Origin of the sequence: Pseudomonas sp., from assembly GCF_017744435.1 — a bacterium.
Lineage (GTDB): Bacteria > Pseudomonadota > Gammaproteobacteria > Pseudomonadales > Pseudomonadaceae > Aquipseudomonas.
The window spans coordinates 1-55,536 of record NZ_JAGIBG010000011.1; the positions used below are offsets into that span (position 1 = coordinate 1).

54 protein-coding genes (1 of these 54 only partly in view) are annotated in these 55,536 nt (G+C 63.8%); 23 read left to right on the plus strand and 31 right to left on the minus strand.

All coding sequences use genetic code 11. The features are described 5' to 3' along the window. Positions 1–169: 169 nt before the first annotated feature. A complete protein-coding gene (locus tag J7573_RS09765; RefSeq protein WP_294333668.1) occupies positions 170–1,534 on the minus strand; it encodes a GTPase/DUF3482 domain-containing protein in 1,365 nt (454 codons plus the stop codon). Then, entirely contained in the window at positions 1,527–2,918 is a 1,392-nt protein-coding gene (locus J7573_RS09770; RefSeq protein ID WP_294333670.1) for a DUF2868 domain-containing protein, read from the minus strand. Before J7573_RS09770 ends, J7573_RS09765 begins: the two co-directional genes overlap by 8 nt. Before the next feature lie 54 nt (positions 2,919–2,972). Between J7573_RS09770 and J7573_RS09775 the strand changes: the two genes are divergently transcribed. Continuing rightward, positions 2,973–3,488 carry a dihydrofolate reductase gene (locus tag J7573_RS09775; protein ID WP_294333673.1) on the plus strand — a complete coding sequence of 172 codons (516 nt, stop codon included), beginning with the start codon at positions 2,973–2,975 and terminating at the stop codon, positions 3,486–3,488. 106 nt (positions 3,489–3,594) lie between these two features. On the opposite strand, the gene J7573_RS09780 is transcribed toward J7573_RS09775, so the two are convergent. Beyond that, the gene (locus tag J7573_RS09780) at positions 3,595–4,986 is read right to left on the minus strand and encodes an L-cystine transporter (RefSeq protein ID WP_294333675.1); all 1,392 of its coding nucleotides are present in this window, start codon (positions 4,984–4,986) and stop codon (positions 3,595–3,597) included. 242 nt (positions 4,987–5,228) lie between these two features. Between J7573_RS09780 and J7573_RS09785 the strand changes: the two genes are divergently transcribed. Then, on the plus strand, positions 5,229–6,284 hold the full coding sequence (locus tag J7573_RS09785; RefSeq protein WP_294333678.1) for a haloacid dehalogenase-like hydrolase: 1,056 nt from the start codon (positions 5,229–5,231) through the stop codon (positions 6,282–6,284). Positions 6,285–6,457: 173 nt separating this feature from the next. Here J7573_RS09785 and ilvD read toward each other — a convergent pair whose 3' ends face one another. Next, entirely contained in the window at positions 6,458–8,299 is a 1,842-nt protein-coding gene (ilvD, locus tag J7573_RS09790; RefSeq protein ID WP_054885517.1) for a dihydroxy-acid dehydratase, read from the minus strand. A 479-nt stretch (positions 8,300–8,778) separates the two neighbouring features. Here ilvD and J7573_RS09795 point away from each other — a divergent pair, with 479 nt between their 5' ends. After that, complete coding sequence (locus tag J7573_RS09795) at positions 8,779–9,453, plus strand: magnesium transporter (RefSeq protein ID WP_294333686.1); 675 nt, start codon at positions 8,779–8,781, stop codon at positions 9,451–9,453. Between the two features lie 38 nt (positions 9,454–9,491). Here J7573_RS09795 and J7573_RS09800 read toward each other — a convergent pair whose 3' ends face one another. Continuing rightward, a complete protein-coding gene (locus J7573_RS09800) occupies positions 9,492–10,688 on the minus strand; it encodes a class I SAM-dependent rRNA methyltransferase (RefSeq protein ID WP_294333688.1) in 1,197 nt (398 codons plus the stop codon). Positions 10,689–10,987: 299 nt separating this feature from the next. On the opposite strand from J7573_RS09800, the gene J7573_RS09805 reads away from it, so the two are divergent. Both J7573_RS09805 and mutM read left to right on the plus strand, forming a co-directional pair. After that, positions 10,988–11,806, plus strand: a complete 819-nt coding sequence (locus J7573_RS09805; RefSeq protein WP_294334009.1) for an HDOD domain-containing protein — start codon at positions 10,988–10,990, stop codon at positions 11,804–11,806. A gap of 3 nt (positions 11,807–11,809) precedes the next feature. After that, complete coding sequence (gene mutM, locus J7573_RS09810) at positions 11,810–12,622, plus strand: bifunctional DNA-formamidopyrimidine glycosylase/DNA-(apurinic or apyrimidinic site) lyase (protein ID WP_294333691.1); 813 nt, start codon at positions 11,810–11,812, stop codon at positions 12,620–12,622. 10 nt (positions 12,623–12,632) lie between these two features. Here the strand turns inward: mutM and J7573_RS09815 are convergent, their stop codons facing one another. The 5 genes from J7573_RS09815 to J7573_RS09835 form a co-directional block, all read right to left on the minus strand. After that, positions 12,633–12,884 carry a YfhL family 4Fe-4S dicluster ferredoxin gene (locus J7573_RS09815; protein WP_254482631.1) on the minus strand — a complete coding sequence of 84 codons (252 nt, stop codon included), beginning with the start codon at positions 12,882–12,884 and terminating at the stop codon, positions 12,633–12,635. A 108-nt stretch (positions 12,885–12,992) separates the two neighbouring features. After that, a complete protein-coding gene (gene coaD / locus J7573_RS09820) occupies positions 12,993–13,472 on the minus strand; it encodes a pantetheine-phosphate adenylyltransferase (protein ID WP_014861498.1) in 480 nt (159 codons plus the stop codon). 111 nt (positions 13,473–13,583) lie between these two features. Then, positions 13,584–15,182, minus strand: a complete 1,599-nt coding sequence (locus J7573_RS09825; protein WP_294333722.1) for a GMC family oxidoreductase — start codon at positions 15,180–15,182, stop codon at positions 13,584–13,586. Positions 15,183–15,199: 17 nt separating this feature from the next. Next, positions 15,200–15,685, minus strand: a complete 486-nt coding sequence (locus tag J7573_RS09830; protein WP_294333725.1) for a twin-arginine translocation pathway signal protein — start codon at positions 15,683–15,685, stop codon at positions 15,200–15,202. Continuing rightward, a complete protein-coding gene (locus tag J7573_RS09835; RefSeq protein WP_294333728.1) occupies positions 15,685–17,115 on the minus strand; it encodes a coniferyl aldehyde dehydrogenase in 1,431 nt (476 codons plus the stop codon). The genes J7573_RS09830 and J7573_RS09835 overlap by 1 nt, the downstream gene beginning before the upstream one ends. A 151-nt stretch (positions 17,116–17,266) precedes the next feature. Here J7573_RS09835 and J7573_RS09840 point away from each other — a divergent pair, with 151 nt between their 5' ends. Next, positions 17,267–17,932, plus strand: coding sequence for a TetR/AcrR family transcriptional regulator (locus J7573_RS09840; protein WP_294333731.1), 666 nt, complete (start codon positions 17,267–17,269; stop codon positions 17,930–17,932). Positions 17,933–17,966: 34 nt separating this feature from the next. Then, the gene (locus J7573_RS09845; protein ID WP_294333734.1) at positions 17,967–18,821 is read left to right on the plus strand and encodes a sulfurtransferase; all 855 of its coding nucleotides are present in this window, start codon (positions 17,967–17,969) and stop codon (positions 18,819–18,821) included. On the opposite strand, the gene J7573_RS09850 is transcribed toward J7573_RS09845, so the two are convergent. The 6 genes from J7573_RS09850 to J7573_RS09875 all read right to left on the minus strand — a co-directional run bounded on the left by J7573_RS09850 (position 18,822) and on the right by J7573_RS09875 (position 26,046). Next, positions 18,822–19,814: a hydrolase gene (locus J7573_RS09850; protein ID WP_294333737.1), complete on the minus strand. Its 993-nt coding sequence runs from the start codon at positions 19,812–19,814 to the stop codon at positions 18,822–18,824. 60 nt (positions 19,815–19,874) lie between these two features. After that, a complete protein-coding gene (locus tag J7573_RS09855) occupies positions 19,875–21,230 on the minus strand; it encodes a pitrilysin family protein (protein ID WP_294333739.1) in 1,356 nt (451 codons plus the stop codon). Continuing rightward, complete coding sequence (locus J7573_RS09860) at positions 21,223–22,524, minus strand: pitrilysin family protein (RefSeq protein ID WP_294333742.1); 1,302 nt, start codon at positions 22,522–22,524, stop codon at positions 21,223–21,225. Before J7573_RS09860 ends, J7573_RS09855 begins: the two co-directional genes overlap by 8 nt. Positions 22,525–22,611: 87 nt before the next feature. Continuing rightward, complete coding sequence (gene rsmD / locus J7573_RS09865) at positions 22,612–23,214, minus strand: 16S rRNA (guanine(966)-N(2))-methyltransferase RsmD (RefSeq protein ID WP_294333744.1); 603 nt, start codon at positions 23,212–23,214, stop codon at positions 22,612–22,614. Continuing rightward, positions 23,214–24,698: a pitrilysin family protein gene (locus tag J7573_RS09870; protein WP_294333746.1), complete on the minus strand. Its 1,485-nt coding sequence runs from the start codon at positions 24,696–24,698 to the stop codon at positions 23,214–23,216. The genes rsmD and J7573_RS09870 overlap by 1 nt, the downstream gene beginning before the upstream one ends. Continuing rightward, positions 24,691–26,046: a pitrilysin family protein gene (locus tag J7573_RS09875; RefSeq protein ID WP_294333749.1), complete on the minus strand. Its 1,356-nt coding sequence runs from the start codon at positions 26,044–26,046 to the stop codon at positions 24,691–24,693. The genes J7573_RS09870 and J7573_RS09875 overlap by 8 nt, the downstream gene beginning before the upstream one ends. Positions 26,047–26,278: 232 nt before the next feature. Between J7573_RS09875 and ftsY the strand changes: the two genes are divergently transcribed. The 4 genes from ftsY (at position 26,279) to rpoH (ending at position 30,455) form a co-directional block, all read left to right on the plus strand. Beyond that, the gene (gene ftsY, locus J7573_RS09880) at positions 26,279–27,790 is read left to right on the plus strand and encodes a signal recognition particle-docking protein FtsY (RefSeq protein ID WP_294333751.1); all 1,512 of its coding nucleotides are present in this window, start codon (positions 26,279–26,281) and stop codon (positions 27,788–27,790) included. Between the two features lie 2 nt (positions 27,791–27,792). After that, complete coding sequence (ftsE, locus tag J7573_RS09885; RefSeq protein ID WP_012274659.1) at positions 27,793–28,464, plus strand: cell division ATP-binding protein FtsE; 672 nt, start codon at positions 27,793–27,795, stop codon at positions 28,462–28,464. After that, entirely contained in the window at positions 28,461–29,489 is a 1,029-nt protein-coding gene (gene ftsX, locus J7573_RS09890; protein ID WP_079230063.1) for a permease-like cell division protein FtsX, read from the plus strand. The genes ftsE and ftsX overlap by 4 nt, the downstream gene beginning before the upstream one ends. A gap of 111 nt (positions 29,490–29,600) precedes the next feature. Continuing rightward, a complete protein-coding gene (rpoH, locus tag J7573_RS09895; protein ID WP_079230062.1) occupies positions 29,601–30,455 on the plus strand; it encodes an RNA polymerase sigma factor RpoH in 855 nt (284 codons plus the stop codon). Positions 30,456–30,517: 62 nt separating this feature from the next. On the opposite strand, the gene mtgA is transcribed toward rpoH, so the two are convergent. Beyond that, positions 30,518–31,228, minus strand: coding sequence for a monofunctional biosynthetic peptidoglycan transglycosylase (gene mtgA, locus J7573_RS09900; RefSeq protein WP_294334011.1), 711 nt, complete (start codon positions 31,226–31,228; stop codon positions 30,518–30,520). Between the two features lie 64 nt (positions 31,229–31,292). On the opposite strand from mtgA, the gene J7573_RS09905 reads away from it, so the two are divergent. The 4 genes from J7573_RS09905 (at position 31,293) to trmB (ending at position 33,566) form a co-directional block, all read left to right on the plus strand. Further along, positions 31,293–31,664, plus strand: a complete 372-nt coding sequence (locus J7573_RS09905) for a DUF423 domain-containing protein (protein ID WP_060498067.1) — start codon at positions 31,293–31,295, stop codon at positions 31,662–31,664. A gap of 102 nt (positions 31,665–31,766) precedes the next feature. Further along, entirely contained in the window at positions 31,767–31,967 is a 201-nt protein-coding gene (thiS, locus tag J7573_RS09910) for a sulfur carrier protein ThiS (RefSeq protein WP_033696634.1), read from the plus strand. Between the two features lie 54 nt (positions 31,968–32,021). Then, entirely contained in the window at positions 32,022–32,834 is an 813-nt protein-coding gene (locus tag J7573_RS09915; protein WP_027920973.1) for a thiazole synthase, read from the plus strand. A gap of 9 nt (positions 32,835–32,843) precedes the next feature. Beyond that, a complete protein-coding gene (gene trmB / locus J7573_RS09920) occupies positions 32,844–33,566 on the plus strand; it encodes a tRNA (guanosine(46)-N7)-methyltransferase TrmB (protein ID WP_103446094.1) in 723 nt (240 codons plus the stop codon). A 632-nt stretch (positions 33,567–34,198) separates the two neighbouring features. Here trmB and J7573_RS09925 read toward each other — a convergent pair. The 9 genes from J7573_RS09925 to J7573_RS09965 form a co-directional block, all read right to left on the minus strand. Next, the gene (locus tag J7573_RS09925; RefSeq protein ID WP_027920975.1) at positions 34,199–34,525 is read right to left on the minus strand and encodes a DUF3392 family protein; all 327 of its coding nucleotides are present in this window, start codon (positions 34,523–34,525) and stop codon (positions 34,199–34,201) included. 9 nt (positions 34,526–34,534) lie between these two features. Beyond that, the gene (hemW, locus tag J7573_RS09930; protein WP_294333792.1) at positions 34,535–35,710 is read right to left on the minus strand and encodes a radical SAM family heme chaperone HemW; all 1,176 of its coding nucleotides are present in this window, start codon (positions 35,708–35,710) and stop codon (positions 34,535–34,537) included. After that, complete coding sequence (gene rdgB / locus J7573_RS09935; RefSeq protein WP_294333795.1) at positions 35,707–36,303, minus strand: RdgB/HAM1 family non-canonical purine NTP pyrophosphatase; 597 nt, start codon at positions 36,301–36,303, stop codon at positions 35,707–35,709. The genes hemW and rdgB overlap by 4 nt, the downstream gene beginning before the upstream one ends. Then, complete coding sequence (locus J7573_RS09940) at positions 36,300–36,734, minus strand: DUF4426 domain-containing protein (protein ID WP_027920978.1); 435 nt, start codon at positions 36,732–36,734, stop codon at positions 36,300–36,302. The genes rdgB and J7573_RS09940 overlap by 4 nt, the downstream gene beginning before the upstream one ends. A 22-nt stretch (positions 36,735–36,756) precedes the next feature. After that, on the minus strand, positions 36,757–37,377 hold the full coding sequence (gene metW, locus J7573_RS09945; RefSeq protein WP_015272149.1) for a methionine biosynthesis protein MetW: 621 nt from the start codon (positions 37,375–37,377) through the stop codon (positions 36,757–36,759). Positions 37,378–37,384: 7 nt separating this feature from the next. Beyond that, positions 37,385–38,524: a homoserine O-acetyltransferase gene (locus J7573_RS09950; protein ID WP_294333809.1), complete on the minus strand. Its 1,140-nt coding sequence runs from the start codon at positions 38,522–38,524 to the stop codon at positions 37,385–37,387. Between the two features lie 88 nt (positions 38,525–38,612). Further along, positions 38,613–39,203: a YggT family protein gene (locus J7573_RS09955; RefSeq protein ID WP_027920981.1), complete on the minus strand. Its 591-nt coding sequence runs from the start codon at positions 39,201–39,203 to the stop codon at positions 38,613–38,615. Positions 39,204–39,213: 10 nt separating this feature from the next. Then, a complete protein-coding gene (proC, locus tag J7573_RS09960) occupies positions 39,214–40,032 on the minus strand; it encodes a pyrroline-5-carboxylate reductase (protein ID WP_294333812.1) in 819 nt (272 codons plus the stop codon). A 38-nt stretch (positions 40,033–40,070) separates the two neighbouring features. Continuing rightward, the gene (locus tag J7573_RS09965) at positions 40,071–40,757 is read right to left on the minus strand and encodes a YggS family pyridoxal phosphate-dependent enzyme (protein WP_294333815.1); all 687 of its coding nucleotides are present in this window, start codon (positions 40,755–40,757) and stop codon (positions 40,071–40,073) included. A 66-nt stretch (positions 40,758–40,823) separates the two neighbouring features. Here J7573_RS09965 and J7573_RS09970 point away from each other — a divergent pair, with 66 nt between their 5' ends. Next, positions 40,824–41,822: a PilT/PilU family type 4a pilus ATPase gene (locus tag J7573_RS09970; protein ID WP_294333818.1), complete on the plus strand. Its 999-nt coding sequence runs from the start codon at positions 40,824–40,826 to the stop codon at positions 41,820–41,822. A gap of 60 nt (positions 41,823–41,882) precedes the next feature. Here J7573_RS09970 and J7573_RS09975 read toward each other — a convergent pair whose 3' ends face one another. Further along, entirely contained in the window at positions 41,883–42,512 is a 630-nt protein-coding gene (locus tag J7573_RS09975) for a C40 family peptidase (RefSeq protein WP_294333821.1), read from the minus strand. 168 nt (positions 42,513–42,680) lie between these two features. On the opposite strand from J7573_RS09975, the gene J7573_RS09980 reads away from it, so the two are divergent. Next, positions 42,681–43,100, plus strand: a complete 420-nt coding sequence (locus J7573_RS09980) for a TM2 domain-containing protein (protein WP_294333823.1) — start codon at positions 42,681–42,683, stop codon at positions 43,098–43,100. Between the two features lie 56 nt (positions 43,101–43,156). Here J7573_RS09980 and J7573_RS09985 read toward each other — a convergent pair whose 3' ends face one another. The 3 genes from J7573_RS09985 to J7573_RS09995 all read right to left on the minus strand — a co-directional run bounded on the left by J7573_RS09985 (position 43,157) and on the right by J7573_RS09995 (position 47,924). After that, a complete protein-coding gene (locus tag J7573_RS09985; protein ID WP_085677940.1) occupies positions 43,157–43,858 on the minus strand; it encodes an SPOR domain-containing protein in 702 nt (233 codons plus the stop codon). Position 43,859: 1 nt separating this feature from the next. Continuing rightward, positions 43,860–45,596, minus strand: a complete 1,737-nt coding sequence (argS, locus tag J7573_RS09990) for an arginine--tRNA ligase (RefSeq protein WP_294333832.1) — start codon at positions 45,594–45,596, stop codon at positions 43,860–43,862. Between the two features lie 108 nt (positions 45,597–45,704). Further along, a complete protein-coding gene (locus tag J7573_RS09995) occupies positions 45,705–47,924 on the minus strand; it encodes a primosomal protein N' (protein WP_294333834.1) in 2,220 nt (739 codons plus the stop codon). Positions 47,925–48,091: 167 nt separating this feature from the next. On the opposite strand from J7573_RS09995, the gene rpmE reads away from it, so the two are divergent. The 3 genes from rpmE (at position 48,092) to J7573_RS10010 (ending at position 50,579) form a co-directional block, all read left to right on the plus strand. Beyond that, complete coding sequence (rpmE, locus tag J7573_RS10000) at positions 48,092–48,307, plus strand: 50S ribosomal protein L31 (RefSeq protein WP_027920990.1); 216 nt, start codon at positions 48,092–48,094, stop codon at positions 48,305–48,307. A gap of 2 nt (positions 48,308–48,309) precedes the next feature. Beyond that, complete coding sequence (locus tag J7573_RS10005) at positions 48,310–49,131, plus strand: thermonuclease family protein (RefSeq protein WP_294333837.1); 822 nt, start codon at positions 48,310–48,312, stop codon at positions 49,129–49,131. Positions 49,132–49,310: 179 nt separating this feature from the next. Further along, positions 49,311–50,579 (plus strand): malic enzyme-like NAD(P)-binding protein, encoded by a 1,269-nt coding sequence (locus J7573_RS10010; protein ID WP_207937371.1) that lies wholly within the window; start codon positions 49,311–49,313, stop codon positions 50,577–50,579. Positions 50,580–50,682: 103 nt separating this feature from the next. Here the strand turns inward: J7573_RS10010 and J7573_RS10015 are convergent, their stop codons facing one another. Next, positions 50,683–53,136, minus strand: coding sequence for a penicillin-binding protein 1A (locus tag J7573_RS10015; protein WP_294333845.1), 2,454 nt, complete (start codon positions 53,134–53,136; stop codon positions 50,683–50,685). Between the two features lie 176 nt (positions 53,137–53,312). Between J7573_RS10015 and pilM the strand changes: the two genes are divergently transcribed. The 3 genes in view from pilM to J7573_RS10030 are tightly spaced (each overlapping or abutting the next) and all read left to right on the plus strand, a layout consistent with a single transcriptional unit that may run on beyond the window. Further along, positions 53,313–54,164: a pilus assembly protein PilM gene (pilM, locus tag J7573_RS10020; protein ID WP_294334014.1), complete on the plus strand. Its 852-nt coding sequence runs from the start codon at positions 53,313–53,315 to the stop codon at positions 54,162–54,164. Further along, entirely contained in the window at positions 54,164–54,700 is a 537-nt protein-coding gene (locus J7573_RS10025) for a PilN domain-containing protein (protein ID WP_294333847.1), read from the plus strand. The genes pilM and J7573_RS10025 overlap by 1 nt, the downstream gene beginning before the upstream one ends. Next, positions 54,697–55,536, plus strand: partial view of a pilus assembly protein PilP gene (locus J7573_RS10030; RefSeq protein ID WP_294333850.1) — the 5' portion only. It continues 177 nt past the right edge of the window; 840 of the gene's 1,017 nt are visible here — the first part of the coding sequence; it begins with the start codon at positions 54,697–54,699; the stop codon falls past the right edge of the window. Before J7573_RS10025 ends, J7573_RS10030 begins: the two co-directional genes overlap by 4 nt.

The window sequence follows — 55,536 nt, forward strand, 5'->3', positions numbered from 1 at the left end:
AATCAGGCTGAGCGGCAGGAACAGCTGGAGGCGCTGGTTTCACAGATCTGATTCAGCAGGCCTGGCCTCTTCGCGGGCACGCCCGCTCCCACAGATATTGCACAGTTTTCCAGTACTGTATGGTCCCTGTGGGAGCGGGCGTGCCCGCGAAGAGGCCAGGCCTGCTGAATCAGATCTGTGAAACCAGCGCCTCCAGCTGTTCCTGCCGCTCAGCCTGATTGAGCTTCGCCCCTGGGTTGAGCGTCGACCACTGCGGATGCGCCCGCGCCTTGCTCAAGGCCTCCGGCAGCTTCCCCTCACGCCAGGCCTTCTCATCCAGTTCGCCCAGCCGGATACTGTCCTGTGCCGCATGCCCGCGGCCATCCAGCGCCACCATCAACTGCTGCTGACGCAACGCCAGCAGCCGCAGCACCGTGTCATCCACCGTCAGCTCGCGCTGCCCCTTCAGCTTGCCCATCAGCCGCGACCCATAGTTGCGTGCCGTCTGCAGCGCGCCACCGGCAATTGCCCCCGCCAACGCGGCAGCGCCGAGGGTCAGGCCGCCAACCAGCAGGTCAACGCCGGCCCCGGCTGCAGCCCCGGCTGCCACGCCGCTACCCAGGCGTACACCCAGCAACTTCAGGGTCTCCGGATTGAACAAGTCATCGCCCCAGCGCCCGTCCAGCAGTGGCAAATCACCGGCGTTGGCATCTTCACGGCGGAAGGCATACAGCTTGAGCAGCGCCTCCACGCAACGCTGCTCGCGTTGGCGTACATCCTGGCGCAAGGCCTCGATGGCCCTGGCTTCAGCTGCCGGCTCGGCCTCGACGCTGCGTCGGCAGGCGGCGCAGTCGAGCAGCAGCTCGGCGATTAGCCGCTTGCCACTGTGTTGACGCGCCAGGCGCTGGGCCTGCTGGTCTTCGATCAACCGTTGCAGGGACGGTCGGGCGTCTTCCAGCAGCAGCGCCAGGCTCTCGTACAGACGGCGTTCGCCATCCTCTGGCGGGGCCACACTGTCGAACCGCACCAATGCGTGAAGCCCAAGCCGGGCAAGGGCTTCACGCCATTCCGGCTCGCGGTGCTGGCTGCTGGCGACGAAATTGAGCACCGGCAGCAGCGGCTTGCCGCAGCTGGCCAGCACTTCCAGTTCGTCGCGGTACTTGGCCAGCACCGGCTCGCGGGCGTCGATCACATACAGGCCGGCATTGCTGGCCAGCAGCTGGCGCAGCACCTTGGCTTCCTGCTCGAAGCGCTGGCGTGCCTCGCTGCCTTGCAGGAAGCGTTCGAGGCGGGCCGGGCCGTCCAGGCGTTCGCCGGGGCGCTCCAGGCGCTCGAGGTAGTCGAGCAGGGCGATGGCGTCTTCCAGGCCGGGGGTGTCGTAGAGTTCCAGCAGCGGTTCGCCGTCCACCGACAGCCGCGCGCCTTCGACATGGCGGGTGGTGCTGGGGCGGTGCGAGACCTCGCCGAAGCCGACGTCGCGGGTGAGCGTGCGCAGCAGCGACGTCTTGCCGACGTTGGTGTGGCCGACCACGGCCAGTTTCAGCGGCTCAGTCATGGCCATGCTCCAGCCAGGTCAGGGGCGATGTGTCGGCATGGGGCAGGCCGAGGCGGTCGAGGGCGTCGTGCCAGTCGCCCAGGCGTTCGGCGTCCAGAGCCTGGCCGGGGGCAGCCTGAAGCAGCCAGATGCGCGTGGCGCCGGCATTGCGTGCCAGCTCCGCGAGCAGTGCCAGGCTGCCGCGGTCGGGTGAGCGGCGTGGGTCGCAGGCGATGGCCAGGCGCGCCGGAGGGAAACGGCTGAGCTGTTCGAGCAGCTTGTTGCGTGATTCGCGGCTGTCGAGCACACCGGCGTCGGTTACCGCTTTCGGCAAGGCGGGCGGCCAGGGGCGTTGGTCGTCGAGTTCGAGGCCTACCAGCAAGGCGCCGCTGCTGCCGCTTTCCAGCTGGCCGGCCTGAAACTGCGGCAGGGCATCGGGAGCGGCGTCCTGTACGCCGATGCGTTCGCTGCGCGGCATCAATGCATCGCGCAGTTGCGCGTAGCCGGGCAGGCTGAGGTCCAGCACCAGCTGGGCATGGCCCTGGCGCCAGCGCCACAGGCACAGCCCGGCCAGCAACAGACGCGGCAGCAGGCCGTACACCAGCACCACGCCGAGCAGCCAGCTGGCCCAGGCCTGGCGGGCGGCATCCAGGGCGGGGAAGGTGTCGCCACTGGCGCGGATCATCGCTTCATCCGGCACGGCGAAACCGAGCAGCGAAGGCAGGGCGCCGAGGGCCTGGGTCAGGTGGATGAACGGGTCGGCGGCCAGCAGGGTGGTTTCCCAGACGAAGCCGTAACGGCGGGTTGCCAGCAAGGCCAGCAGCATGCTCAGGGCGGCGACCATCGCCAGCAGCCACAGGCCGTGCACCAGCACGCCGAGCAGCCAGCGATTCAGGCGTTGGCGTTGCAGCAGCACCAGCAGTGCTGGCGCCAGGTGGGTGGCCTTGGCGTCACGGGCGAAGCGCTCGCTCATCCATAACCACAGGCGACCCAGGCTGGCGCCGTGCTCGCCGCTCAAGGCAAAGCCCACGGCCCAACCCAGCAACATCAGCAGGTTCAACCCGAGCAGGCTGCCCAAGGCCCAGAACACGTTCACCGGTCGCTGCCCATCGCCCAAGGCGGCGAAGGCCAGGCCTGCGCCGCTGAACACGGCCAGCAGCATCAAGGCTAGCAGCGCCAGGCGGGCGCCCTGCTTCCAGTGGCGCAGGGCAGTGGTCATGCCGTCGCGTTCGGCGAGGAACAGCGCACGGGTTTCGATGCGTGTTGCCAGGTCACCGCCCAATTGGCGGGCGTGGCGGTTGGCCTCCTGGTCGTCCAGCAGGCCGGCGTGTTCCTCGCGCAGGCGTACCGCTTCGGTGAGCCAGCGCTTGTCCAGTGGAGTCGGTGCAGTCACAAGGTCTTCCATTGCGTGGTTCAGGGCAGAAGCATAACCCACACGCCCGGTGCTATCCTCGCTGGCATGAATACATCACTCCCCCTCAGCCTGATTGCGGCTCACGCCGAGAACCGCGTGATCGGCATCGACAACTCCATGCCCTGGCACCTGCCGGGGGACTTCAAGTACTTCAAGGCCACTACCCTGGGCAAGCCGATCATCATGGGGCGCAAGACCTGGGATTCGCTGGGTCGGCCGTTACCAGGGCGTTTGAACATTGTGGTCAGCCGGCAGGCGGGCCTGGAACTGGCCGGGGCCGAGGTGTTTGCCTCGTTGGAAGCCGCAGTGGCGCGGGCCGAGCAGTGGGCGCGTGAGCAGGGCGTTGGCGAGCTGATGCTGATTGGCGGGGCGCAGCTATATGGGCAGGCGCTGGAGAAGGGGCTGGTGAGCAGGATGTACCTGACGCGGGTGGAACTGGCGCCGGAGGGGGATGCGTGGTTCCCGGAGTTTGATGAGGGCCAGTGGAAATTGATGTCGAGCGAGGCTCAGGCTGAAGAAGGCAAGCCTGCCTATCACTTCGAGGTTTGGGACAAGGTTTGAGATTGCTGGGGCTGCTTTGCAGCCCTTCGCGGGCACGCCCGCTCCCACAGGGCCGATGTGGGAGCGGGCGTGCCCGCGAAGGGGCGCACAGCGGCCCCAATTATCGTCAGGTATGGCTCAACTCGGCATGCTCATCACCGGCCAGCACGTCCTTGTCGGTCTCTTTCAGCAGCTGGCTGGTCACCACGCCCGCAGTCATCGACCCATTCACGTTCAACGCCGTGCGGCCCATGTCGATCAGCGGCTCCACGGAAATCAGCAGCGCCACCAGCTCGACCGGCAAGCCCATGGCCGGCAGCACGATCAGCGCGGCGAAGGTCGCACCGCCACCGACGCCAGCCACACCCGCCGAACTCAGCGTCACGATCGCCACCAGGGTCGCGATCCACAGCGGGTCGAAGGTATCGATGCCCACCGCTGGCGCCACCATCACGGCCAACATGGCTGGATAGAGGCCTGCGCAGCCGTTCTGGCCAATGGTGGTACCGAACGATGCACTGAAGCTGGCAATCGACTGCGGCACGCCCAGGCGGCGGGTTTGCGCCTCGATGTTCAGCGGGATGCTGGCGGCGCTGGAGCGGCTGGTGAAGGCAAAGGTCAGCACTGGCCAGACCTTGCGGAAGAAGCGCAGCGGGCTCACACCGGTCACGGCAAGGATGATGCCGTGGACCACGAACATCAGCGCCAGGCCCAGATACGACACCACCACGAAGCTGCCGAGCTTGAGGATGTCTTCCAGGTTCGAGCTGGCCACCACCTTGGTCATCAGTGCCAGTACGCCGTAAGGGGTGAGCTTCATCACCACGCGCACCAGGCGCATCACCCAGGCCTGCAGGGTATCGATGGCCGACAGGGCGCGCGCGCCCTTCTCGGCGTCGTCCTCGATCAGCTGCAGCGCGGCCAGGCCGACGAACACGGCGAAGATCACCACGCTGATGATCGAGGTCGGCTTGGCCCGGGCCAGGTCGCCAACCGGGTTGCTCGGGATGAACGACAGTAGCAGCTGCGGGATGTTCAGGTCGGCAACCTTGCCCACGTAGTCGCTGTGGATAACCTGCATGCGCGCGCTTTCCTGGGCGCCGGCCACCAGGCCTTCGGCGCTCAGGCCGAACAGGTTGGTCAGGACAATGCCGATCAGTGCGGCAATGGCGGTGGTCAGCAGCAGGGTACCGATGCTCAGCACGCTGATGCGGCCCAGCGACGAGGCGTTGTGCAGGCGGGCCACGGCGCTGAGGATCGACGCGAAGATCAGCGGCATGACGATCATCTGCAACAGGCCGACGTAGCCGTTGCCGACCAGGTCCAGCCAGCTGATGGTGGCCTTGAGTACCGGGTGGCCGGCGCCGTAAAGGGTGTGCAGGGCCAGGCCGAACGCGACGCCTAGTGCCAGGCCCAGCAGGACCTTCTTGGCCAGGCTCCAGTCGGTGCGGCGGGTTTGCGCCAGGCCCAGCAGTAAGGCCAGGAACGCCAGCAGGTTGAGAGACAACGGCAGGTTCATTGAAGCTCCAGGAAAAAGCAGAAGAGGCATCGCCTCTGGTGAGCGATTGCGAACGGAAATGCTAACAGCCTGAAAACAAACGAATTTATACCCAAAAGTAATTTGCTTAGTCGTTTATGGAATAACAAGTTGTCGCGGATAGCAATGAACACGGCGTTTAGAGCTGCATGCAGGTCGTTGTGAGGGGCTGCAAACGGAGAGTGTTGCACTAGCGTTTCCAGGTCATTTCAGGAGATCCGCACATGAAGTTCGCTCCGAAAGCCCTCGCCCTCGGCTTGTCGCTGTTGTTCAGTGTCGAAAGCTTCGCCACCGAGCTCAAGCACTGGCCCACCGATGCAGCCAAACAGCTCGACGTCATGATTGCCGCCAATGCCCACAAAGGTAACTACGCGGTGTTCGACATGGACAACACCAGCTACCGCTACGACCTCGAAGAAGCGCTGCTGCCATTCATGGAAAACAAGGGCCTACTGACCCGCGACAAGCTCGACCCGTCGCTCAAGCTGATCCCGTTCAAGGACACGGCCGAGCACAAGGAAAGCCTGTTCAGCTACTACTACCGCCTGTGCGAGATCGACGACATGGTCTGCTATCCGTGGGTAGCCCAGGTGTTTGCCGGCTTTACCCTCAAGGAGCTCAAGGCTCAGGTCGATGAGCTGATGGCCTCGGGCAAGCCGATCCCTAGCACTTATTTCGAAGGTGACCAGGTCAAGGCCATCGAGGTGCAGCCGCCAAAGGTCTTCACCGGCCAGGCCGAGCTGTACAACAAGCTGATGGAGAATGGCATCGAGGTCTATGTGATTTCGGCGGCGTCCGAAGAGCTGGTGCGCATGGTCGCTTCCGATCCCAAGTACGGCTACAACGTCAAACCGCAGAACGTGATTGGCGTCAGCCTGTTGCTCAAGGATCGCGCCAATGGCCAGCTGACCACGGCGCGCAAGCAGATCAGCGCCGGGCAGTATGACGCCAAGGCCAATGAAGGGCTGGAGCTGACGCCTTACCTGTGGACCCCGGCCACCTGGATGGCAGGCAAGCAGGCGGCGATCCTGACCTACATCGATGAATGGAAGAAGCCAGTGCTGGTGGGGGGCGATACGCCGACCAGCGACGGCTACATGCAGTTCCATGGCGTGGATGTGAACAAGGGCGGCATCCACCTGTGGATAAACCGCAAGGCCAAGTACATGGACCAGTTGAACGGGATGATCGCGAAGAACGCGGCGGCACAGGCCAAGGAAGGGTTGCCGGTGACGGCGGACAAGAACTGGGTGATCGTGACGCCGGAGCAGATTCAGTAGTTGATGTGTCAACTGTACTGGCCTCTTCGCGGGCACGCCCGCTCCCACAGGTATTGCACAGCTTTCCAGTATTGTGCGATCCCTGTGGGAGCGGGCGTGCCCGCGAAGAGGCCGGTACAGGCAAAAAAAACCGGCGCTCAGGGCGCCGGTTTCTCTTTTACGCGGTCAGAACCTCACAGCCCTTCGAGCATCGCCTTGTTACGCACAGCACCTTTGTCGGCACTGGTCGCCAGCAGGGCGTAGGCCTTCAGAGCGGTGGTCACCTTGCGTGGGCGGACTTCAGCCGGTTTCCAGCCTTTCTTGTCCTGCTCGATACGGCGGTGAGCCAGCTCTTCGTCACTGACCAGCAGGTTGATCGAACGGTTGGGGATGTCGATCAGTACCTTGTCGCCGTCGCGCACCAGGCCGATGGCGCCGCCAGCAGCAGCTTCCGGCGAGGCGTGGCCGATCGACAGGCCCGAGGTACCGCCCGAGAAGCGGCCATCGGTGAGCAGGGCGCAGGCCTTGCCCAGGCCCTTGGACTTCAGGTACGAGGTCGGGTAGAGCATCTCTTGCATGCCCGGGCCGCCTTTCGGGCCTTCGTAACGGATGATCACGATGTCGCCGGCCTTCACTTCGTCGGCGAGGATGCCGCGCACGGCGCTGTCCTGGCTTTCGAAGATCTTTGCGGTACCTTCGAACACGTGGATCGACTCGTCGACGCCGGCGGTTTTCACCACGCAGCCATCCAGCGCGATGTTGCCGTACAGCACAGCCAGGCCGCCTTCTTGCGAGTAGGCGTGCTCGAAGCTACGGATGCAGCCGTTTTCACGGTCGTCGTCGAGGGTTTCCCAACGGGTCGACTGGCTGAACGCGGTCTGGGTCGGGATGCCGGCCGGGCCTGCCTTGAAGAAGGTGTGCACGGCTTCGTCATCGGTCTGGGTGATGTCCCACTTGGCGATGGCTTCTTCCATGCTGCGGCTGTGCACGGTCGGCAGGTCGGTGTGCAGCAGGCCGCCACGGGCCAGCGAACCGAGGATGCTGAAGATGCCGCCAGCGCGGTGCACGTCTTCCATGTGGTACTTCTGGATGTTCGGCGCCACCTTGCACAGCTGCGGCACCTTGCGCGACAGGCGATCGATGTCGCGCAGGTCGAACTCGACTTCGCCTTCCTGGGCTGCAGCGAGCAGGTGCAGGATGGTGTTGGTCGAACCGCCCATGGCGATGTCGAGCATCATGGCGTTCTCGAACGCCTTGAAGTTGGCGATGCTGCGCGGCAGCACCGACTCGTCGTTTTCCTGGTAGTAGCGCTTGCACAGCTCGACGATGGTGCGGCCGGCGGTGAGGAACAGCTGCTCGCGGTCGGCGTGGGTGGCCAGGGTCGAACCGTTGCCCGGCAGGGCGAGACCTAAGGCTTCGGTCAGGCAGTTCATCGAGTTGGCGGTGAACATGCCGGAGCACGAACCGCAGGTCGGGCAGGCGCTGCGCTCGTACTCGGCGACTTTCTCGTCACTGGCGGTGGAGTCGGCGGCGATGACCATGGCGTCGACCAGGTCCAGGCCGTGGCTGGCCAGCTTGGTCTTGCCGGCTTCCATCGGGCCGCCGGAGACGAAGATTACCGGGATGTTCAGGCGCAGGGCGGCCATCAGCATGCCGGGAGTGATCTTGTCGCAGTTGGAGATGCAGACGATGGCGTCGGCGCAGTGGGCGTTGACCATGTACTCGACGGCGTCGGCGATGATCTCGCGGCTTGGCAGCGAGTACAGCATGCCATCGTGGCCCATGGCGATACCGTCGTCGACCGCGATGGTGTTGAATTCCTTGGCCACGCCACCGGCGCGTTCGATCTCGCGGGCGACCAGCTGGCCCAGGTCCTTCAGGTGCACGTGGCCCGGCACGAACTGGGTGAACGAGTTGGCGATGGCGATGATCGGTTTCTTGAAGTCTTCGTCCTTCATCCCGGTGGCGCGCCACAGGGCGCGGGCGCCGGCCATGTTGCGGCCTTGGGTGGAAGTCTTGGAACGATAATCAGGCATGAAACACTCCTGGCGGCTTAATCAGGTCACAAAAAGGGGAGTGAGCTTCTCTTGTCCTTTGTACCGCAGGCCGGTTGCCACTGGCACGGATGGGGCCGAAGACCGCGCGGGATCGCCGCGTGCTTGGCCAGAGCTCATAAACCCGCCGGGGATGACTGGCGATGAATAGGCCGATTCTACACCGCTGGCGCGGCGAGGGAATGAAGATGTGTCTGGACGGTGGTTTGGGAGGGATTCCCGGCTGCTTGTAGGACGCTTCTGAAATGCCACCTGCGGGGCAGACCTCGCCAGTTGTGCTGGCTATCATCCGCCGCGCCGCATGTGCGGCTTCACGAGAAATCACTTCAATGGACCTTCCCAGTTTCAGTTCACTGCGAACTTGCAAATTGGCACTGAGCGCGCTGTCGGCAGGGCTTGCGAAGGCTTGAACCCCTGAGTTCGAGGCTCGCGGGTGCCTGCGTCGGCGCCTGGAGACTCGCATGTACTCTATCTGCACGAACTGCATCCGCTGCAAAGAACCACTCTCGCATCGCCAGACCAGCGAAGCGCTGGAAAAGCTTCGCCAGGAGGCAACCGAAGACTTCCACAAAGGTGCATCGATCACCAATCACGTCGGTAACCTGCGCAATGCCACTGTCGGCCTGCTGTACCGCAAGCGAGTGTTGTGGCTGGTACTGCTGGTGTTCGGCAACCTGTTTTCCGGCGCCGGTATCGCAGCTTTTGAAGAAACCATCGCCGCGCATATCGTGCTGGTGTTCTTCCTGCCTCTGTTGGTGGACAGCGGGGGGAACGCCGGGGCGCAGTCGGCCACCTTGATGGTGCGGGCGCTGGCGACAGGGGAGGTGGTCATGCGCGACTGGATTCGCATGCTGGGCCGCGAATGTGGCGTGGCGTTGGCGCTTGGCGGCACCATGGCCTTGGCGGTGGCATCGCTGGGGGCACTGCGAGGTGGTGCTGACATCGCCTTGATCGTTGCCAGCAGCATGCTGGTGATCGTGTTGATCGGCAGCCTTATCGGCATGAGCCTGCCGTTCCTGTTCACTCGCGTGAAGCTCGACCCGGCTACCGCCAGTGGCCCATTGGTGACCTCGATCGCCGATGCGGCGGGGGTACTGGTGTACTTCGGGATCGCGTCGCAGGTGCTGGAGATCTGATACCGGTCTGGGGCGCATGGCGCCCCGGACCGTGCGGATCAGCTGTTGGGCAGCAACCGGCAGGTGATGCTCTTGATGTAGCGGGTTTCGGCGATGGCCGGGTGCACCGGGTGGTCAGGGCCTTGGCCGCCGCGCTCGAGCAGCTGCAGGTTGCGGTCCAGGTGGCGAGCGCTGGTCAGCAGGATGTTGTGCAGATCGTCCTCGGGCAGGTGCATCGAGCACGAGGCGCTGACCAGGATGCCGTCCTTGCTCAGCATGCGCATGGCCTGTTCGTTCAGGCGGCGGTAGGCCGCTTCGCCGTTCTTCAGGTCTTTCTTGCGCTTGATGAAGGCGGGTGGGTCGGCAATGATCACGTCGAAGCGCTCTTCGGCGGCCTTCAGTTCACGCAGGGCCTCGAACACGTCGCCTTCGATGCAGGTCAGCTTCTCGCTGATGCCGTTCAGCGCAGCGTTACGCTCGACACCATCCAGGGCAAAGCCCGAGGCATCCACGCAGAACACTTCGCTGGCGCCGAACGCACCGGCCTGCACACCCCAGCCACCGATGTAGCTGAACAGGTCGAGCACGCGCTTGCCTTTGACATAGGGGGCCAGGCGCGCGCGGTTCATGCGGTGGTCGTAGAACCAGCCGGTCTTCTGGCCTTCGCGTACCGGAGCTTCGAACTTGACGCCGTTCTCTTCCAGCGGGACCCAGTCCGGCACTTCGCCGTAGACGGTTTCGACGTAGCGCTGCAGGCCTTCGGCGTCGCGGGCGGCGGAATCGTTCTTGAACAGGATGCCACTAGGCTTGAGCACCTGGACCAGGGCGGCGATCACGTCGTCCTTGTGTGCTTCCATGGTGGCCGAGGCCAGCTGCACCACGAGGATGTCGTAGAAACGGTCGACCACCAGGCCTGGCAACAGGTCTGAATCGCCGTACACCAGGCGGTAGCACGGCTGGTCGAAAAGCCGCTCGCGCAGGGACAGGGCGACGTTGAGGCGGTGCACCAGCAACGACTTGTCCAGCGGCAGCTTGATGTCACGCGACAGCAGGCGGGCGCAGATCAGGTTGTTCGGGCTCAGGGCGACGATGCCCAGCGGCTTGCCGTTGGCAGCTTCGAGCACTGCCTGCTGGCCGGCCTGGAAGCCTTGCAGCGGGGTCGCGGAGACGTCGACTTCGTTGCTGTAGACCCACAGGTGGCCGGCGCGCAGGCGGCGGTCGGCATTGGCTTTGAGGCGAAGGCTGGGCAGGGACATGACGTCGCTCCGGGAAAAAAGAGCGGGATTATAGCCTGTTGCCTGCCTGCGCGTCCCTTGTAGGAGCGGCCTTGTGTCGCGAAAGGGCCGCGCAGCGGACCCGGCAATTTCCGCTGCGGAGCTGAAAACCTGGGGGTGCTTCGCACCCCTTTCGCGACACAAGGCCGCTCCTACAGGGATTCACGGATTGGTCTCGATGCGCGCTAGGGGGGTAGAATCCCGTCGTCCTTCACGAGTGTGCACGCATGTCCCAAGAACTCAGCGCCGAACAGATCCAGCAAGCCTTGCAAGGCATCACCATTCCGCCGCAGCCGCAGATCATGGTCGACCTGCAGTTCGAGCAGTACATGCCTGATCCGGATCTGGAAACCATCGCCAAGCTGATTTCCCAGGACCCTGGCCTCGCGGGCGCCTTGCTCAAGCTGGTCAATTCACCGCACTTCGGCCTGTCGAACAAGATCGGCTCGATTCAGCGTGCAGTGAACCTGCTGGGCAGCCGCTCGATCATCAATCTGATCAATGCGCAGTCGATCAAGGGCGAGATGAGCGACGAGACCATCGTCACCCTCAACCGTTTCTGGGATACCGCCCAGGACGTGGCCATGACCTGTCTGACCCTGGCCAAGCGCACCGGCATCCAGGCGGCCGACGAGGCTTATACCCTCGGCCTGTTCCACGATTGCGGCGTACCGCTGATGCTCAAGCGCTTCCCCGAGTACATGCAAGTGCTCGAAGACGCCTATGCCAAGGCCGGTGAGGAAATGCGCGTGGTCGATACCGAGAACCGCGCCTTCAACACCAACCATTCCGTGGTCGGCTACTTCACGGCCAAGTCCTGGCGCCTGCCGGAGCACATCAGCGCGGCCATCGCCAACCACCACAATGCCCTGGCGATCTTCCGCGAAGACTCGTCGCGCAATACCCAGAGCCAGTTGAAGAACCTGCTGGCGGTGTTGAAGATGGCCGAGCACATCTGCGCCTCGTACCGTGTGCTGGGCAACCAGAACGTCGACCATGAGTGGAATGTGGTCGGCCCGCTGGTGCTGGACTATATCGGTTTGTCGGAGTACGACTTCGAGACCCTGAAACAGAATATTCGCGAGCTGGGCGGGCACTGATCCATGCCGGAATTACCTGAAGTCGAAACCACCCGGCGCGGGATTGCGCCCCACCTGGTAGGCCAGCGCGTCAGCCGCGTGGTGGTGCGAGACCGGCGGCTGCGCTGGCCGATCCCCGAGGACCTCGACGTGCGGCTGTCCGGGCAGCGTATCGTCAGCGTCGAGCGTCGGGCCAAGTACTTGCTGATCAATGCCGAGATCGGCACCTTGATCAGCCATCTGGGCATGTCGGGCAACCTGCGCCTGGTGGAGCTGGGCTTGCCAGCGGCCAAGCATGAACATGTCGACATCGAGCTGGAGTCGGGGCTGATGCTGCGTTACACCGACCCGCGGCGGTTCGGCGCCATGCTCTGGAGCCTCGACCCGCTCAACCACGAGTTGTTGCTGCGCCTGGGGCCGGAGCCGCTGACCGACCTGTTCGACGGCGAGCGGCTGTTCCAGCTGTCGCGTGGGCGCTCGATGGCGGTCAAGCCCTTCATCATGGACAACGCGGTGGTGGTCGGCGTGGGCAACATCTACGCGACCGAGGCGCTGTTCGCTGCCGGCATCGACCCGCGCCGCGAGGCGGGCGGGATTTCCCGGGCGCGCTACTTGAAGCTGGCGATCGAGATCAAACGGGTGCTGGCGGCGGCCATCGAGCAGGGCGGTACGACCTTGCGCGATTTCATCGGCGGTGACGGGCAGCCGGGGTACTTCCAGCAGGAATTGTTCGTCTACGGGCGGGGCGGGATGCCGTGCAAGCTGTGCGGCACGGCCTTGCGCGAGGTGAAGCTGGGGCAGCGGGCGAGCGTGTTCTGCCCGCGCTGCCAGCGCTAGCCGCCTGCGCTCAGGCCTTGCCGGTGATGCGGCGGTACTTGGCCATCAGCTCGTCCTGGGTTTCCGGGTGCGCTTCATCCAGCGGGATGCAGTCGACCGGGCAGACCTGCTGGCACTGCGGCTCGTCGTAGTGACCCACGCACTGGGTGCACAGGTTCGGGTCGATCACGTAGATCTCTTCGCCTTGGGAGATGGCCTCGTTCGGGCACTCGGGTTCGCAGACGTCGCAGTTGATGCAATCGTCGGTGATGATCAGGGACATGGGGACTCCGGCCGGGGCGCATCGCCCGGGCATGTTCAACGCTTTGGGCACAATTGTGCCGCATTCACGCCCGCAGTGCACGCGGGCGCGATGATCAGGTGCGCAAGGTTACTTCTTGAAGCGTTCGGTCAGCGCCTCGGCCACCACAGGATGGACGAACTTGCTGATATCTCCGCCCAACGCGGCTATTTCCCGCACCAGCGTCGAGGAAATGAACGAATAGCGCTCCGAAGGCGTGAGGAACAGGCTTTCGACGTCGGGCGCCAGTTGCCGGTTCATGTTTGCCAGCTGGAATTCGTATTCGAAGTCCGACACCGCGCGCAGGCCGCGCAGGAACACGTTCGCGCCCTGTTCCTTGGCGAAGTGCGCCAGTAGTGACGAGAAGCCGATGACTTCGACATTGGGCAGGTGCTTGGTGACCTCACGGGCAAGCTCGACCCGTTGTTCCAGCGGGAACAGGGGGTTTTTCTTCGGGCTGGCCGCCACCGCGATGATCACGTGGTCGAACAGGCGCGAAGCGCGCTCGACCAGGTCGCCATGGCCTTTGGTAATGGGGTCGAAAGTACCCGGGTACAACACTCGGTTCATCGCGTCATCCTGGCTGGAGTGCGTTGGGGAGTCGGATGGTAGCGCAGCGATTGCGCCCGGCCAAGTCATGCGGCCGGCTGATGGCACTATAGACAGGGCGTGTATTTGTTGTCATGCACTCTGTGCCAGGCGGGTGACCAAGGCCTCGGTCAGCCGGGCACTGATGGCGTACACCGACAACTGCGGATTGGCGCCGATGCTGGTGGGGAACAGTGAACCGTCGTGGATCGACAGGTTTTCCAGCTGGTGATGGCGGCCGAGGCTGTCGCAGACCGCCTGGCGCGGGTCGCTGCCCATTGCGCAGCCTCCCATGACATGGGCGCTGCCCAGCCGGGTGCGGAACGGTTCCAGGCGCAAGGCGTCGATCATGCGCTGAACTTCTCCCAGGTTGGAGGCGGCGCCGGCGTCGCTGTGGACCGGCGTGACCTGCGTGGCGCCTGCAGCGAACTGGATTTGCGCCATGCTGTGATAGGCGCGACGCAGGCCGTCGCGCAGGTAGTCGGTGACCGGGTAATCCAGCACGGGTGAGCCGTCACCGCGCAATTCCACCGCCCCGCCTGTACTTTCGGGGTGAAAACCGTCCCGCAACAGGGCCAGCATCACGTGAGTGTGCGGCAATTCGGCCATGCGCCGGGCATTGTCGCTGCCGTATCCACCGAGCAGGGTGCTGGCCAGGGCCGGGTGCAAGGGCGGTACTTCCAGTTTGTAGCCCACCGGCCCTTCGACGCCGTCCTGCCACTGGAAGTGATCGCTGTAGATCGACTGAGGCGCGCCGTAATACGGGTCGATACGGTCATTGAAGCGTGCCGCGCTGAAGTTCACCAGGTGCAGGAACGTCCGTTTACCCAGGCGGCCATGCGGGTCTGGAGCCTTGGAACGCAGGAGCAGGGCTGGGCTGTTGATACCACCCCCGGCAACGATGTAATGGCGGGCGCGCACGCTGATCTGCCGGCCAGTGGGGTGTACGCCTTGAGCATCCAGCGCCTGGCACTGCAGCCGGGCGATACGTTCGCCATTGTGATCGAAGCGTTCGGCGCGGGCGAGGTAGAGCAGTTCACCGCCCTTTTCGAGGGTCGCCGGGATGCGCGTGACCAGCATCGATTGCTTGGCATTCACCGGGCAGCCCATGCCGCAGTAGCCGAGGTTCCAGCAGCCACGCACGTTGCGCGGGATCACCGCCCAGCGGTAGCCAAGTTGTTCACAGCCGCGCCGCAGTACGTCGTTGTTGGCGTTCGCCGGCATCGCCCAGGGCGTGATGCCCAGATCGTGCTCGATGCGCTCGAACCAGGGTTGCATGTCTTTCTCTCCCAGGCCCGTGACGCCATGCGCTGCGGCCCAGTGCGCCAGCGTCTGCGGTGGCGTGCGAAAGCTCGAGGTCCAGTTGATCAGCGTGGTCCCGCCGACGGCGCGGCCTTGCAGGATGGTGATGGCGCCATCCTTGCTCATCCGCCCCAGGCCTTCCTGATAGAGGCTGGCGTAGGCCTCGTTTTCCAGCAGGTGGAAGTCGCTGCTGGTCTTCAACGGGCCTTCTTCGATCAGCAGCACCTTGTAGCCTGCTGCGCTGAGCATCTGCGCGCTGGTGGCACCGCCGGCTCCGCTGCCGATCACGGCAATATCGGCCTCCAGCGTCAGGTCCTGCTCCAGGCGTGAGCCGTCATGGGTGATCCAGCCGCGTTCGAGGCCTTGGCGAAACGGGTCGGTTACTGGCATTGAGGATGCTCTTGTTGTCAGATCTTGGGTGGGCCGGGGTAGCCGCACGCGGCCCAGGCTTCCGGGCGTTCGTACCAGGCCATTTGCAGCAGCTGCAGCAGCGAGGAATGGCCCATGCGCAGCAGGTTCAGCGAGCTGTCCTGCCAGCGCTGCAGAAAGGCCGTTACCTGCGCGCTGCCGGCCTGCTCCCAGGCACCCCAGACCCCGGTCAAGGGGCCGCGGGTCAGGGGCAGGCTGAGCACATCGAACAATTGCCGGGTGAGCTTGAGCATTTCCGGCGACAGCGCTGCCAGTTTGTGGTCGAGGCTGTGCAGCACCAGCTCGTCGTTGGCCGAGGTGCCGGCGAGCACCACCGGGATCAGCGCAAGCAGGGCTGGCAGGTCATCGTCACGCAGCACGTGGTAGCCGGCGGCGGGCGTTTGCGCGCTGCAACCAACCAGGCTGGCGGTGCTCAGGAAAAGGCTGGCGCCGAGGCTGAAGCGCAGCAGGTCACGGCGCTGCATCAGCGGATGAACAGCTTGTAGACCAGGCGCTGCAAGGCCTTGCCATAGGGCGGGTAGATCAGCCGCGCGGCATTCAGGCGCTGCTTGGCCAGCACCGCCTTGGCCTTGCTGAAGGTCAGGAAACCTTCATGGCCATGGTAATGGCCCATGCCAGAAGGGCCGATACCGCCGAATGGCAAGTCGTCCTGGGCCACGTGCAGCAGCGTGTCGTTCAGGCACACGCCGCCGGAGTGGCTGTGTTGCAGCACGTGTTGCTGCTCGCTGCGGTCGTAGCCGAAGTAGTACAGCGCCAAGGGGCGAGGGCGCTGATTGATGTAGGCCAGGGCCTCGTCCAGGTGATCGTAAGGCACCAGCGGCAGCAACGGACCGAAGATCTCGTCCTGCATCACCTGCATGCTGTCGTTGACCCTGGTCAGCAGGTGCGGCGGCAGGCGCCGGCCCTGGCGTATCTCGTCCGGGTACAGGTCGAGCACCTGGGCGCCCTTGCCGCGGGCATCGTCCAGCAGGTGCTGCAGGCGCTGCAACTGCCGTTGGTTGATGATGGCGCTGTAGTCGGTGTTGTCGGCGATGCGTGGGTACATGCGCTGCACGACCTTGCGATACGCATCGGCGAAGTCGTTCAGGCGCTCGCGCGGCACCAGCACATAGTCGGGTGCGACGCAGGTCTGGCCGGCGTTGAGGGTCTTGCCGAAGGCGATGCGCTCGGCGGCGGCGTCCAGTGGCACGCTGGCCGAGACGATGGCGGGCGATTTGCCGCCCAGCTCCAGAGTCACCGGGGTCAGGTTTTGCGCGGCAGCCAGCATGACCTGGCGGCCGATGCTGGTGGCGCCGGTGAACAGCAGGTGGTCGAAGGGCAGGCGGGCGAACGCCTGGCCGACTTCGACTTCGCCCAGCACCACGCTGACCAGGTCCTCGGGAAACACCCGTTGCAGCAAGGTTTTCAGTGCCTGCGCGCTGGCCGGAGTGGACTCGCTGAGCTTGAGCATGACCCGGTTGCCGGCCGCCAGGGCGCCGGTCAGCGGGCCAATGGCGAGGAACAGCGGGTAGTTCCATGGCACGATGATGCCCACCACGCCCAGTGGCTGGTACAGCACGCGAGCGCTGGCTGGCTGGAAGGCGAGGCCCACGGCGCGCCGGGCCGGGCGCATCCAGCGCTGCAGGTGGCGCTCGGCATGGCGAATGCCCTGCACCGACGGTAGCAACTCGGCCAATAGCGTTTCGTCGGCACTGCGGCCGCTGAAATCGGCATCGATTGCGTCAATCAATGCTTGCTGGTCCTTGAGCAATGCCTCGCGCAGGCTTTTCAGCCACTGCCGCCGCTGTGCCGCTGGCGGCATGGGGTTGCCGGCAAAGGCCTGGCGCTGAGCGGCGAACGTCGCTTCAAGGTCGGTGTCGGAATGCACAGGAGGCAAAGCGATGGGCGAGGTCACGGCGGTCTCTCGTCTGGGCTTGAAGTCCCTAGAGCCTATACTCTAATTCGTACCATGGTGCGACTTTTTTAACAGGGGTGAACGGTGCACCCGCAGTGTGATTCACCGTAAGATGACCCATTATCGAAAGCCCGCAGACTGGGAGCTGAGCATGGCCCCGCGCATGAAGACCCGAGAGCGCATCGTGCAGAACAGCCTGGAGTTGTTCAACCAGCAGGGCGAACGCAGCGTCAGTACCAATCACATTGCCGCACACATGGAAATTTCGCCCGGCAACCTGTACTACCACTTCCCCAACAAGCAGGCGATCATCGCCCTGCTGTTCAGCCAGTACGAAGAGCTGGTGGACAGCTTCCTGCGCCCGCCGCAGGGTCGCGTGGCCACGGTCGAGGACAAGCGCTTCTACCTCAAGGCGCTGCTCGCGGCGATGTGGAACTACCGCTTCCTGCACCGTGACCTGGAACACCTGCTGGAAAGCGACCCCGAACTGGCCGCCCGCTACCGGCGCTTTTCCGAGCGCTGCCTGCGTCAGGGCCAGGCGATCTATCGCGGCTTCGTCGATGCCGGGATCCTGACCATGGAGCCTGCGCAGATCGAGTCGCTGACCATCAATGCCTGGATCGTACTGACCTCATGGGTGCGTTTTCTCAGCACTACGCGTGAACATTCCGCGCATCTGGGTGAAGAAGCCTTCAAGCGCGGCGTCTATCAGGTGCTGGTGCTGGAACTGGGTTTCGTCACCCGTAACGCCCGCAGCGCCGTGGACGCCCTGTGCCAGGAATTCCACGTTCCGTTCAATCAGGCCCTGGAACAGTAACCAGGGCCTTCGAGCCATCGATCAGGAGATTGTCATGCCCCTTGCGCAATTGATCACCCCGCAACAGCTGGCCGAGCGTCTGGACTCGCCCAAGCTGGTGATCCTTGATTGTCGTTTTGCCCTGGAGGATGTGGATTACGGCCAACGCAGTTATGCCGAGGGGCATATCGCCGGGGCGCATTTTGCCGACCTGGAGCGTGACCTGAGCGGGCCGGTCAGCAAGGGCCGCACCGGCCGCCACCCGTTGCCGGACCCGCACCGGCTGGTCGAGCGCCTGCGCGAGTGGGGCCTGGACGACGACAGCGAAGTGGTGCTGTACGACGATGGCCCTGGCGCCTTTGCCGCCCGCGCCTGGTGGTTGCTGGTCTGGCTGGGCAAGCGCAGTGGCGTGGCTATCCTCGACGGTGGCCTCAAGGCCTGGCATGCGGCGCACCTGCCACTGAGCCTGGATGCGCCGGCCAAACGCGAGGGGACGTTCAATGGCGAGGCGGACGCCAAGCTGCTGATCGACGCCGAGCACCTGGCCAAGCGCCTGGGCAGCCCTGACCTGACCCTGATCGATGCCCGTGCATTGCCGCGCTTCCGGGGTGAAGTCGAGCCGATCGACCCTGTGGCAGGGCATATTCCGGGCGCCCAGTGCGCGGCCTTCAACGAGAACCTCGGTGCCGATGGGCGATTCCTGGCACCGGAACAGCTCAAGCAGCGCTTTGCCGAGAAGTTGGCCGGACGTGCCCCGGAACAATTGGTGGCCTACTGCGGGTCAGGCGTCACGGCTTGCCATAACCTGTTTGCCCTGGCGCTGGCGGGGTATCCGTTGGGCAAACTGTATGCTGGGTCGTGGAGCGAATGGATCAATGATCCCAAACATGGTGTGGCGATTGGCGAATAATCACTGACCGTCGACCAGCCATTGCGGAATCCGCCGCTCCAGGTAATAGCCCGGATTCCGCAGGCTGCCGTCGACAAACCCCACATGCCCGCCCCGCTCATGCAGCTCGAACTGTGTCTGCGCTGCCAGTTCGCTGGCCGTCGGCAGGCTGTGGCCGAACACGAACGGGTCGTCGGTGGCATGGATGATCAGCGTCGGCGTGCGGTTTTCACCCAGATAGAACCGGCTCGATGAGCGGCGATAATAATCGTGTGCATCGCTGAAACCGTTTAGCGGCGCGGTGACCTTGCCGTCGAAGTCCCAAAAGGTCTTCAACCTGCCCAATGGCCCCAGTCGGTCGAGCGCGGCCAGCCCCTCGTGATGCCCGCGGTCGCGGAAGTGCCGTTGCTTCAACTGCACGTAGGCCATCATCTCGCGCATGAAATGCGCCTGATACACCTTGGAAAAGCCTTGGCCGATGCGGTCGGCGCACTGATCCAGGCGAAACGGCACCGAGACCGCCACAGCCGACTCCAGTTGGCTTGCCGTGCCACTTTCCCCCAGGTACTTGAGCAGCACATTGCCGCCCAGCGAGTAGCCGACGGCATGCAGCGGGGCCAATGGCCGCTGGGCACGCAGGTGTGCGACCACTTCGGCCAGGTCTTCGCTGGCGCCGGAATGGTAGCTGCGCGGTAACAGGTTGGGCTCACCCGAACAGCCGCGCCAGTTGACCGCCACGCTGGCCCAGCCGCGGGCCTGCAGCGATTGCTGCAAGCCTTTGACGTAGGGAGAACGGGACGATCCGGTCAAACCGTGAAGCACCAGTACCAGCGGCGCATCCGGGCTATGTGGCCCATGCCAGTCGAGGTCGAGGAAATCGCCATCGGCCAGCCACAGGCGTTCACGGCTTCGTTCCAGCTCCGGCAACTTGCGCCACAGTGGCCCCCACAGGGTTTGCAGGTGGGGGTTGGACAGGCCGATGGCCGGGCGGAATGTGGCGGTGAGACTGGGCATGCTGGGCGACTCATGATGTGCCTGCGTAGAGTGCCATGAAACGCCGCCACTGTACCTGCGCTATTGGTCGGGGGCTGGCAGAGATTGCTGCTCGACGCTTGGGCCGACACTGACCTTTACGATGTAGCTTAGGTCGAGATGGCGCTGCATGGCGGCGCGGACATCTGCCTGGGTCAATCTGTTGATGCGCTCGAGGTAAGTGTTGAGATGATCGTCAGGTTGGCGTTGGTGGGTAAGCTCCGAAAGCAATCCCGCCAGGCGCTTGTTCTGGGCGACACCACGCAGCAATTGCCCTTCCAGTTGTTTGCGTGCCACTTGCAGTTCGGCCTGGGTTGGCCCTTGCTCGATGAAATCGCGCAGCAGGGTTACCACCAGTTCCTGAGAACCTTCCACGTGCGTTGGTGCGACTTCCCATTCGACGCTGAACAACCCGCCCGCGCGCAATGGCGATAGGCGGCTATGCACGCCGTAAGTGAGGCCGCGGCGTTGGCGCAGCTCCACCATCAAGCGCGATTCGAGCCCTTCTCCGAGTACATTGCTGGCCAGCTCCAGGGCCGGGAACTCCGGATCATTGGCGGGCACGTTCAGGGGAAGTACCAGCAGTGCAGCACTGCTCGCGCCAGGCTGTTCGACTTTCAGGGTCGCGCCGGTGGCGGCCGGGACCGTTGGCAGATCTGTTGCTGACCAGCCCTGTGGCAGAGCCACGCTGATCTGACGTGAGAGTGCTTTAGCCTCAGAGAGGGAAAGGTCTCCGACCATGACCATCTCCAGGTTGCTGGCGGAATAGGCGCGTTGGTGGAATGTGCGCAGATCGTCTGTAGTAACCGCCGTTACACCCTGTTTGGTGCCGCCCAGTGGGCAGCCATAAGGATGGCCATTGAACACGTGGCGGAAGGCTTCGTTACGCGCCCTCAATACGGGATGACGGTCGCGTGAAGCGCTGCTCTGCAGCAACTGCTGTTTGATCTTGTCCAGAGCAGAGGGAAGGAATGCCGGCTGTGCCACGAGGTTAGTGAACAGCGCCAGGGACGGCTCCAGTACGGCCTTGCTGCTCAGGCTACGCAGGCTCAGCGTCGCATGCTCCAGGCGAATCTGCTTTTCGGTATTTGCACCCAGGCGTTCGAGATGCTCGGCCTGCTGGGTGGCCGTGTACTGCTGGCTACCTTCATCGAGCATGTACAGCGTCAGTGCTGCCAGGCCGGGGTGCGCAGTGTCCTGGACTGTGCCGGCCCTGAACCTCAGTACTACATCGACGATAGGCAGTCCGCGGGCTTCGACGAATTTCACGGTTGTGCCCGCTTCCGTGGTCCAGGCTTGCACCTGAGTCAGGATGGGCTCGAATTGATCAAGGTCGAGTCCCTGGGCAGAGACCAGGCCGCCGTAGATGCTGTTTTGGGTTGCAGTCGAGTCATGCATGAGCGCTCTCCTTGTCGTGCATAAACGTAATGGCAGCGCGGGAATCGGTCAGAAACTCAAGGGCTGCCAGTCCGACCTGCTCGGCTGTCACGGCTTCGATGGCCAGTCGCTCATCGTCCAGTGCTACCGGGTCCAGGCCGCAGGCGGCCTGTTTGCCAATGGCCTGGGCTTGCTTGTCGATGTCGTCCCTTTCGAACACCTGCCTGGCCAACAGGCGTGCCTTGGCACGTTGAAGGTCTTGCCTGGAAGGTGCCGACTGGCGAAACGCTTCGATTTCCAGCAGCAGCCTTACCGCTGCTACTTCCGGCGTTACCTGCGGGCTGCAAAAGGCGTAGAGCGCCAGCAGGCTGTCACCGCGCTGCCAGGGTTCGTAGGATGAGCGCAGGCCCAGCAAAATCGGGTCATCCAGAACCAGTCGTCGCTGCAGGATGCTGCTGTGTCCGTCAGCAAGCAGATCGGGCAGTAGCCGCAATGCGTAGGCTTGCTCGGCAGACCGGGCGGTACATTGGCTGGGGAGGTTGAAGCTGAGCAGGGTGCCTGTGTAAAGGCCGTGCAGGCGCAGTGTCTGATGGCGTCGAGCTTGTGCCGGTGGTGTGAAAGTGGTCCGGCGTGTCGGCAGGCGATGGGCGGAAATTGATGCAAAGTGTCGAGTAACCAAGGTTTGCAGTTGTAGCAGGGTGATGTCGCCCGCGACTGCCAGCGTGGCATTGTTTGGGTGGTACCAGCTCTGGTACCAGGTTCGGGCAGCAGCCGGGGTCAGGTGCTCGAGGTCAGCCTTGTGGCCAAGGGTTGGTGTGCCATAACCGTGGTTGCCGTAGGCCAGTGACTGGTGATGTTCCAGTGCCAGAGACAAGGGGGCGTTGTCGACGTCTTCTCGGCGTTCGGCCATGACCACGCCCAGTTCGCGAGCAAAAGATGCGTCGCTGATCGTGGCGCTGGTCATGACGTCGGCCATGGCCTCCAGGGCGATCTCGAGCCGACTGCCTGGCAGTGTCAGCGGAAAGGCCGTGGCGTCGGCGGAGGTGAAGGCATTCGGGGCGCCGCCGAGGCGGGTCATGGCGGCTGAATATTGGCCATTTGTCAGTTTGCTGCTGCCTTCGAACAGCAGATGTTCCAAGGCATGGGAGAGACCGGTATGGCCTGCTGGCTCGTCGCTCGAACCGACGTGATACCAGAGTTGCGCACTGACCAGCGGTGCACGATGGTCTTCGCGTAGGTAGATACGCAGGCCGTTGGCAAGGGTGAACGATTGTACAGTGCTGCCTTGGGTTGGCGGAGAAGGGTGTTCGATCATGGTTGAAGTGCTCCTGCGAGATCTTGGGAGCAGCTTCAACCATGCTGACGGCGGGTTTGCGGTAACTAAATACGGCTTACGGCGGAATCAGCCCCGTTGCCACAGTGCGTAATGCACCTGGCCGGTCTTCTTCTCGCGGTGCAGGCGCCAGTTGCCGGGCATCGGCAGCGTCGACGGGGCGGCCTCGCTTTCGGTGTAGACCCACGCCTGTTCGCGCAGCCACTGGTTCTGTTCCAGCAGGTTGCAGGTGTTGGCCAGCAGGTCCTGGTGGAACGGCGGGTCGAGGAACACCACGTCGAACTGCTGCTTGGCCGGGTTCTGCAGGTAGCGCAGGGCGTCGGTCTGCAGGATCTGCCCGCGTGGGCAGCGCAGGATCTCGAGGTTGTTCTTCAGGTTGCTGATGGCCGCCGGGTTGCTGTCCAGCGCCACGGCATTCTCGGCGCCGCGGGACAGCGCCTCGAGCACCAGGGCGCCACTGCCGGTGAAGGCATCCAGCACCTGGGCGCCTTCGATGTAGGGCGCCAGCCAGTTGAATACGGTTTCACGCACGCGGTCAGGCGTAGGGCGCAGGCCTTCGCCTTCCGGTACCGCCAGGCGGCGGCTGCGCCACTCGCCGGCGATGATGCGCAGGTGACCCTGGCCCTTGCTTTGGCCCTGCTGCGGGCGGGCGGGAGGGGTGGATCTAGGCATTAGTGCTCCGGTACGCCGAGCGGCTGCTCGGACGGTTTGTCAGTGGGGGCAGGCAGTGGCTTTTGTGGCACTTTCGGGCCAACGGTGACGATCACCAGTTTATCGGCAGACAGGTGCTTGTTCATCGCCGCCTTGACCTGTTCGACGGTCAAAGCCTGGGACTGCTGCATGAAGTCTTCCAGCCATGTCAGTGGCAGGTTGTAGAAACCGATCGCGCCCAATTGGCCGACGATGCTGGCATTGCTGGCATTGGACAGCGGGAAGCTGCCGGCCAGTTCGCGCTTGGCATCGTCCAGCTCCTGCTGGGTCGGGCCGCCCTTGAGGTAATCGGCGAGGATGTCCTGGACCAGCTTGAGCGTGCCTTCACTGAGTTCGGCACGGGTCTGCAGGTTGATCATGAACGGGCCACGTACCTGCATTGGGCTGAACACCGAGTACACGCCGTAGGTCAGGCCGCGTTTTTCGCGGACTTCACTCATCAGGCGGGTGCCGAAGGCGCCGCCGCCGAGGATCTGGTTGCCCAACGACAGGGCCGGCCAGTCCGGATCCTGACGGTCGATACCGAGTTCGGCGAGCATCAGGTGAGTCTGCTTGCTCGGGAAGTCGATATGGGTAACGCCGGCCTTGGGCTCAACCGGCTGGGCTGGTTTGGCCAGTGCCGGGCCCTTGGGCAGGGCAGCGGACACCTGGGCGGCGACGGCCTCGGCTTCTTCGCGGCTGAGGTCGCCGACCAGGGCGATCACTGCATTGCCAGCGGCATAGGCCTTGGCGTGGAAGGCGCGCAACTGCTCAAGGGTGATGCCTGGCACGCTCTCGGCGCTGCCATCGCTTGGCTGGGCGTAAGGGTGGTCGCCGTAGAGCTTGCTGAACAGGGCCTTGCCGGCGATCTTGCCGGGGTTCTGCTTCTCGTACTCGAAACCGGCCAGCAGCTGGTTCTTGATGCGTTTCAATGCATCTTCCGGGAAGGTCGGCTTGCCGGCCACTTCGGCGAACAGCTTGAGGGCTGGTTCGCGCTTGTCCTTGGCGCTCAGGCTGCGCAGCGAAGCCACGGCCATGTCGCGGTAGGAACCATTGCCAAAGTCGGCACCCAGGCCTTCGAAGCCTTCGGCGATGGCGGTCACGTCCTTGCCGGCCACACCCTCGTTGAGCATGGCGTTGGTCAGGGTGGCCAGGCCAGGGATGTTGCCGTCCTGGCTGCTGCCGGCGGCAAAGGTCACGCGCAGGTCGAACATCGGCAGCTCGCGGGCCTCGACGAACAATACCCGGGCGCCTTCGGCGGTGGTCCAGTTCTGGATGTTCAGCTGGCGCCGGCTGGGCGCCTTGCCATCCAGCTCGGCCAGCGATTGCAGGGTATTGGCCGGGCGCGCGGCGCTGCTATCGGCCTCGGAATGGGCCGGGCGGGCGAGCACGGCAGCCACGGCCACCACCAGCGCGATGATGCCCGTGCCGATCAGGGTGTAGCGTGGTGCGCTGCGATCACTCATGAGCGGACTCCTCGGGCAGTACATGGGCAACGCTCAGGCGTTCGCGGGTGAAATAGGTGCGTGCAGCGTTTTGCACGTCTTCCGGGGTGACGCGCTTGAGTTCGTCCAGTTCGCTGTCGATCAGCTTCCAGGACAGGCCGACGGTTTCCAGCTGGCCGATGGTGGTGGCCTGGCTGCTGATGGAGTCGCGGTCGTAGACCAGGCCAGCGATGACCTGGGCACGCACGCGCTCCAGTTCTTCGGCGCTCGGCGGGGTGGTCTTGAGCTCGTCGAGCAATTGCCAGACGCCTTTTTCGACGTCGGCCAGGGTCTTCTGCTTCTGCACGTTCGGCGTGGCCGAGATCAGGAACAGGCTGTCGCCGCGGGTGAAGGCGTTGTAGCTGGACGAGGCGCCGGCCACCAGCTCCTGGCCACGTTCCAGGCGTGCCGGCATGCGCGCGCTGTAGCCGCCATCGAGCAGGGCCGAGATCAGCCGCAGGGCGTGCACGGTGCGTGGGTCCTTGGCGGTGGCCAGGCCCGGTACGTTGAAGCCGTAGATCAGGCTCGGCAACTGGGTGCGCACGTGCAGGGTCAACTGGCGCTGGCCTGGCTCGGCCAGTTCCAGCGGCAGTTTGGCGGGGGGTACGGCGCGCTTGGGAATGCTGCCGAAGTACTTCTGTGCCAGTCCTTTGACTTCATCGGCGGTGACATCGCCGACCACCACCAGGGTGGCGTTGTTCGGTGCGTACCAGGATTCGTACCAGTGGCGCAGTTCCTCGACCTTCATGCGTTCGAGGTCGGCCATCCAGCCGATGGTCGGGGTGTGGTAGCCGCTGGCCGGGAAGGCCATGGCGCGGAACAGCTCGAAGGCCTTGGAACTCGGTTGGTCATCGGTACGCAGGCGGCGCTCTTCCTTGATCACCTCGATTTCGCGGGCGAACTCGTCGGCAGGCAGGCGCAGGCTGGCCAGGCGGTCGGCCTCCAGCTCCAGGGCCACCGGCAGGCGGTCGCGGGCCAGCACCTGGTAGTAGGCGGTGTAGTCGTCGCTGGTGAAGGCGTTCTCTTCCGCACCGAGGTCACGCAGTATGCGCGAGGCCTCGCCGGGGCCGATCTTGGCACTGCCCTTGAACATCATGTGCTCCAGGGCATGGGACAGGCCTGTCTGGCCCGGGGTCTCGTAGCTGGAGCCGACCTTGTACCAGATCTGCGAGACCACCACCGGGGCACGGTGGTCTTCGCGCACGACCACCTTGAGGCCGTTGTCGAGGATGAATTCGTGGGTCGGTTGCACGTCGGCGGCAAACACCGCAAGCGGCAGGCAGAGCGTGCTGAGCAACAGGCCAGCGGCGTGGCGGGCTAGAGCATTCATACGGTGATTAACCTGTTCGGCGGCCCGCTGGTTTAGCGTCGGCGGGCCAGGAGGTGCTAGGATACTGATCCGGTTGCCTGGCGACCATGCCTGTCGCCGTTCTGGCCCGCAGGCCCTTTAAGACAAAACATTGCGCATGAACCAGTCGGATTCAAAATAGTCTGTTCTGCGTTTAGAGAATTTCCGATGTGCCAGCTGCTGGCCCATCGCTACCCTGAGATAGCCGTCTTCCATGTTTGGTTCCAACGACGACAAAAAAGCGCCGGCCGAGGCTGGCGAGAAAAAAGGCCTGTTCAGCTGGTTTCGCAAGAAGCCGCAGCAACCTGTCGCCGAACAGCCTCAAACGCCTGAGCCACAAGCGCCCGAGGTGCAGCCGGCCGAGCCGGTAGCGCCGCAGCCTGCAGCCGAGCAGCAGCTGGTCGAGGCGCCGCAGCCTGCACCGCCTGTGTCCACGGTGGTCGAAGCGCCTGTGCCAGAGCCGGTCGCTTCCCAGCCAGTGCAGGCGCCTGAGCCTGAGCCGATTGCCTCTGCGCCGCTGGTCGCACCGGTGCCTGAACCTGTCGCCTCCCTGCCTCTGCAAGCAGCACCGGTCGAGGTTGCCCCGGTGGTCGAGCATGCCGCCCCTGTCAGCAACCTGGTGCTTCCGGTCGCCGAAGAGCCTGTGGCGCTGGTGCCGGACCTGGAGCCGAAGGCGCCGCCGGTGATACCGGAACGTCCTGCACCGGAGCCGGTGGTCGTGGCCCCGGTCGCGGCCCCTGCGCCCGCCGAACCGGAACCAGCCCCCGTGGTGGCTGCCCCGGTTGCCAGCGAGCAGTCCAAGCCTGGTTTCTTCGCCCGCCTCAAGCAGGGCCTGTCGAAGACCAGCGCCAGCATCGGCGAAGGCATGGCCAGCCTGTTCCTGGGCAAAAAGGTTATCGATGACGACCTGCTCGACGAGATCGAAACCCGCCTGTTGACCGCCGACGTCGGCGTCGAGGCAACCTCGGCCATCGTCCAGAACCTGACCCAGAAGGTTGCCCGCAAGCAGCTGGCTGACGCCGACGCGCTGTACAAGTCACTGCAGGAAGAACTGGCCGCACTGCTGCGCCCGGTCGAGCAGCCGCTGAAGGTCCAGGCGCAGAACAAGCCCTACGTGATCCTCGTGGTTGGTGTGAACGGTGCCGGCAAGACCACCACCATCGGCAAGCTGGCCAAGAAGCTGCAGCTGGAAGGCAAGAAGGTCATGCTGGCTGCCGGTGACACCTTCCGTGCCGCTGCCGTTGAGCAGCTGCAGGTCTGGGGCGAGCGTAACCAGATCCCGGTGATCGCCCAGCACACCGGCGCCGATTCCGCCTCGGTGATCTTCGACGCCGTGCAGGCCGCCAAGGCCCGTGGTGTCGATGTGCTGATCGCCGATACCGCCGGCCGCCTGCACACCAAAGACAACCTGATGGAAGAGCTGAAGAAGGTCCGCCGGGTCATCGGCAAGCTCGACGCCGAGGCACCGCACGAGGTGCTGCTGGTGCTCGACGCCGGTACCGGGCAGAACGCCATCAGCCAGGCCAAGTACTTCAACCAGAGCGTCGAACTGACCGGCCTGGCCCTGACCAAGCTGGACGGCACTGCCAAAGGCGGGGTGATCTTTGCCCTGGCCAAGCAGTTCAGCATCCCGATCCGCTTCATCGGCGTCGGTGAAGGTATCGACGACCTGCGTACTTTCGAAGCCGAGCCGTTCGTCAAGGCTCTGTTCGCCGAGCGAGACTGACCATGATCCGATTCGAACAGGTTGCCAAGCGCTACCCTAACGGCCATGTCGGCTTGCATGAGCTGAGTTTCCGGGCGCGCCGGGGCGAATTCCTGTTCGTCACCGGGCACTCGGGCGCGGGCAAGAGCACCTTGCTGCGCCTGCTGCTGGCCATGGAACGCCCGACCAGCGGTAAGCTGATGCTGGCCGGGCAGGACCTGGGCCAGATCAGCAATGCGCAGATCCCGTTCCTGCGCCGGCAGATCGGCGTGGTGTTCCAGAACCACCAGCTGCTGTTCGACCGCACGGTGTTCAACAACATCGCCCTGCCGTTGCAGATTCTCGGCTTGTCCAAGGCCGAGATCGCCAAGCGCGTGGATTCGGCGCTGGAGCGCGTTTCGCTGTCCGACAAGGGCGAGCTGTTCCCGGCCGACCTGTCCACTGGCCAGCAGCAGCGGGTCGGTATCGCCCGCGCCATCGTTCACCAGCCAGCCCTGCTGCTGGCGGACGAACCCACCGGTAACCTCGACCCGCGCCTGGCTGCGGAGATCATGGGTGTGTTCGAGGACATCAACCGCCTGGGCACCACGGTTCTGATCGCCAGTCACGACCTGGCACTGATTGCGCGCATGCGCCACCGCATGCTGACCCTGCAGCGCGGTCGTCTGATCGGCGATGGGGAGGCCGGGCAATGAGCACTACACGTACACCAAAGGTTTCCGAGCGCGTTGCGCCCAAGGCTGCCGACCCGCAGCCGGCCAAGAAGAAGGGCGGCGATCACGACGACGACGGCCCGGACTTCCGCACCCTGCTGCACGCCTGGCTGGAAAGCCATCGTGCCAGTCTGGCCGATAGCCTGCGACGCCTGGGCAAGCAGCCGATCGGTAGCTTCTTTACCTGCCTGGTGATGGCCGTGGCCCTGAGCATGCCCATGGGCCTGTCGCTGCTGTTGAAGAACATCGAGGTGCTGGGTGGCTCCTGGCAGCGCGCTGCGCAAATTTCGCTATACCTCAAGCTCGATGCGGGCAGCCAGCAGGGTGAAGCCCTGCGCGACGACATCAGGCGCATGCCGGGCGTCGCCGACGCCCAGTACGTAAGCCCCGGGCAGGCCCTGGAAGAGTTCCAGCAGCAGTCCGGGCTGGGCGAAGCCCTGCGCGAGCTGCCTGATAACCCTTTGCCCGGTGTGGTGGTGGTGACCCCGACCGAAGTCGACAAGCCGGCCCTGGAAGCCCTGCGTCAGCGCCTGTCGGAGCTGCCAAGGGTGGAGAACGCACAGCTGGATCTGGTATGGGTGGAGCGCCTGGCTGCAATCCTCAAGCTGGGCGACCGTTTTGTCTTCGGCCTGGCAGTGATGCTGATTTCTGCGCTGCTGTTAGTAATCGGTAACACAATTCGTCTACATATCGAAAACCGCCGTATCGAGATCGAAGTGATCAAGCTGGTAGGCGGCACCGACAGCTACGTACGCCGGCCCTTCCTGTACATGGGCGCCTTGTACGGCCTGGGTGCGGGCGTGCTGGCCTGGGCCATCCTGGCTTTCGGCCTGAACTGGCTGAACGAGGCCGTGGTAGGGCTGTCCGGGCTGTATGGCAGTGACTTCGCCCTGGGCGGGGTGCCGGCGTCCGATGGTCTGTCGCTCTTGATCGGAGCGGTGCTGTTGGGGTATATCGGTGCATGGATCGCCGTCGCTCGCCACTTGAACGAGCTGGCGCCGCGATAGTTTTTACGTGCCAGCATTGACATTTTCTTCACGATGGAACTTGTACGGTCGTTCCGGGTCAATGTTGGCAGCGCTCACAAGGCGCGAGTTTTGTAAGTCGGAGGTTCTTGAATGACCACATCGTTGCAACCTGCCTATGCCCTGGTACCCGGTGCAAACCTGGAAGCCTACGTGCACACGGTCAACAGCATCCCGCTGTTGTCTGTCGAGCAGGAGCGTGATCTGGCCGAGCGTCTCTACTACGAGCAGGATCTCGAGGCCGCTCGGCAAATGGTGATGGCCCACCTGCGTTTCGTTGTACATATTGCGCGTAGCTATGCAGGCTACGGGCTGGCCCAGGCCGACCTGATCCAGGAAGGCAACGTCGGCCTGATGAAGGCGGTCAAGCGCTTCAACCCGGAAATGGGTGTGCGCCTGGTGTCCTTCGCCGTGCACTGGATCAAGGCAGAGATCCACGAATTCATCCTGCGCAACTGGCGCATCGTCAAAGTGGCCACCACCAAGGCCCAGCGCAAGCTGTTCTTCAACCTGCGCAGCCAGAAGAAGCGTCTGGCCTGGCTGAACAACGACGAAGTGCATCGCGTGGCGGAAAGCCTCGGCGTCGAGCCCCGTGAAGTACGCGAGATGGAAAGCCGCCTGAGTGGCCAGGACATGGCCTTCGACCCGGCAGCCGAAGCGGATGACGACAGCGCCTTCCAGTCGCCAGCGCATTATCTGGAAGACCACCGCTACGACCCGGCTGTGCAGCTGGAGGATGCCGACTGGAGCGACAACTCCACCAGCAACCTGCACGAAGCACTGCAAGGCCTGGATGACCGTAGCCGCGATATTCTCTACCAGCGCTGGTTGGCGGAAGAAAAGGCCACGTTGCATGAGCTGGCTGACAAGTATAGCGTGTCGGCTGAGCGTATTCGCCAGCTGGAGAAGAATGCGATGAACAAGGTCAAGGCGCTGATCACCATCTGATCAAGCCTGGCTGCATTGAAAAGCCGCTGACCCGAGAGGGTGAGCGGCTTTTTTGTGGAGGCTCATGGCCTGCGCGAGCTGTCCAGTTGCATCAGGTAGCTGGGCCCGCCCAGCTGGCTCATCTGCCGGCGAATCCAGCCTGCCCGGCTGGCCACATAGGCGCTGGGCCGGCTGGCACTCCATTTGATCGGGCTCGGCAGCACGGCGGCCAGCTGAGCGGCCTGCTGGCGGGTCAGTCGGCTGGCATCGACGCCAAAGTGATAACGCGCCGCAGCCTGCGCACCGAACACACCTTTGCCCCACTCGGCACTGTTCAGGTAGACCTCGAGAATCCGCTCCTTCGACCAGAACAGTTCGATCAGCGCGGTGAACCAGGCCTCCAGGCCCTTGCGGAAATAGCTGCGACCCGACCACAGGAACAGGTTCTTGGCCACCTGCTGAGTCAGGGTGCTGGCGCCACGAATGCTGCCGCCACGCTCGTTGTACGCCAGCGCCGCCTGGATGGCCGGAATGTCGAAGCCCCAATGGTTGGCGAACTTCTGGTCCTCACCGGCGATGACCGCCACCTTGAGCTCGTCGGAGATGTTTTCCCACGGTTCCCAGTCGCGCTGCAGGTCGATCGGTTCGCCACTCACCCATGATTGCACCTTGCGCTCGAGCATCAAGGCCGTGCCAGGCGGTGGTACCCAGCGAAACACCAGCACCAGCACGATGCTGCCGGCAGCGAACCAGAGCAGGGCGCGGACGAGGCGGCGGATAATGGATGACAGCATGGCGATGGCTTGGCCGGACCGGTGGAACGGGCCATTATACAGACCCGATACCAGGAGTCGTCCCATGCTTCGCAGCTTCCTCATGCTCGCCGCCTTCTTCGGCTTTACCGGCGTCGCCCTGGGCGCGTTCGCCGCACATGGGCTGAAGAACCGCCTGACGGCCGATTACCTGGCCATTTTCCACACAGGGGTGACCTATCAGCTGGTGCATGCCCTGGCGATCTTCGGTGTCGCCGTGCTGTCGGCGCACCTGCCGGGGCGCCTGGTCGGCTGGGCCGGCGGTCTGTTCGCCCTGGGGATCGTGCTGTTCTCCGGTAGCCTGTACCTGCTGACCCTCAGCGGCCTGGGCAAGCTGGGTATCATCACCCCCATCGGTGGCCTGTGCTTCCTCGCTGGCTGGCTGTGCCTGGGTCTGGCTGCCTGGCGCCTGGGCTGACCAAACGGTCCACAATCGCGACTAATGGCGTGCAGCGCCCTTGGGTTCGTGCGTGGATCGGCGCTAGAATGCGGGCCCCAAAGAACTATGGTGGCCGTGCGCATGCGCATTCAACTGAACGGTGAACCTTACGAATTACCCGCTGGCGAAAGCGTCGCGGCCCTGCTGACCCGCCTGGAACTGACCGGGCGCCGGGTAGCGGTGGAACTCAACCTGGATATCGTGCCGCGTAGCCAGCACGACAGCACGCAGCTGAACGAAGGCGACCAGGTCGAAGTGGTCCACGCCATCGGTGGCGGCTGAGCCCGGCCCGGCGATTCACCTGCAAGCCCAGCAATCTTTTCCCGAGGAACAACGATGAGCAACGTTCGTAGCGACAAGCCCTTCATCCTGGCCGGGCGCACTTTCCAGTCGCGCCTGCTGGTCGGCACCGGCAAGTACCGTGACATGGAAGAAACCCGCCTGGCCACCGAGGCCTCGGGTGCCGAGATCGTCACCGTGGCCGTGCGCCGGACCAACCTTGGCCAGAATGCGGGCGAGCCGAACCTGCTCGACGTGCTGTCGCCCGACAAGTACACCATCCTGCCAAACACCGCAGGTTGCTTTGACGCTGTCGAGGCGGTGCGTACCTGCCGTCTGGCCCGCGAGCTGCTCGATGGCCACAAGTCCCACGAGTCGCGCACCCTGGTGAAGCTGGAAGTGCTGGCCGACCAGAAAACCCTGTTCCCCAACGTGATCGAAACCCTCAAGGCCGCCGAAGTGCTGGTCAAGGACGGGTTCGACGTGATGGTCTACACCAGCGACGATCCGATCATCGCCCGCCAGCTGGCCGAAGCCGGCTGCATCGCGGTGATGCCGCTGGCCGGCCTGATCGGCACTGGCCTGGGCATCTGCAACCCGTACAACCTGCAGATCATCCTGGAAGAGTCCAAGGTGCCGGTGCTGGTTGACGCCGGTGTGGGTACTGCTTCCGACGCCACCATCGCCATGGAAATGGGCTGTGAAGCCGTGCTGATGAACTCGGCCATCGCCCACGCCCAGCAGCCGGTGCTGATGGCCGAGGCCATGAAGCACGCCATCCTGGCTGGCCGCATGGCCTACCTGGCCGGCCGCATGCCGAAAAAACTTTATGCCAGCGCCTCTTCGCCGCTGGATGGTCTGATCAAGTAAGAGCCCCTGATGACTGACTCGCAAGATACGCCGATCTCCGCCGACGGCGACCAGCGCCCACACCGCCGCATCAAGAGCTTCGTGATGCGCGCCGGGCGCATGACCGAAGGCCAGCAACGCGGCCTCGACCAGGGCGGCCCGCAGTTCATCCTGCCGCTGGCTGACAGCCCGGTGGACTACGACCAGGTGTTCGGCCGTTCGGCGCCGCGCACCCTGGAGATCGGCTTCGGCATGGGCCATTCCCTGCTGGAAATGGCCGCTGCCGCGCCTGAGCAGGACTTCATCGGTGTCGAAGTGCACCGTCCGGGTGTTGGCGCGCTGCTCAACGGCGTGCTGACCCAGGGCCTGAAGAACCTGCGGGTGTACGACTGCGATGCGATTGAAGTGCTCAACCGCTGCGTGGCCGACAACAGCCTCGACCGCCTGATGCTGTTCTTCCCTGACCCGTGGCACAAGGCGCGTCACCACAAGCGCCGCATCGTCCAGCTGGAGTTCGCAGAATTGGTGCGTCGCAAGCTCAAGCCTGGTGGCGTGTTCCACATGGCCACCGACTGGGAGCCGTATGCCGAGTACATGCTGGAAGTGATGAGCGCCGCCCCGGGTTATCGCAACCGTGCTGAAGACGGTACCTACGTGCCGCGCCCGGAAGAGCGCCCTATCACCAAGTTCGAACGCCGCGGCGAGCGGTTGGGGCATGGGGTGTGGGATTTGAAGTTCGAGAAGGTGGATTGATTGGCGAATTGAGCCTTTCGATACGCTGAGGCTTGTAGAAATGCAGGCGAAAAAAACCGCTCTGAGAAAGAGCGGTTTTTTTATGGGAGCGACAGGACTGAGTATCCTTCGCTCAGGGGCTTCACCGAAAACACTCACATGGTCAGCCGATCATAGGTAGCCTCAGATGGCGCGTCAATGATCAGCAATATTCAGCATCATGTGTGACGGAGCTATTAACAGCTTTGGCATTACATCCCAAGTGTGATCGCGCTGCTCCTGTGTGGATGAGAATCGGTGATGGGCCGGGTAGGAGAAGAATTCTGCTTTCCGGCCCCTTCGACACGGCCTGAGAACCGTGCCGGTGACTCTGCTCGAAGGGCCATTTACCTGGCCACTTCACTGAAATCATTCACATGGTTTTCGAAGGCATCGAAGCGCCGGTTAGATGCTGGAAGATTGGCCCGCCAACACGGAGGCCAAGGCTTATGAAGCGTTTGCTTGATGCGCTGAGCCGCGTCTGGAAGCTCATCCGGATCTTGACTGTGCTCAAGTCCGCCCGGGATTTCATGCGCGATCACTTCGATGACGCCCAGTAAGGGCTAGTCAGGTGGTAGGGCTGCCCTGGTTCCCCGGGGCAGCTTTTAGCAGGTTCACCCGCGGCGGTCAGCCACCACGCCAATCAACACCAGCACCACCAACAACACTGGCGCCAGCGCGTAGTTGTTGAACTGCCCCAACCCCTTCACCACCCACGGTGTGGCATAGATCAGCGCCGCACCACTGCCGATCATCACCAGGGCAGCCATCACCGGCACCCGCAGCGCGCCCGCCAGGGCACCCAGGCGCTGGTCCACCCAGCCTTTGATATCGGTGCCGAACAGCACCAGCAGGCAGCCTACCAGGGCCAGGGAAATCTCAGACAGATTGCTGCGGCTCCAGCGGGAAACCGTGGCGAGCAGATCAAGTACCAGATCCATGGGTCATCCTTAGGTCAAGAAATACTGCAGCAGGTCATTGAGGAACAGCTGGCCGCGCGGCGTGGCCACCAGTCGATCCGGTTCGACCTGCAAAAGGCCCTTTTGTTCGGCTGCGCAGCGGGCTTCGGCCAGCTGCGCCAGGGGCAGCCCGGTGCGCTGGGTGAACAGCTCAGCTTCCACACCATCGGTGAGGCGCAGGGCGTTCATCAGGAACTCGAACGGCAGCTCGTCCACCGGCAACAGCTTCTCGCCGGCCTTGAACGGCTTGGCCAGGTTCAGGTAGTCCTTGGGCAGGCGGGTCTTCCAGGTGCGCAAGATACGGCCATCGGCAAAGGTGAGCTTGCCGTGGGCACCGGCACCGATGCCGATGAAGTCACCAAATCGCCAGTAGTTGAGGTTGTGCCGTGCGGCACGGTCAGCCTGGGCATAGGCCGAAACTTCATACTGCTTAAAACCGTTGGCCGCCATCAGCGCCTGGCCGGCTTCCTGGATGTCCCAGAGGATGTCGTCTTCAGGCAGCTCCGGCGGTTGATTCCAGAACACCGTGTTCGGCTCGACGGTCAGCTGGTACCACGACAGATGGGTCGGCCCGAGGTCGATGGCCTGGCGCAGGTCGCCCAGGGCGTCGTCCAGCGACTGGTCGGGCAGGCCGTGCATCAGGTCCATGTTGAAGTTGTCGAAGCCGGCCGCACGCGCCATGCCAGCGGCACGGATTGCTTCATCGCCATTGTGGATGCGCCCCAGCGCTTCCAGTTTGGCCGGCTGGAAACTTTGCACGCCGATCGACAGGCGGTTGATGCCGGTCTGCCGGTAGGCCTTGAACTTCTCTTGCTCGAAGGTGCCTGGGTTGGCCTCGAGCGTGATCTCGATGTCCGCTGCGAACGGGATACGCTGCTCCACGCCCCGCAGCAGGCGCCCCAGGGCATTGGCACTGAACAGGCTCGGCGTACCACCGCCGAAGAAGATCGACGACAGGGTCCGGCCCTGCACGGCGGCCAGCTCCAGGTCGAGGTCGGTCAACAGGGCGTCGACGTAGGCCTCTTCCGGCAGCTCAGGCCCGGCGGCATGGGAGTTGAAGTCGCAATAAGGGCATTTGCGTACACACCACGGGATGTGGATGTACAGCGCCAGCGGCGGCAGGCTGGAGAGCGCCACCGCGCCAGCTTGGGACAGCGTTGCGATCATGCCAGGCCCAGACGTTGACGCAGCAGGGCCATGGCGCGGGCGCGGTGGCTGAGCTGGTTCTTATCCACAGGGGCGAGGTCGGCGCTGGAGCACTTGCGCTCCGGTACCCAGAACAGCGGGTCGTAGCCGAAGCCATGCTCGCCGCTGGCCTCGAACAGGATGCTGCCGTGCCACAGGCCTTCGCAGAGGATCGGCAGCGGGTCATCGGCGTGGCGCACCAGGGCCAGCACGCAGACGAACTGGGCGCCGCGCTGCTCTGGCGGCACGTCCTTCAGGGCTTCGAGCAGCTTGGCGTTGTTCGCCGCGTCACCCTTGCCATCGGCATAACGCGCCGAGTAGATGCCTGGCGCGCCGCCGAGGAAGTCCACGGCCAGGCCGGAATCGTCGGCCAAGGCCGGCAGGCCGGAGATACGCGCAGCGTTGCGGGCCTTGAGGATGGCATTCTCGACGAACGACAGGCCGGTCTCTTCGGGCTCTACCTGGCTGAACTCACCGATCGAGCGCAGCTGGACCGACTGGCCGAGCATGGCCTGGAGTTCCTTGAGTTTGCCGGCGTTGTGGCTGGCCAATACGAGTTGCTGGAAATTCATCATTCGCCTGGGAACACTTCCTGGTTGAAACTGAGTTGATGGCTGACCCCGCCGGTCTCGACGTTGAGGTCGAAGGTCAGGGTCTCGGCCTGCTCGATCTTGAACTGGGCGATGTAGTACACCGCGCCCTGGTCGGTTATCTGCTTGAACGACAGCGGGCTGGTACGCCCGGTCAGGTCCTTCACCGTGCCGCTGACCACCGCCATGGCGGGCTTGTCGGCCTTGAGCACGGCGATGTTGAGCACGCCTTGGTTCTTGCTGCGGTTGAGCCCGGTGGCAGCGGCAATGTCCGGTTGCAGCATGCTCGAGGTGAAGGCGCTGTAGTGCACCGTCACGTCGCCGAAAACTTCCTTGCGCTCGGGTCGGGCGGCATCGGCCGCCATCACTGGCAGGGCCAGGCACAGGCTGATCAGGAACAGGGCTAGGCGACGCATGGTGCGAATCCTCCGGTGGGCGTCAGACTGCCAGTTGATGCTCCTGCAGGCCCGGGCTGCTGACGCGATAGATGCCGATTTCACCTAGAAGATTAGGCCAAAGCCGCCCACCCCACCCGTTACGGTGCAAGTGGTCGACGGCCAGGCGGTCAAGGACCTTGGCGCGGCGCTCATGGCACAGCTCTTCGAAGTCGGCAAAGGTGCAGAAGTGGATGTTCGGCGTGTTGTACCAGGTGTACGGCATGAAGTCCGAAACCGGCATGCGACCCTTGGTGGCCAGGTACCAGCGGCAGCGCCAGTGGCCGAAGTTGGGGAAGGTGATGATGCACTGGCGGCCCACCCGCAGCATCTCGTCGAGGATGCGGTCAGGGTACTCCACGGCCTGCAGGGCCTGGGTCATGATCACCACGTCGAAGCTGTTGCTGGCAAAGTTGCCCAGGCCCTTGTCGAGGTCCTGTTCGATGACGTTGACGCCCTTGGCCACGCAGGCGGCGATGTTGTCGGCGTCGATCTCCAGGCCATAGCCGGTGACCTGCTTGCGATCACGCAGCGAGGCCAGCAGCTCGCCACTGCCGCAGCCCAGGTCGAGTACCCGGCTGCCGGCGGGAATCCAGTCGTGGATGATTTCCAGGTCGGCTCTCATGCTGTCCTCAGATGGCGATGCGGTTCATGTAGTTCGCGAAACCCTGCATGTAGCGAGGCGTGGGGATCAGGAAGGCATCGTGGCCGTAAGGCGAGTCGATCTCCAGATAACAGACGTTCTTGCGGGCCGCCATCAGGGCGTCGACGATCTCCCGCGAGCGGGCCGGCGAGAAGCGCCAGTCGGTGGTGAACGACATGATGCAGTAATCCGCCTTGACGTTGGCCAGGGTGGCGGCCAGGTCGCCACCGTTGGCCGCGGCCGGGTCGAAATAGTCCAGGGCCTTGGTCATCAGCAGGTAGGTGTTGGCGTCGAAACGGCCGGAGAACTCCTCGCCCTGGTAGCGCAGGTAGCTCTCGACCTGGAATTCGACGCTGTGGAAGTCGTAGTTGAGCTTGTCGCTCTTCAGCTCACGGCCGAATTTCTCACCCATCGAGTCGTCAGACAGGTAAGTGATGTGGCCGACCATGCGCGCCAGCATCAGGCCGCGCTTGGGGATCACGCCCTGGTCCTGGAACGAGCCACCGTGGAATTCGGGGTCGGTGAGGATGGCCTGGCGGGCCACTTCGTTGAAGGCGATGTTCTGCGCCGACAGCTTGGGTGCCGAGGCGATGTCCACGCAGTGGCGCACGCGATCGGGGTAGGTCATGGTCCATTGCAGGGCTTGCATGCCGCCCAGGCTGCCACCGACGATGGCCGCCCACTGCTGGATACCCAGGCGATCGGCCAGGCGCGCCTGGCTGTGCACCCAGTCTTCCACGGTCAGTACCGGGAACTCGGCGCCATAGGGCTTGCCGGTGGCCGGGTTGATGCTGCTCGGGCCGGTGCTGCCATTGCAGCCGCCGAGGTTGTTCAGGCTGACCACGAAGAAGCGGTTGGTATCGATCGGCTTGCCGGGGCCGATGCAGCTGTCCCACCAGCCCGGCTTGCGGTCGGTGGCGGCATGGTAGCCAGCGGCATGGTGATGGCCGGACAGGGCATGGCAGATCAGCACGGCATTGCTCGCGCTGGCGTTCAGGGTGCCATAGGTCTCGTAGACCAGCTCGTAGCTGTTCAGCGAACGGCCGCAGGCCAGGGCCAGCGGTTCATCGAACCGGGCAGTTTGCGGTGTAACCAGACCGACGGAATCTTCGGGAAGGACAGTGGACATCGACCCTGCTCACGCTTGACGGAGGCGTAAGTCTAAAGAGCGCTACCCCCAGCGGCAAGCAAAGGCTTGCCGCCAGGTGCGCACGGGGTCAGATCATCCGCCACAGTTCCTGTGGCATGCCGGCATAGGCGGCCAGCGGCGGCATGACGAACGACTGGATCACCTGGATCGCCAGGAAGGCGAAGATCGGCGAAATGTCCATGCCGCCCAGGTTGGGCACGATGCGACGGAACGGTGCCAGCACCGGCTCGCTGATCTGCCAGGCCAGCTCGGCAGCCGGGTTGTGGCTGTTCGGTGCGACCCAGGAAACGATCACCATGACGATCATCGCCACCCAGAAGATCTTCAGGAACAGCGAGGTGATGCCGATGATGGCCCACATCAGCAAGTGCAGGACGTCGCCGAAGGTGCCGTAGGTGACCATCAGCACGAAGCCCATCAGCAGCGCCTGGATGACGATCGCCAGCAGCAGCGACGAAGTGTCCAGGCCACCGATGCTGGGGATTACCCGGCGGATCGGCTTGAGCAGTGGCTGGGTCGCGCGCACGGCGAACTGGCTCAGTGGGTTGTAGAAGTTGGCCTTGACCAGCTGCAGCACGAAGCGCAGCAGGACGATCACCAGGTACAGGCTGACCAGGGTTTGCACCACGAAGATCGCGGCGCCGGACAGTGCATTCATCAACAGCTCCTTATTTGCCCAGTTGTTCGGCCAGCTCGGCGGAACGCTTCGACGCCGCTTTCAGCGCCTGCTCGACGATGGCTTCGAAGCCATTGCCCTGGAACGACTTGATCGCCGCCTCGGTGGTGCCGGCTGGCGAGGTGACGCGGCGGCGCAGCTCTGCGGCGTCGACATCACTGGCCACGGCCATGCGCGCAGCGCCCAGGGCGGTTTGCAGGGTCAGTTGCGAGGCGGTTTCGCGTGGCAGGCCCAGTTTTTCGCCAGCAGCGGTCATCGCTTCGATCAGCAGGAAGAAGTAGGCCGGGCCACTGCCGGAGACCGCGGTGACGGCGTCCAGTTGTTGCTCCTGCTCCAGCCACAGGGCAGTGCCGACGGCCGACAGCAGCTGCTCGGCCTGCTGGCGTTGCACGGCGGACACTTCAGCGGTGGCGTACAGGCCGCTGACGCCCTGGCGCAGCAGCGCTGGCGTGTTGGGCATGCAGCGTACCACCGGGCGGGCGCCGAGCCAGGTCTGCAGGCTGGCGCAGGTGATGCCGGCGGCGATCGAGACGATCAGCTGGCCAGCTTGCAGGTTCGGCTTCAGTGCCTCGCACACGGCCTTCATGACCTGCGGTTTCACCGCCAGCACGATCACGTCGGCACCGGCAATGGCCTGGGCGTTGTCTTCGAACGCCTCGATGCCGTGTTCGGCCTGGACGCGGGTGCGGGTCTCGGCGCCGGGGTCGCTGGCACGGATCTGCGCCGCGTCCAGGCCTTGGGCACGCAGGCCGCCGATCAGGCTGGCGGCCATGTTGCCGGCGCCGATAAAGGCAATACGTGTCTTGCTCATGTCAGGTCCTTGAAGGAAAGAGTGAGTAAAGCATGGAATCAGACGGGGCCGTAATAGCGCGCACCGAACAGGGCGGTGCCGATACGTACCCAGGTCGCACCTTGAGCGATGGCCGCTTCCAGGTCGTGGCTCATGCCCATCGACAGGGTATCCAGGCCAAGCCCCAGGCTTTCCTGCAGCTGGCGCAGGCTGGCGAAGGCGGCCTCCTGGGCGGTGCGGTCTTCGGTCGGCTCGGGGATCGCCATCAGCCCGCGCAGGCGCAGGTTTGGCAGTGCTGCCACGGCCTTGGCCAGCGCTGGCAGGTCGGCCGGGGCGCAACCGGACTTGCTGTCTTCGCCGCTGACGTTCACCTGCAGGCAGATGTTCAGCGGCGCCAAGCCCGCAGGGCGCTGTTCGGACAGGCGTTGGGCGATCTTCAGGCGGTCCACGGAGTGTACCCAGTCGAAATGTTCGGCAATGGCTTTGGTCTTATTCGACTGAATGGGGCCGATGAAGTGCCAGATCAAGGGCAGGTCGCGCAGTTCTTCCTGCTTGGCCAGGGCTTCCTGCAGGTAGTTTTCACCGACATCACGCACACCGGCAGCGTGGATTTCGCGTACGGCGCTGGCCGGTTTGGTCTTGCTCACGGCCAGCAACTGGACGCTGGCCGGGTCGCGTCCGGCAGCCTGGGCGGCGCTGTGGATGCGTGCGGCGAGGGCGGAAAGGTTGTCTGCTATGGTGGACATGGATCAATGCCGTCGGCTCTGGAGATCTTCGGCATTCTACCTGCTTGATGGCTATTGGGGAGTCTCATGGACGTGACCGACCTGTTGGCCCGGGCCGTGGAGGCAGGGGCAAGCGACCTGCACCTGGCAGCGGGCGAGATACCGATGTTGCGCGTGGATGGCGAGCTGCGGCGCATGGCGCTGCCGAGCGTGACGCCGGCAGCGTTGAGCGACGCACTGGCGCCGCTGCTCGATGAGAGCCAGTGCCGGCAATGGTTGCAGGGCGATGAGCTGGATCTGGCACTGGAGTTGGCATCGCTGGGGCGTTTTCGTCTCAATCTGTTTCGGCAGCTGAACGGCCCGGCAGCCACGCTTCGCCTGATTCCGAAACGTATTGCCAGTGTCGATGAGCTCGATCTCGAAGAAGTGTTTCAAGCCGTTGCGCAGCACACGGATGGCCTGGTGCTGGTGGGTGGCCCGACCGGTAGCGGCAAGTCGAGCACCCTGGCGGCACTGATCGACCGGCTCAATCGTGAGCGGGCGCTGCATGTCATCACCCTCGAAGACCCCGTTGAAGTTATCCACAGTAGCCAACGCAGCCTGGTCAACCAGCGTGAGATTGGCCGGCATTGTCGCGACTTTGCCCAAGGGCTGCGCAGCGCCCTGCGTCAGGACCCGGATGTGATCATGATTGGTGAACTGCGCGACCTGGAAACCATCCGCCTGGCGTTGCGTGCTGCGGAGACCGGGCATCTGGTGCTGGCCACGGTGCATACGCGGTCGGCGGCCAGCAGCATTGACCGGCTGGTTGAAGTGTTTGCGGCAGAGGAGAAACCGTTGGTGCGGGCGATGCTGGCGGAGTCGTTACGCCTGGTGGTGGCGCAGGTACTGGTCAAGCGAGTGGGCGGCGGCCGGGTGGCGGCGCGAGAAGTACTGGTGGCGACGCCGGCGGTGCGCAATCTGGTGCGTGAGGGGCGGATGGCACAGTTGTGTTCGGTGATGCAGGCGGGGGCGGCTGAGGGGATGCGGACGATGGAGGGGGCAATGCAGAAGCTTAAGGGGAAAGGTTTGATCAGGGATTCATAGTGCCTGTTCCGGCCCTTTCGCGGGCAAGCCCGCGAAAGGGCCAGGAAAGCGCTGATAGGATCAGCGCTTGGCCAGGCTCAGCTGTTGCTGCTCTTTCGGCAGCACCCGCTTGGCAACCACATAATGCTGCTGCCAGTAAGGCTTGCTCAGGCTGTCGATGCTCACCCGCTTGCCGGTGCGCGGCGCATGGATGAAGCGGTCGTTACCCAGGTAGATGGCAACGTGATTGACCCGACGGCTCTTGATGTTGAAGAAGATCAGGTCGCCTGGCTTGAGGTCGCTCTTGGCCACTTTCATCCCGTGGCCCTGGGCCATGGCGTTGGACGTACGCGGCAGGTCGACGTCTGCCACGTCGTTGAAGGCGTACTTGACCAGCCCGCTGCAGTCGAACCCTTTTTTCGGGTTGCTACCGCCCCAAACATAAGGGGTACCGAGCACGTTGACCGCTCGGCTGAGCACATCGCTGCTCTGCTTCGGCGACATCGCTGCAACAGCAGGCAGGTTGTGGCCCTTGCCCGAATAGTTCGAGCGTGCGTGCAGCGCGGACTGCTTGGCGGGCGCATGTTTCACCGTGGCATTGCTGGTGTAACCGGTGAAACCATTGGGAAGACGTTGCTCACGATTGGTGGCGTGGGCGGCCAGGGGCAATAATAGGCAGAGGGTCAGCCATGTCTTGAAGAAAGGCGGCATAGATGAAGCTCTTTTAAATGTTATGTGTGTGTTGGCGCGCAACTTTATAACAGCTTTTTGCTCCCTTTCAGGGCCGTTGGTCGATTGTCATGCTGCCGTACGTCGGGCTGCGATGAAAAAGTCACATTTTTGTTTAGAAAATTTTCGGATAACCCACGAGGGCTATGAATGAACAGTTATCAGCAAGGGGCGCCATATCACGACACCCACAGCAAGGTCATCGGCTACCTGCTGTGGATATTCGGCTTTACCGGCTCGCACCGTTTCTACTACGGCAAGCCGATCACCGGGACGATCTGGTTCTTTACGCTGGGGTTGCTCGGCATCGGCTGGCTGATCGACCTGTTCCTCATTCCATCGATGGATCGTGAAGCGGACATGCGTTTCCAGTCCGGCCGTATCGACTACAACATTGCCTGGATCCTGCTGACCTTCCTGGGCATCTTTGGCGTGCACCGCCTGTACCAGGGCAAGTGGATCTCGGCGATCATCTACTTCTTCACCGGCGGCCTGTTCCTGGTGGGTGTGCTGTATGACTTCTGGACCTTGAACAGCCAGATTTCCGAAGCCAACGCCCGCGGCCGATAGGGCGTCAGGCGCCCACAAAAAAGGCCTTGTCGCGCTGTGCGGCAAGGCCTTTTTCGTTACTGGCGGGTCTGTCGCTGCTGCAGTAGCAGGTTGCTGAACCCGGCCCCCGCCAGCTGTTTCTGCGCGACGGTCAGTTGCTCGCGGTTGCTGAACGGCCCGACCAGTACGCGGTACCAGGTCTCTTCCTTGACGGTACCCGACTCGACCTTGACCACCTGGCCGAGCAAGATGATCTGCGCGCGGACCTTGTCAGCATCGGCCTGCTTGCGGAACGAGCCAGCCTGCAGGAAGTACTGCGTGGTCGCCGCTGGTTTGATCACCGGTGGCGCGGGTGGCGGTGTCTGCCCGAGCAATGCGGCCTGGGCGCGAGCGGTGTCGATTTTTGCCGCTTCAGCCGGCGTTACCGGAGTCACCGGCTGCGCAGGTACTGGCGGCGTTTTCTCCGGCACGGCCTCAGGCGGCACGATCACCTCGGACTCCGGCAGCAGCGTGTAGAAGTCGTATTTCGGCTTCACCGGCGGCTGTGGCGTTGCTGGGGTGGTCGACTTGCTGGCCTCGGCCACCTTCTCCGGCTTCTGCTGCTCGGGCTTGGTGCGCTTGATGTCACCGCCACCGGGTTCGAGCTTCATCAGGAAGACGATGAACGCGCCGACCGTCAGGCCGACCGCCAGCCATACCCAGCCCGGGATCGGCTGCTTGGCTGGGGCCGTCTGACGGCTGGCGCCGCGTTTGGGAGCGGGTTTTTTCTTGGCAGCCAACTTACATGCGCTCCAGGGTTTCCAGGCCGAGCAGCTCCAGACCTTGCTTGAGGGTGCGACCGGTCAGGGCAGCCAGGCGCAGGCGGCTCTGCTGCTGTTCAGGGGTTTCGGCGGCGAGGATCGGGCAATTCACGTAGAAGCTCGAGAACAGGCCGGCCAGGTCGTACAGGTAGCTGCACAGCACGTGTGGCGTGCCTTTGTCAGCGACGCTGTTGAGGATCTCGCCAAACTGGGCCAGGCTCGCGGCCAGGTCCTGCTCCTGGGGGGCTTGCAGCACGATGTTGCCGTCGACTTCGTCGAAACCCTTGCCCAGCTTGCGGAACACCCCGGCTACGCGGGTGTAGGCATACAGCAGGTAAGGTGCGGTGTTGCCTTCGAAGTTGAGCATCTGCTCGAAGTTGAAGCTGTAGTCGCTGGTGCGGTGCTTGGACAGGTCGGCGTATTTCACTGCGCCGATACCGACCACTTCACCGATATGGCGCAGTTCGTCTTCGGTAAATTCCGGGTTCTTTTCCTTGACCAGCGCGTAGGCGCGCTCCTTGGCCTCGGTGAGCAGGTCGATCAGCTTCACGGTGCCGCCGTCGCGGGTCTTGAACGGGCGTCCGTCGGCGCCGTTCATGGTGCCGAAGCCCATGTGCTCCATCTGCATCGGGTGGCCGACGAAACCGGCGCGGCGGGCAACTTCGAACACCTGGTTGAAGTGCAGGGCCTGGCGCTGGTCGACGAAGTACAGGGCGCGGTCGGCCTTGAGCACGTTGCTGCGGTAGCGCACGGCAGCCAGGTCGGTGGTGGCGTACAGGTAGCCGCCGTCAGCCTTCTGCACGATCACCGGCAGGGGCTCGCCTTCGCTGTTCTTGAACTCTTCGAGGAACACGCATTGGGCGCCTTGGTCTTCGACCAGCAGGCCCTTGGCCTTGAGGTCGGCGACCACGTTGGCCAGGTCGGCGTTGTAGGCGCTTTCGCCCATCACGTCGGCCATGGTCAGCTTGACGTTGAGCAGCTCGTAGGTCTTCTGGCAGTGCGACAGCGAGATGTCCTTGAAGCGCGTCCAGAGGGCCATGCACTCCGGGTCGCCAGCCTGCAGCTTGACTACAAGGCCGCGGGCGCGGGTGGCGAACTCTTCGGACTCGTCAAAGCGCTTCTTGGCGGCGCGGTAGAAGTTTTCCAGGTCCGACAGCTCGTCGCTGGTGATCGGGTTTTCTTCCAGGTAGGCCAGCAGCATGCCGAACTGGGTGCCCCAGTCGCCCACGTGGTTCTGGCGAATCACCTCGTCACCGAGGAACTCCAGCACACGGGCGACGCTGTCACCGATGATGGTCGAACGCAGGTGGCCGACGTGCATCTCCTTGGCCAGGTTCGGTGCCGACATGTCGATCACCACCTTCTGCGCCGGGCCGGCCTTGCGTGCGCCCAGGTGGTCGTCGGCCAGGGCAGCATCCAGGCGGTTGGCCAGGGCATCGGTGTTCTGGAAGAAGTTCAGGAAGCCTGGGCCGGCGATCTCGACCTTGCTGATGTCGGCGCTGACCGGCAGGGCGTTGATCAACTTTTCGGCCAGGTCGCGCGGCTTCATGCCGGCCGGCTTGGCCAGCATCATGGCGATGTTGCTGGCGAAGTCGCCGTGGGTCTTGTCCCGGGCGTTTTCCACCTGGATCGCCGGCGACAGCCCTTCAGGCAGCACACCGTCGGTGACGAGTTGGGTGAGGGCTTGCTGGATCAGCTGGCGAATGGTGTCTTTCATGGGGATCTCTTTTCGACCGCAAGCGCGGTGGAGCGCCTGGATGCGCAGGTGGAAAAACTGGGCATTATCCGTTGCCGGGGGCGGGTTGCCAACCTTTGGGGCAGAAGCTTAATAAAGGTCGACCGGGTCGACATCCAGCGACCAGCGTACCTGGCGCCCGCTCGGCAGTTGCTCCAACACTAGCAACCAGGCACTGATCAGTCGATGCAAGGGTGCCCGGGTGTTGGCCTGAATCAATAGTTGCGCCCTGAAACGCCCGGCGCGGCGCTCCATCGGCGCAGGTACCGGCCCCAGCAGTTCGATGCCGGGCAGGCGCTGCTCGGCGACCAGGCGTTCGGCGGCGGCGCAGGCTTCGTCGAGGAAGCTTTCAGCCTGGCCGGGCTTGTGCGCTTCGGCGCGCAGCAGGGCAAGGTGAGAGAACGGTGGCAGCCCGGCATTGCGGCGTTCGTCCAGGGCCTGTTCGGCAAAGGCGAAGTAACCTTGTTCGGTCAGTTGCACCAGCAGCGGGTGGTCGGCCAGGTGCGTCTGGATGATCACCTTGCCGGGCTCTTCGGCACGCCCGGCCCGGCCGGCCACCTGGACGATCAGCTGGGCCATGCGCTCGCTGGCACGGAAGTCGCCGGAGAACAGCCCACCGTCGGCATCGAGAATGGCGACCAGGGTCACCCGCGGAAAGTGGTGCCCCTTGGCCAGCATCTGGGTGCCGACGAGGATGCTTGGCTGGCCACGCTGGATAGTGGTGAACAGGTTGTGCATGGCGTCCTTGCGCGCCGTGCTGTCGCGGTCCACGCGCAGAATCGGGTAATCCGGGAACAGCACTTTCAAACGCTCTTCGGCGCGTTCGGTGCCAGCGCCAACGGGCCGCAGGTCGACGTGGTTGCACTGCGGACACTGGTGCGGCAGGCGTTCGTCGTAGCCACAGTGGTGGCAACGCAGCACGCCAGAGCGCTGGTGCACGGTCATCCGGGCATCGCAGCGCGGGCATTCGGACAACCAGCCGCAGTCATGGCACAGCAAGGTCGGGGCAAAGCCGCGGCGGTTGAGGAACACCAGGACTTGCTGGCCGGCCTCCAGGGTCTGACGGATGGCCTGCTGCAACGGGCCACTGATCCCGCTGTCCAGCGGCAGGCTCTTCACATCCAGGCGCAGCATGCGTGGCGGGCGGGCGCCACCCGCGCGCTGGTTCATGCGCAGCAGGCGATAGCGGCCGGTGAGCGCGTTGTGCAGGGTTTCCAGCGAGGGTGTGGCGGAACCGAGCAGGATCGGGATGTTTTCCTGATGAGCACGCACCAACGCCAGGTCGCGGGCGTGGTAGCGCAGGCCTTCCTGTTGCTTGTAGGAACCGTCGTGCTCTTCGTCGATGATGATCAGGCCGGGGTTCTTCATCGGCGTGAACAGCGCCGAACGCGTGCCGATGATGATGTCGGCCTCGCCGTCGCGGGCGGCCAGCCAGGCATCGAGGCGCTCGCGGTCATTCACGGCCGAATGCAGTAGGGCGATACGGGCGTTGAAGCGCTGCTCGAAGCGCGCCAGGGTCTGCGGGCCGAGGTTGATCTCGGGGATCAGCACCAGTGCCTGCTTGCCGGCTTCAAGGGTTTCGCGGATCAGTTGCAGGTACACCTCGGTCTTGCCGCTGCCGGTGACGCCGGCCAGCAGGAAGGCGCCGAAGCCTCCGAAGCCTTCGCGCACGGTGTCGAAAGCCTCGCGCTGTTCTTCATTGAGCGGCAGTTCCGGCTGCGCCAGCCAGTGTTCGTGGCGGTGCGTCGGCAGGTGGCGGCGTACTTCCAGCTGAACCAGCTCCTTGGCCAGCAGCAGGTCGAGGCTGTCCTTGTTCAGGTTGAGCTTGCTCAGCAGGCTGTGCGCCACGCCGTGTGGGTGCTGGGCCAGGGTCTTGAGGGCGTCGCGCTGGCGCGGGGCGCGGGCAATGCGCGGGTCTTCCAGGCGTGCGCCGGGCGCCACGTGCCAGAAGCGCTCCTGGCGCATTTCGGCAGGTTCGCCCTGGCGCAGCAGCGTGGGCAGTGCCCAGCTCAGCGTGTCGCCAAGGCTGTGTTGGTAGTACTGGGCGGTCCACAGGCACAGCTTGAACAGCGCTGCCGGGATCGGCGAAACCGGGTCGAGCAAGGCGCTGGCGGGCTTGAGCTTGTCGGCAGGCACTTCGCTCTGCTCGCACACCTCGACCAGCACACCGATCATTTCGCGGCGCCCGAAAGGGACGCGGATGCGCATGCCCGGAGTCAACACCTGGCGCGCCATGCTCGCTGGCGCCTTGTAGTCGAACAGGCGGCGCAACGGGGAGGGCAGGGCAAGGCGCAGGATGACGTCGGACACGCGGCAGGTCTCAGAGGGTGTTTCAAAGAATGGCGAGCCTAGCAGACGACGGTCGGTGCAAGCGACAACTTGCGTTGGCGCGGTGCTCTGGTATTATTCGCCGCCTAATTACGTGCGGTATTCAACAATAGGTGTTGGGTGGCGGCACGCAGCTCGAGGAAGTGACCATGAAAGAAGGTATCCACCCGAACTACGAAGTAGTTGCAGTCACCTGCAGCTGCGGTAACAAGTTCGAAACTCGTTCGACCCTGGGCAACACCCTGGCGATCGACGTTTGCAACCTGTGCCACCCGTTCTACACCGGTAAGCAGAAAGTCCTGGACACCGGTGGTCGCGTACAGAAGTTCGCCGATCGCTTCGGTATGTTCGGTACCAAGAAGTAATCATGCGCATGGCGAATCCTTCGGGTTTCGCGTTGTTGCTGAAAAAGGCGCCCCTTGTGGGCGCCTTTTTTGTGGGCGCAATCTGGCAGCTCCCGGCCCTGGCGTTCTGCCCGCTGCCCGACAAGCCGCAGCAGGTAGCGGTGCGCCAGGTGGTAGATGGCGACACGCTGCGCCTGACCGACGGTCGCAGTGTGCGCATGATCGGCATCAATACCCCGGAAATCGGGCGCAAGGGTCGCACCAGTGAGCCCTACGCCGAGGCTGCCAGGCAGCGCCTGCAGGCATTGGTCAAGGCCAGTGACGGGCGCGTCGGGCTGGTGCCGGGTGTCGAGGGCAAGGACAAGTACGGCCGCACCCTGGCAAACATCTATGGGCGTAATGGCGACAATCTTGAGGCACTACTGCTCAGCGAAGGGCTTGGCTATCGCGTAGCGGTTGCACCCAATGTGCGCCTGGCGGGTTGCCAGCAAGCCGCCGAGCGGGTGGCGCGCGAGGCGCGTGCCGGGTTGTGGCGCAACTCGCCAGTGCGCAGGGCTGCGGATGTCCGGCAATCCGGGTTCGCCATTGTCGCCGGCACCATCCGTGGCATCGAGCGCAATCGTGGCGGTATCTGGCTCGAACTGGATGACACCGTGGTGTTGCAGATTCCCGCTCGTCTGCAACGCACCTTCCCCGACCGCTTCTTCGCTAACCTCAAGGGACGCCAGGTCGAGGCGCGCGGCTGGGTGCTGGATCGTTCCCGCAAGGGTGGGCTCAAGCCAGGGCAGCGACGCTGGGTGTTACCGCTGACCGATCCCGGGATGCTGGAGCGTATTTCAGGCTGAAAAGATGTAGACAGTTCGCTATCAGATTGTACACACTGTGAGTCGAATGCCCCCGTGCGTGATAGCTTAAAGTCGTAGGCCAAAGGCCTTGACACAAGTGACTGACCAGTCTTGTGGCTCCCCGGCTCTTTGCGTATCCTCGGCGGTCCGTCAGAACAGTAAATAGCGGAATGCCCACCATGTCAGACCTGAAAACCGCCGCTCTCGAATACCACGCTCAACCTCGTCCGGGGAAACTGAGCGTCGAGCTCTCCAAGCCCACCGCCACCGCCCGCGATCTCGCCCTGGCCTACAGCCCAGGCGTTGCAGAACCCGTGCGCGAAATCGGCCGTGATCCTGAGCTGGCCTACAAATACACCGGCAAGGGCAACCTGGTCGCGGTGATTTCCGATGGCACCGCCATCCTCGGTCTGGGTGACCTCGGCCCACTGGCCTCCAAGCCAGTAATGGAAGGCAAGGGCGTTCTGTTCAAGCGTTTCGCCGGTATCGACGTGTTCGACATCGAAGTCGACTCGGAAAGCCCGCAGGCTTTCATCGACACCGTCAAGCGCATCTCGATCACCTTCGGTGGCATCAACCTCGAAGACATCAAGGCGCCAGAGTGCTTCGAAATCGAACGCACCCTGATCGAGCAGTGCGACATTCCGGTATTCCACGATGACCAGCATGGCACCGCGATCGTCACCGCGGCCGGCATGATCAACGCCCTGGAAATCGCCGGCAAGAAGCTGGAAGACGCCAAGATCGTCTGCCTGGGTGCCGGCGCTGCCGCCATCTCCTGCATGAAGCTGCTGGTCAGCATGGGCGCCAAGGTCGAAAACATCTTCATGATCGACCGCAGCGGCGTGATCCACGCTGGCCGCGACGACCTGAACCAGTACAAGGCTCAGTTCGCCCACGCTACCGACAAGCGCACCCTGGCTGACGCCCTGGACGGTGCTGACGTGTTCGTAGGCCTGTCCGGCCCGAACCTGCTGAGCCCGGAAGGCCTGAAGTCGATGGCGGCCAACCCGATCGTGTTCGCCTGCTCGAACCCGGATCCGGAAATCTCCCCAGAGCTGGCGCACGCCACTCGCAACGACGTGATCATGGCTACCGGTCGTTCCGACTACCCGAACCAGGTCAACAACGTACTGGGCTTCCCGTTCATCTTCCGTGGTGCCCTGGACGTTCGCGCCAAGCGCATCAACGAAGAAATGAAGATCGCCGCCGCCATCGCCCTGAAAGACCTGGCCAAGCTGCCGGTTCCGAAGGAAGTCTGCGAAGCCTACGGCGTTGAAGGCCTGGAGTTCGGTCGCGAGTACATCATTCCGAAGCCTCTGGACGCTCGTCTGATCACCGTCGTCTCCGACGCCGTGGCCAAGGCTGCCATCGAATCCGGCGTGGCTACCCTGCCGTATCCGAAGCACTACCCGCTGAACAGCGTGGATGAAGTGTTCAACGGCTGATCACTGCCGTAACGACACAAAAAAGCCCCGGCTCGCAAGAGCCGGGGCTTTTTGTTTGCCTGTTGAATCTTGGGGCGCAAAGCGCCCCCGGCATTTGATCAGGTCAGAACAGATCCATCGGCGCTGCTTCGTCCGCTGGCAGCGGGCTGCCCGGCGCAGTGCCGTTGCCCAGCTCATCCACCGACGGTGGAGAGTCCTCGGCCTTGAACAGCTCGAAGTAGGCATCTGGCGTGCTTGGCGAAGCGGCACGGCCGCTGACCGGGTCGACCCGCAAGCTGAGGATGCCTTCCGGTTCAGCCGGTGCATGGCTTGGCTTGTCCTTCAGTGCCGCGCCCATGAAGCTCATCCAGATCGGCAGCGCCGCAGTGCCGCCGTACTCGCGGCGACCGAGGGTCTCCGGCTGGTCGAAGCCGACCCACACGGTGGTCACGTAATCGGCGTTGTAGCCGGAGAACCAGGCGTCCTTGGATTCGTTGGTGGTACCTGTCTTGCCAGCCAGGTCGGTACGGCCCAGGGCCAATGCCCGGCGGCCGGTACCGCGTTTGATCACATCCTGCAGCATGCTGGTGAGGATATAGGTGGTGCGACCATCGATGATCTGCTCGGCGATAGCGGGCGTCTGCGGTGGTGGGGCGATCTGGCCCAGGGCGGACGGCGCCTCGCCAGGCAGGGCAGCGGTGCTGATCGGCTGCTCTGGTGCCGCGAGGCCGGCATGGTCTTCGGCGCCTTGCGGCACGCGTGCCGGGTTGGCGGTGAACAGGGTCTCGCCGCTGCGGCTCTCGATACGATCGATCAGGTACGGATTGATCTTGTAGCCACCGTTGGCAAAGGTGCTCCAGCCCGTGGCGATCTCCATCGGCGTCAGGGTTGCAGTGCCCAGCGCCAGCGAAAGGTTGCGCGGCAGGTCCTGCTTGTTGAAGCCGAACTTGGCGATGTAGTCGATGGTACGGTCCACGCCCATGGCCTGCAGCAGGCGGATCGACACCAGGTTGCGCGACTTGTACAGCGCTTCGCGCAGGCGGATCGGGCCGAGGAAGGTGTTGGTGTCGTTCTTGGGTCGCCACTCATTGTTCTGGTACTGGTCGAAGAACACGATCGGCGCATCGTTGACCAGGCTGGAAGCGGTGTAGCCGCTGTCCAGTGCCGCACTATAAATGAACGGCTTGAAGCTGGAGCCTGGCTGGCGCTTGGCCTGCATGGCACGGTTGTAGTTGCTCTGCTCGAACGAGAAGCCACCGACCAGGGCGCGGATGGCGCCGTTGTACGGGTCGAGGGTGACCAGCGCGCTCTGCGCGCCGGGTACCTGGCTGAACTTGAGCTTGCCGTCATTCAGACGCTGCAGGCGTACCAGGTCACCCACCTGGGCAACGTCGGCAGGCGACTGCGGCGCACGGCCTTGGGAGTTGGTGTTGATGAACGGGCGTGCCCACTTCATGGTGTCCCAGGCAACGATTTCTTCTTTGCCGTCACGGGTCAGCACCTTGAGGCCGTTTTTCTCGACCTGGGTGACGATGGCCGGCTCCAGCGCACCGAGGTTGCGCTGCTTGCTCAGCTCCTGCAGCCAGGCGGCGTGCGTCTTGCCCGGGAAGCGTGCTTCCGGGCCGCGATAGCCGTGACGCTCGTCGTATTCGGTAAGGCCGTTGAGGATGGCCTTGTTAGCCATTTCCTGCATGTCGCTCGGCACGGTGGTGGTGACACGGAAACCTTCGGTGTAGGCGTCGCTGCCATAGCGGCCAACCATTTCGGCGCGGGCCATCTCGGCGACGTAAGGCGCGTTCACTTCAGGCGTCGGCACGTGGTAGCTGGCATTCAGCGGTTCGGCCAGGGCGGCCTGATAGCTTGCCTCGTCGATCTTGCCGAGCTTGTACATGCGACCGAGGATCCAGTCACGGCGCTCTTTGGCGCGTACCGGGTTGGCCAGCGGGTTGAAACGCGACGGTGCCTTGGGCAGGCCGGCGATCATCGCCATCTGCGCCAGGCTCACGTCACGGATCGACTTGCCGTAGTACACCTGCGCGGCCGCATCGATACCGTAGGCGCGGTTGCCCAGGTAGATCTTGTTGACGTACAGCTCGAGGATTTCGTCCTTGGTCAGCTCACGTTCGATCTGCAGGGCCAGGAGAATCTCGTTGGTCTTGCGTGAGAAGCTGCGCTCGCTGCTGAGGAAGAAGTTCTTCGCCACCTGCATGGTGATGGTGCTGCCACCGGTCTGGATGTGACCGGTTTTCACCAGCTGGGTCGCGGCGCGCATCAGGCTGCTCGGGTCGACCCCATAGTGATTGAGGAAATTGTCGTCCTCGGCTGACAGAAGCGCCTGAATGAACTGTGGCGGAATTTCCGCGAAACGGATCGGCGAACGGCGCATTTCGCCGAATTCGGCGATCAGCTTGCCATCGCTGCTGTATACCCTCAGGGGGATTTGCAACTGAACGCTTCTGAGCGAATCGACCGACGGCAGGTTGGGGCTAAGATACAGAAACGCACCGCTCACACCGAGTACGAGCGCGCAGATGACTGCGACAAAAGACCACCAGAAGAACTTCAGCAGGCGTATCAAGGCTTTTCGGTGTCCAGATTGAGAGGTGAATTGCGCACGGGGCCGGCGGACGAAAAAACGCTGGGCATTATAAGCATTTTTCGCCTCGCCGGGTGACCGGCCAGGCGGCCCGCTGCACCGTCTGGCCGGTCAGGCCCGGCAATGCGGCGGTTCATGGTTGTAACAAGGAAGTCGCTATGCTTGGACGTTTTGGCAAGGATGCCAGTTCACTACTAGGGGTGGAAATCGCTTCCGACTCCATACGTATCGCACAGCTGCGGCGCCACAGGGGGCGCTACAAGCAGCTGGTCTGGGCGGTCGAGCCGTTTGCGCCTGGCAACGGCTGGCAGGACCCAGATCGAATCGTTGCTGCCCTGCGCAGCGCTTATCGGCAATCTGGCAGCCGCCAGCGCCGGGCCGCCGTGGCGCTGCCGGCCTCGCAAGTGATCTGCAAGCTGTGCCAGCTGCCAGCCAGTCAGGCTCCGAGTCAGATGGAGGCTCAACTGCTGGCGGATGCGGACCGGCTGTTTCCCTTCCCCCTTGAAGACCTGGTGCTGGACTTTCAGGTGCTGGGTGCCTCGTTGCTACAACCCGGTAGCCTGGATGTCCTGGTCGCGGCCAGCCGTCAGAGCGCATTGCAGCCGGTGCAAGCAGCATTCGAAGCCGCGGGGTTGGAGCTGGAGGTCGCGGAAGTGGACAGCATTGCCTTGCGCCGCCTGATGCCAAACCAAGCCAAAGGCCCGGCAGCGCTGCTGCGTATCGAGCCGGGCAGTTCGACGCTGCATGGCTGGCTTGGCGATACGCTGCCATTACGACGGGAATTGCTCTCGGGCGTGCTGCCTGATCTGCCTGGTGATGTTTTCGCTGAAGGGGCGGGGCCGGAAGAAGTGCTTGTCGTCGGCGCTCCTGCGATCGGGCGAGGCTTGCACAGTCGACTGAGTGAGCGCCTCGGCTTGCCGTGCCGGCCATTGCCGCCTGTGGCTGGCGTGGATTGCAGTGAGGGCTGCATGGCCTTGGCTTTTGCACTGGCAATGGGGAGCGTGCGCTGATGGTGCGTCTGAACCTGATGCCGTGGCGAGAGCGGCAGCGCCTGGCAGCGCTCCGGCGTTTGCGCCTGATGTTGGTGGGGGCGGCAGTCGTGGCGTTGTCTGCGGTGCTGCTGATTGACCAGCTGGCCCGGCAGCGGGCTCATGAGCAAGCCGTTGCAAACAATAGCCAGCAAGCTGCAATCGATGTGCTCGAGGTGCAGAGGGCCGAGCATGATGGTATCAGGCAATCCTATGACGCAGTGCGTGTGCAGGCTGCGGCGTTGGCTGGCTTGCGTGTCGAGCAGGGGCTGGTGACAGCCGTGTTTGCGGATCTGGAGCGGGCGCTGCCGGAGGGTGTTCAACTGCTCAGGCTCGAACTGCAAGGCTCACGGGTGAGCATGGTCGGTGTGGCCGCCTCCGGGGCAGTCGTGGCGCAGCTGATGCGTGAGCTGGAGCGGTCTGCCGTGATGCGTGAACTGGAGCTGAAAAGCCTGAAGAGTCAGCCGGGTGGCGATGAGTTTCTGTTGTTGGCCCGCCTGTCGGCGCTCTGGTCGTGAATCTGCTGCAGCCAGGCGCATGGCTGGCCCTCATCGAGCGCTCGAGTTTACTTCGCCGCGCGCTGCCAGTCGCCATTGGCCTCATCCTGTTTGGGCTCGGCTGTCTGTTTCGTTTGCCGCAATGGCTGCAGCTTCAGGAGGATGAACTCGCCAGGCAAGTTCGCCTGCTGCAGGCGCATGAAGCCAAGGCTGCCGAGGTGCTGGCGCTGATGCAGATGCGCAAGGCCCTCGATGATGAACGGCAACTTTTGCAGGATGCTCGCTGGCGTCTTGCCGGCGGGGCCGACATGAGCGATCTGCTCGACCAGCTGGCGGCCTCTGGGCATGCCCATGGCCTGCACTTCGAGCGACTCGATGTGCTTGATGAGGTAAAGCAGCCCGGCTACTGGCAGACACCCTTGGACGTGCAAGTAGTTGGACACTATTCGGGGCTGCGGATGTGGCTGGACGACTGGCTTGGTCAGGATCGTCTGCTGCGCGCCGAGGGGTTGGAGTTGGCACCTGCCGATGACAGGCCTGGTCTGTTGCGCCTTGGCATGCGCGTGCATGCCTATCAAGCTGACGGAGCAGTGCCCGAGCCTTTGTCCCTGGCTGATACACCCGCTCGAGGTGAGGTGCTGCCGGTGGTTCTCGATCCGTTTTCCGCCTGGGCGAAGCGCACTGCGCTGGCAGGGCTTGCCAGCGTTCCGCTGGCGCAGCTGCAGATGGTCGGCAGCCTGCAGCGGGGACAGCAGCACGAAGCATTGCTGTTGGCGGCAGGTCGCTTGTATCGCGTGCGTCCCGGTGATCGGCTGGGGCGTGATGGCGGTGTCGTGGTGGCAGTCGGCGAACGGCAG

Excerpts from the sequence above, each read along its gene's own strand:
- J7573_RS09765 (WP_294333668.1), bottom strand. The coding sequence starts at position 1,534 with ATGACTGAGCCGCTGAAACTGGCCGTGGTCGGCCACACCAACGTCGGC.
- J7573_RS09770 (WP_294333670.1), bottom strand. The coding sequence starts at position 2,918 with ATGGAAGACCTTGTGACTGCACCGACTCCACTGGACAAGCGCTGGCTC.
- J7573_RS09775 (WP_294333673.1), top strand. The coding sequence starts at position 2,973 with ATGAATACATCACTCCCCCTCAGCCTGATTGCGGCTCACGCCGAGAAC.
- J7573_RS09780 (WP_294333675.1), bottom strand. The coding sequence starts at position 4,986 with ATGAACCTGCCGTTGTCTCTCAACCTGCTGGCGTTCCTGGCCTTACTG.
- J7573_RS09785 (WP_294333678.1), top strand. The coding sequence starts at position 5,229 with ATGAAGTTCGCTCCGAAAGCCCTCGCCCTCGGCTTGTCGCTGTTGTTC.
- ilvD (WP_054885517.1), bottom strand. The coding sequence starts at position 8,299 with ATGCCTGATTATCGTTCCAAGACTTCCACCCAAGGCCGCAACATGGCC.
- J7573_RS09795 (WP_294333686.1), top strand. The coding sequence starts at position 8,779 with ATGTACTCTATCTGCACGAACTGCATCCGCTGCAAAGAACCACTCTCG.
- J7573_RS09800 (WP_294333688.1), bottom strand. The coding sequence starts at position 10,688 with ATGTCCCTGCCCAGCCTTCGCCTCAAAGCCAATGCCGACCGCCGCCTG.
- mutM (WP_294333691.1), top strand. The coding sequence starts at position 11,810 with ATGCCGGAATTACCTGAAGTCGAAACCACCCGGCGCGGGATTGCGCCC.
- J7573_RS09815 (WP_254482631.1), bottom strand. The coding sequence starts at position 12,884 with ATGTCCCTGATCATCACCGACGATTGCATCAACTGCGACGTCTGCGAA.
- coaD (WP_014861498.1), bottom strand. The coding sequence starts at position 13,472 with ATGAACCGAGTGTTGTACCCGGGTACTTTCGACCCCATTACCAAAGGC.
- J7573_RS09825 (WP_294333722.1), bottom strand. The coding sequence starts at position 15,182 with ATGCCAGTAACCGACCCGTTTCGCCAAGGCCTCGAACGCGGCTGGATC.
- J7573_RS09830 (WP_294333725.1), bottom strand. The coding sequence starts at position 15,685 with ATGCAGCGCCGTGACCTGCTGCGCTTCAGCCTCGGCGCCAGCCTTTTC.
- J7573_RS09840 (WP_294333731.1), top strand. The coding sequence starts at position 17,267 with ATGGCCCCGCGCATGAAGACCCGAGAGCGCATCGTGCAGAACAGCCTG.
- J7573_RS09845 (WP_294333734.1), top strand. The coding sequence starts at position 17,967 with ATGCCCCTTGCGCAATTGATCACCCCGCAACAGCTGGCCGAGCGTCTG.
- J7573_RS09850 (WP_294333737.1), bottom strand. The coding sequence starts at position 19,814 with ATGCCCAGTCTCACCGCCACATTCCGCCCGGCCATCGGCCTGTCCAAC.
- J7573_RS09855 (WP_294333739.1), bottom strand. The coding sequence starts at position 21,230 with ATGCATGACTCGACTGCAACCCAAAACAGCATCTACGGCGGCCTGGTC.
- J7573_RS09860 (WP_294333742.1), bottom strand. The coding sequence starts at position 22,524 with ATGATCGAACACCCTTCTCCGCCAACCCAAGGCAGCACTGTACAATCG.
- rsmD (WP_294333744.1), bottom strand. The coding sequence starts at position 23,214 with ATGCCTAGATCCACCCCTCCCGCCCGCCCGCAGCAGGGCCAAAGCAAG.
- J7573_RS09870 (WP_294333746.1), bottom strand. The coding sequence starts at position 24,698 with ATGAGTGATCGCAGCGCACCACGCTACACCCTGATCGGCACGGGCATC.
- J7573_RS09875 (WP_294333749.1), bottom strand. The coding sequence starts at position 26,046 with ATGAATGCTCTAGCCCGCCACGCCGCTGGCCTGTTGCTCAGCACGCTC.
- ftsY (WP_294333751.1), top strand. The coding sequence starts at position 26,279 with ATGTTTGGTTCCAACGACGACAAAAAAGCGCCGGCCGAGGCTGGCGAG.
- ftsE (WP_012274659.1), top strand. The coding sequence starts at position 27,793 with ATGATCCGATTCGAACAGGTTGCCAAGCGCTACCCTAACGGCCATGTC.
- ftsX (WP_079230063.1), top strand. The coding sequence starts at position 28,461 with ATGAGCACTACACGTACACCAAAGGTTTCCGAGCGCGTTGCGCCCAAG.
- rpoH (WP_079230062.1), top strand. The coding sequence starts at position 29,601 with ATGACCACATCGTTGCAACCTGCCTATGCCCTGGTACCCGGTGCAAAC.
- mtgA (WP_294334011.1), bottom strand. The coding sequence starts at position 31,228 with ATGCTGTCATCCATTATCCGCCGCCTCGTCCGCGCCCTGCTCTGGTTC.
- J7573_RS09905 (WP_060498067.1), top strand. The coding sequence starts at position 31,293 with ATGCTTCGCAGCTTCCTCATGCTCGCCGCCTTCTTCGGCTTTACCGGC.
- thiS (WP_033696634.1), top strand. The coding sequence starts at position 31,767 with ATGCGCATTCAACTGAACGGTGAACCTTACGAATTACCCGCTGGCGAA.
- J7573_RS09915 (WP_027920973.1), top strand. The coding sequence starts at position 32,022 with ATGAGCAACGTTCGTAGCGACAAGCCCTTCATCCTGGCCGGGCGCACT.
- trmB (WP_103446094.1), top strand. The coding sequence starts at position 32,844 with ATGACTGACTCGCAAGATACGCCGATCTCCGCCGACGGCGACCAGCGC.
- J7573_RS09925 (WP_027920975.1), bottom strand. The coding sequence starts at position 34,525 with ATGGATCTGGTACTTGATCTGCTCGCCACGGTTTCCCGCTGGAGCCGC.
- hemW (WP_294333792.1), bottom strand. The coding sequence starts at position 35,710 with ATGATCGCAACGCTGTCCCAAGCTGGCGCGGTGGCGCTCTCCAGCCTG.
- rdgB (WP_294333795.1), bottom strand. The coding sequence starts at position 36,303 with ATGATGAATTTCCAGCAACTCGTATTGGCCAGCCACAACGCCGGCAAA.
- J7573_RS09940 (WP_027920978.1), bottom strand. The coding sequence starts at position 36,734 with ATGCGTCGCCTAGCCCTGTTCCTGATCAGCCTGTGCCTGGCCCTGCCA.
- metW (WP_015272149.1), bottom strand. The coding sequence starts at position 37,377 with ATGAGAGCCGACCTGGAAATCATCCACGACTGGATTCCCGCCGGCAGC.
- J7573_RS09950 (WP_294333809.1), bottom strand. The coding sequence starts at position 38,524 with ATGTCCACTGTCCTTCCCGAAGATTCCGTCGGTCTGGTTACACCGCAA.
- J7573_RS09955 (WP_027920981.1), bottom strand. The coding sequence starts at position 39,203 with ATGAATGCACTGTCCGGCGCCGCGATCTTCGTGGTGCAAACCCTGGTC.
- proC (WP_294333812.1), bottom strand. The coding sequence starts at position 40,032 with ATGAGCAAGACACGTATTGCCTTTATCGGCGCCGGCAACATGGCCGCC.
- J7573_RS09965 (WP_294333815.1), bottom strand. The coding sequence starts at position 40,757 with ATGTCCACCATAGCAGACAACCTTTCCGCCCTCGCCGCACGCATCCAC.
- J7573_RS09970 (WP_294333818.1), top strand. The coding sequence starts at position 40,824 with ATGGACGTGACCGACCTGTTGGCCCGGGCCGTGGAGGCAGGGGCAAGC.
- J7573_RS09975 (WP_294333821.1), bottom strand. The coding sequence starts at position 42,512 with ATGCCGCCTTTCTTCAAGACATGGCTGACCCTCTGCCTATTATTGCCC.
- J7573_RS09980 (WP_294333823.1), top strand. The coding sequence starts at position 42,681 with ATGAACAGTTATCAGCAAGGGGCGCCATATCACGACACCCACAGCAAG.
- argS (WP_294333832.1), bottom strand. The coding sequence starts at position 45,596 with ATGAAAGACACCATTCGCCAGCTGATCCAGCAAGCCCTCACCCAACTC.
- rpmE (WP_027920990.1), top strand. The coding sequence starts at position 48,092 with ATGAAAGAAGGTATCCACCCGAACTACGAAGTAGTTGCAGTCACCTGC.
- J7573_RS10005 (WP_294333837.1), top strand. The coding sequence starts at position 48,310 with ATGCGCATGGCGAATCCTTCGGGTTTCGCGTTGTTGCTGAAAAAGGCG.
- J7573_RS10010 (WP_207937371.1), top strand. The coding sequence starts at position 49,311 with ATGTCAGACCTGAAAACCGCCGCTCTCGAATACCACGCTCAACCTCGT.
- pilM (WP_294334014.1), top strand. The coding sequence starts at position 53,313 with ATGCTTGGACGTTTTGGCAAGGATGCCAGTTCACTACTAGGGGTGGAA.
- J7573_RS10025 (WP_294333847.1), top strand. The coding sequence starts at position 54,164 with ATGGTGCGTCTGAACCTGATGCCGTGGCGAGAGCGGCAGCGCCTGGCA.